We start from the raw sequence: 56,312 nt of genomic DNA on the forward strand, positions 1-56,312 counted from the left end.
GAATTAAAATGACAAACGCCACTCCGTCGCGCCAAAGCGAGTAGCCGAGCCCGCTGACGAGCGATTCGATGACGCCAAGCAAAAGCCCCCCGACCATCGCTCCCGGAATGATGCCGATTCCGCCCAACACGGCGGCGACAAACGCTTTCAATCCGGGAAGAATGCCCATCAATGGCTCGATTTTTGTATAATAAATGCCGAAAATAACGCCTGCCGCCCCCGCGAGCGCCGAACCGATGGCGAACGTGGCCGAAATCGTGTTGTCGACGTTGATTCCCATCAACCGGGCCGCTTCCGCATCATGGGAAACAGCGCGCATCGCTTTCCCGATTTTTGTCCGGTGAACGATGAACTGAAGAAGGATCATCAAAACGAGGGACGTGCCGAGGATGAACAGCGACTGGCTGCTGATGACAACCCCAAACAGCTTCAAGTTCCGATCCGGCAGCAGCGTGCTCGGATACGCTTCCGGCTGGGCCCCGCGCAAATAAATCGTGACGTACTCAATCAAGAGCGATACGCCGATCGCCGTAATGAGCACTGCGATGCGCGCCGCATTGCGCAGCGGCTTGTAGGCAATCCGCTCGATGATCATCCCAAGCACGGCGCAAGAGGCCATCGCCAGCAAAAGCGCCGGGAAAAAGCCGACACCAAGCATCGTTACGGCATAAAAACCGACGAATGAACCGACCATAAAGACGTCGCCATGGGCGAAGTTAATGAGCCGAACAATGCCGTACACCATCGTATAGCCAAGAGCGATGAGCGCATAAATGCTGCCTAGCGAAATGCCGTTGACCAGCTGTTGAATGAGTTCCATGATCGCACGCTCCTTAACGAAAACTCGTCGTTGACCAAAAGAAATGCCGGACAGGAGGGCGCCCCTTAGGGGCCTCCCCCGTCCATGCATCCATCCAGCCTTTCATTACGGATTCACTTTCGTTTTGAATTGCTGCTGCCCGTCTTTGTATTCCAAAATGGCCGCCGATTTGACCGGGTCATGGTTTTCATTGAGCGTCAGCGTGCCGGAGACGAGCTGCAAATCTTTCGTTTGCGCCAGCGCGTCTTTAATTTTCACCGGATCGGCGCTGCCGGCCCGCTTGATGGCGTCGGCCAGGAAGTAGGCTGTATCATAGCCAAGCGCGTTGAACGCATCCGGCGCTTTGTTGTATTTCGCTTTAAAGGCTTTCACAAACTCTTGAATTTTCGGATCCGGGTCGCCCGACGAATAATGGTTCGTGATGTACGTGTTGTTCAACGCGTCTTTGCCCGCGATCTCGACCAGCTTCGGCGAATCCCAGCCGTCGCCGCCCATGATCGGCACGTTCAAGCCAAGCTCGCGCGCCTGCTTGACGATGAGGCCGACTTCTTCATAATAGCCCGGCAGGAAAATGAACTCTGGATTCTTTGATTTTATGCGCGTCAGCGTCGCACGGAAATCGGTGTCTTTCGCGACATACGCCTCTTCAGCGACAATTTTGCCGCCGCCTTGCGTGAACGCGTCTTTAAACGAAGCGGCCAGCCCTTTCGAATAGTCGCTCGAGCTGTCGATCAACACCGCCGCGTTTTTCACTTTCAGTTCGTTCAAGGCGAATTTGGCCGCCACCGTCCCTTGGAACGGGTCGATAAAGCACGTCCGGAAGACGAACTCGTTCACTTTGCCGTCTTTGTTCGTGATCGTCGGGTTCGTGCCTGTCGGCGTAATGAGCGGCACTTTATTGTCGTTGGCGACTTGCACTTGAGCGAGCGTGTTCGTGCTCGTCGCCGAGCCGATGATGGCGACGACTTTATCCTGGCTGATCAACTTGATCGCGCCGTTCGTCGCTTCGGCCGCTTCCGATTTGTTGTCGACTTTCACCAACTCCAGCTTTTTGCCGTTGATTCCTTCTTTGTTGATTTCCTCAAGCGCCAAGTCGAGCCCTTCCGCAATCGACTGGCCGTATGACGCGACCCCGCCGGACAGCTCAAGGTTGGCGCCGATTTTAATCACATCGCCGCCCCCGCCTCCGCCGCTGTTTCCGCCTGAAGAACTGCCTCCTTGCTGGTTGCCGCCGCAACCGGCCAAAAGACCCGCCGTCAGCATCAATGAGAAAAAGACGCCTGCTGCTCTTTTTTTCTTCACTTGTTTTCCCCCCATTGTTCAAAATGTTCTTTCACTAGAGCGCACGCCTTTCTCTGCATACTATATCGGCAGAGTCCGTCTGCCTTGTGCGCTCGTCCGCCGCGCCGGATGGCGCCGCAAACTGATGCATGCCTTCCGATGCCGGCCGTTCATTCCCCCTCTCAAACCGCTATGTAAATAATAAAACTATTTTCAATTTAATATAATATTACAAAATTTAAAGCAGCTCGTCTAGTTCTTTTCTATTTGAAAAACAAAAAAGCTGTTTCCTCTTGACAAACGCCAGAGAAACAGCCAAAGCCCCTTCGCCGGGAAGAACACTTTTTTTGCATAACATTTCCATGTTTCTGTCAAAACCATTCCCAATGGCTGACGCGGGCATCCGTCAACCGAACGGAACTATATAGATGCAATTTGAAGCTTTGCCATTTGCAGCTTTTACCCGAGTATTTGATCGACTGTCGGGCGACCGAACAACGCCGCTTAAAGACCCATATATGGGTCTGTGAAGCAGGCGGTTGTTCGATCCTCCGTCACGCCTTGGCTTGCCTTCGACAGTCGAACGAGAACGATCGATTTAGGAAGATGACAGTCGCCGGCCTTTTAGAGGCGCGCATTGACAGCCTTTCCCACTACCGCTTCGGAAGCTGGATGGACGGGCCGACTTGACCGCCGTTTTTGTTGTAAAATTGCGGCACTTCTCCCGGAATAAAGCGCATCACAACTGGAATATCTGTTGTCACATTGGAAATTTTCGATGCAAAAGGAATGACGACTTGGATGTCGACCGATACATGAATATCAATTTCAATAAAAAAACTGTTAATATCATACGCTCGAATTTCTTTCGTCACTTCCGAGTCGACATTGCCAACGATCTGAAACTGCACCGGAATGCGCGGGCCGAGGTTGGCCAAGAGGGCATTATCCGTGATTTTTCCAAGCGGAATGTAATAAATGATGCCGCGGCTGTTTCCAGTTCCGGACTCGACTTCGGGAAGGACCATCCGTTCAAGCCGTCCTTCTGTCGCCGCCTTTAAGCTTTCCATCACATGATCATCCGTCTCCGATAAGATGCGATTGATCACCGCGGTGTCAAAATCGACCGACACAATTTTGCCGCTTTCGTCCTTTTGAACCGTGACCAGCTGCCGAAATTCAGGGTTGTCTTTTTGAAACTGCTGCTCAATGGCGTTATTGATCACCAAGTTGGCAATCCGCTTCGTTTCCGTTTCCGCAATCTCCATGAGCACCGGCTTAATGCCTTTATTGACAATCCAAAGGCTTACCGCCGTCGAGAACATAAAAAAAACGAACGTCAATAAAAACACATAGCGGAACGGGAGCGGCCCCTTCCGCACGAATCGGGGGCGCAACAAAATGAAAATCCCTCCTTTACAAGCTATATGTATGCTTGCAAGGAGGGATTTTTTCACCGCATTTTCAACAGCGCCTCTCTTCCTTTCATTCCCTCTTCAATGCCGAGCTCCAAAGCGGCGACTGTCACCGATTCGAGCGGCGCCTCGAGCAGCTGTTCAATCGTACGCACCCCGACCGCCCGCCCGGCGATAATGCCGCGATCACGCAATTTCTCATTCAACAGCGCCACATCGAGCGCTCCGCACATAATGTACCCTTTTTCACCCGCCACCGCCAACAAATTCGTTTTCGGCAGCTGGACGGACACAGCAATAAACGGATGTCCGTCAATGATGATCGGCTTCACTTCGACCATCGCCGCAGTCACTCTCCTTTCCATACTCCAATGTATGAAGCATGGAAAAAGAAGTGCCTGCCTATTGGGCCAATTTCCAAGCGAGAAGATCGCGCAAAAACTCCGGCATGTAATACGTTTTTTCCGCCGCCCGCTGAATTTGCGGATAAAAGTGGCCGATCGCAAACATATCGGTCGTCGCCACCTCATACGTGCGCTCGGGATCGAGCGGCTCGCCGTTGATCATAATGCGGCGGATATGCCATTGACCGTCCTCCTCGAGCCCGGCCTCGATGTCCACGCCGTCGTACACCATTTCCCCCATCACTTCGCCGCGGAAGCCAAACCCTTTAAACTGCCAATGCTTCATCCGTTCCGTGTTGGCCTCAAGGATAATCTCTTTGAGCTCCGCGCCGCGCAGCTTCACCTTGCACGGGTTGAGCGGATGCGGGCAAATGCGATGCAAATCTTTTTTCGTCACCGGCCCTTTCGCAAGCGGCGCAAGCAGCACGCCGGCGTTAACCATGCCAATGTCCGCTTGGCACCACTCACGCAAAGCGGAAGCAAGCAAATTCCCAAGCGGCGACGGGGCGAACCAGTCAAGCGGCAAGTCATCATGGAGCACGGCGACTTGTTCCGCTTCAAGCCGCGCCAAACTTTCCTGCTCAAGACAAACAAGATGGCGCTCGACCGCCTCGGAGCGGGGCAATGGTTCGACATCCACGACCGTCGCGGATGCCCTGGACAGCCGGTTTTGGTCAATCTCCAGCTTGACCACCCCAACATATTTTCCGTATTTCCCCGCCGCGCAAAGCAGTGTTTGATTCAATGTTTTTCCTTCTGGAAACACATGGTGGGTGTGAGCGCCTAAAATAATGTCCACGCCTGGGATCGTCGCAGCGATTTTTTCATCCTCATTCACCCCAAGATGAGACAGCACAACGACGCAATCGGCCTTTTGCCTCACTTCCTCCACCGCCGCTGCCAACATGTCAAACGGCGGAACGATCTTCCAGCCGAGCAGCTCGTAAAAGTGAGAAAACGGAGCGGTGGCGCCAACCACCCCAATGCGAAACGTCTCCGTCGCCGGGATGACGACATACGGCAACGCCCAATGCGGCCGCACGCCATCGCGGCGAAACAAATTGGCGACAACGACCGGAAACCGAGCCTGTTCGTACAACGTATCCAGTTCATCATGATCAAGGGTGATCCCTTCGTTGTTGCCGATCGTCACCGCATCATAGTGAAGATCGTTCAATAAGTCCACATTCGCTTTTCCACGCGTCGCCTCGGTAATCGGGTGCACGCGGTCGAGAAAATCGCCCACATCAAACAAAAGCATCGCCTCGTTGCGCGCGCGATGCTCCCTTCTCCGTTCTGACAAAAAGCGGGCGATTTGCGGCCAATGTTCAAAATGGCTGTGCACGTCGTTCGTATGATAAATATAGACGGTTTGCTTCAATGCGCAAGCCTCCTTGGTTACGAAAAACTTTCGATCACAAGCCGAAGGCCAAGCAAAACGAGCACCATCCGAAGCACGACGACAAGCGTCCGGCTTGGCATCCGCTTATTGATCCACGCCCCGGTTTTCGCGCCGATCCATACGCCGGGAATGAGGGCAAGGGCAAACGACCATTGCACATTTCCCATCGCGACATGGGTGAGAGAACCGACGAGCGAGGACAAAAAAATCATCAACATCGACGTGGCGACCGCCACATGGGGCGGAAAGCGAAACAGCACGATCATCGCCGGCACCATGAGCGAGCCGCCGCCAATGCCAAACAACCCGCCGAAAAAGCCGACCACAAACGCGATGGCGATCGCGGCGAGCGGATAATAGCCGTACACGAACGTCTCCCCGTTCCGCTCCGTGTACGTGCGCATGACTTTCCGCGCCCACCACGATGCCCGTTTCAAGCGGGTTTCCGCTTTCGTCTCGGATCGGGATGACTCCCGTTCATTCTCCGTCGCCGCCGCCGTCTCGTCAGCCGAACGCTTCGTTTTCTTTTGACTCAGCGACAAAAAGAGCGACATGGCGATTAAAAACAGCCCAAAATACAATGAAAAATGAGCGGCGCTCAGCGTATTGTTCACCCAAGCGCCGATGACCGCCCCGGGAACGCTGCCAAGGCAAAAGAGCAAGCCGCTTTGATAGTCGACCATTTTGTCTTTCATATACGACAATGTGGACGATAAGCCATTGAAAATAATGACGACAAGCGACGTGCCGACCGCCACTTGCGGCGTCACCGCCGACAGCCAGCCGAGCGCGCCGAAAAACAGAAGCGACGGCACGATGATCACCCCGCCGCCAAGGCCGGCCAAACTGCCGACCGTCCCCGCGATAAAGCCGATCAAGACAAGCAACGCATACGCCATCCTCCATCCCCCTCTTCCCCGCTTCAAAACAAACCAAGCTGCCGCGGCGCCAGGCCCGTGTACTCAATGCCAAGCAAATCGATCAATTGTTTGGCGTTGTCGGCGGCATCGCCGCCGGAGTTGTTGTTAAACAGCACGTAAATCTGTTTCGTTTTTTGTTTTAATGCCTCTATATGGCGCACCCACTCGCGCAGCTCGCGCTCATTGTACCGGTATAAATAGCGGACCGCCCTCCAGTTCTCGCCGGCCGTCGCCTTGTTCCAGCCGTGGACATTCCGTCCGTGCAGGCGGATGAGCGTCTTTTCCCGGTCGGTCGGATGCAAAACGGTCGGCACCGACCCTTCCCCCGCCTGCGGCTCGTCGCAAATTGTGTGAATCCACCCTTCCTCTTCCATAAAGTGAAGCGTTTTTTCATAAAAGCGCGGCGAAAACCATGATTGGTGCCGAAATTCGAGCGCCGCCGGCACCTCCCCCATCCGCGCTTTTGTCCAGCGCAAGTACGCCACATGCTCGCGCCGACAGTCAAACCACGGCGGAAACTGAAACAGCACCATCGCCAATTTCCCCGCTTCCTGAAACGGCGCGATCGATTCCAGAAACGCGGCAAACATCGCTTCCTTGCTTTCATACGGAATCGGGCCGCGCTCATGCCCGGTCATTCCTTGGTATGCCTTCACGATAAACTGAAACGACGGCGGCGTCTCGCGAATCCACTTTTCCACGTTCGAACGCGGCTGAATGGCGTAAAAGTACGAATCGACCTCGACCGTCGGAAAATGGGCCGCGTATTCCAGCAACTTGTCTTTCGCCGCAAGACCTGGCGGATAGAGGTTGTCATGATCCCCCCAACCAGTCAGTCCGATGTAAATCATCACGATCACCAATTCGTTCGATTTCCAGCTATCTTCACTATACCATAAGCGCGGGCGGCGCGAAATAAAAATGACCGCCGCACCATCAAGGGCAATGTCAGTTCATAGATTCATAACGTCCATAATTTACAATCGAGGAACGATTGCGATACAATGATATCCATCATTATATCAGCGACTTCATGAAGCGGCGGAAAACGAAGAAATGGATCGAAGGCATCACGGGCGCGGTCATGATCGGGTTTGGCATCAAATTGGCGCTTGAAAAGGTGCAGCGCTAAACAAGAAGACCGGGCGCGGCTGAACAGATCCACCTGGCATGGAAAAGGAACGACAGGGGAGCGCCCAAAAAGAGCGCTCCCCCTTGAAACAAAACGTTCAATCCCGCTTCGTCAAGGTCGGACTGAGATTCGGATCACCGGAGACTTGAACATCACCGCGTCAGCCTTCCCATTCCAGTTATAAACATCTTGGAAGGAAAACAAGTCGTTTTCTCTCCATTTTCGATTAGCATGAACATAAAATGCCTCAACATCGATAGACGTTTGGGCGTGATCCGAAGGCACGATTTCAGAATAAACATATCCGAAGTGGCGGCTGTTTTCCTTGTGCAGGGAATTTTTAATCATATACCCTGCCACAGAAGATTGATAGGGCTTCCTAATATGTTGCATGCTGACGTGAGATGCATTCCGATATGTCTTGTAGGAGCCATAAAGCTGATGATAATCGACAACCGCATTTTCCGTCGTCAAAATCCCGTAAAAATCCGTCTCCTTTTCTTTCGGATCTATAAGCCATTCATACGACAAGACGACGGCGTATCGATGCTCCTCTTGATTGAGCAGGGAAACAGATAAGGTCAATTCCATGATGTTCTTTTTATGACTAGTGTAAATCGTTGATATGGTGCATAATTTCTGTTTCTCGATATCGCATCGGATCATTTGATGATCCGCCCGTTTTTTAAAAATCTCCTTCACCGTTTGCTCATCGAGCTCATGCCATTGGCTCGTCGCGCTTCTCGCACGAAAAAAATCCATCTCCTCCCGATCCATGTGCCGAATCTCTTCTTTCGTCATCCCCAGCCAAAAGAAAGCCGCAACCTCCTTGTTTTTGAGCTGTTGGTTGACTTTATTGGCGTTTTCCGGGTCTCTGATGAGGCTTTCTATCTCTTCTTGATCAAACCCTTGCCTTTTTGCATCCAAATGATAAGCCTGTACATTCATCTCCTGATGATCACAGCCAGCTAGCATTGTACACAACAAAAAATAACGGAGGATCCGTTTCAACGATAAGCCACCCTTCACCGTAAAGATCTATTCGCGGCAAATCAGACGTAATAGTATTTCATCTTGTAAAGGAAACTGCCGCGTTTGGTATTTGAATATAACTTGTTGTTCCCGAAACAGAAATTGACGCTCCTAGCGGCATCGATACACTAAATGATGAACTCCACCCCGTCTTCATATGAGTATAATTGGCATATGCCGAAGAACTCGTCCCAGAGCTCCACACAAATTCAGCATACGTATATCCTGAGTCATCTTGCGCATGTATCCACTTCCCATTGTATTGCCAAAATTGTTTCACAAAGATCATCAATCGGTCTGGGGGCATTCGCTCGTTTGGCTGATAGTACACACCATCACGCAAGCGTTTCCGTTCGAGTTTCACTTGTATGACAAGAAGGCGAGAAGAAGCAAAATTGACCTAGCGATCGAGATGCTTTCCCCGATCAAGATGAAGCGGAACCAACCGATGACACCGGAGCATCTCCATTGCGTCTTGAGCACCGGACCGAGAGCTAGGCGATGAAGAGATCTTACGTTACTGCGCCCAGCGCTGGACGATCGAATGCCTTTTCCGGCAGGCGAAAGAGCAGCTGAAGCCCGATGGATATCGGATTCGCCGTATTCGGACGGTGAAACGGTATTGGGTGGTGATGCTCTCCTGCGTGTACAGCATCGCTGAATCTCAACACACCGTTTTCACTGGACTAGATCTTCTTTGATCGAGGAAAGGCCACAGCGTCATCGAGTTCATTTATGATATCGAGAAGGAGGATATGACCATTGATGTAGTCAAAAAACAGTTCCGCATCGTGTAAGAGGGTCTCTGTTTGTCTCTTTTAACCATAGAAATTATTGTAGTGAAAAATGCTCATCCACAGTTTAATTGTAGAAAAAAAAATTATTTGTCAATAAAAAGTTGCACTTAACTTAAACATCTCTTTCGTAGTCCCTATCGGGAAAAATGAATAAAATCATGTTTTTAATACATGGCTGTTAACTTCACGCCTAAAAAGGCTACTAAGCCGAGAGATCGTACACGGCTGAACAGAGCCGCCTGGCATGGAAAAGGAACGACAGGGGAGCGCCCAAAAAGAGCGCTCCCCTAAAAACATGCTCCCATGAAGGAGGAATGGCCTGCGGAGCGGCCTTGACGCTTCCGGAGATCACCGGAAAGAATAAGGGACGGCGGCCGCTCCCTTGTTTTGTCCTGCGTTGATCATGTGGGCGTTTTGTGGGTCAAGCGCCCACGCTGGAGCGCTCCACCCTTGATTCATCAAGCTTACCCAATGCTTCCTTCCATCTCGAATTTGATCAAGCGGTTCATCTCGACCGCGTATTCCATCGGCAGCTCCCTTGTAAACGGCTCGATGAAGCCCATGACGATCATTTCCGTCGCTTCCTGCTCGGAAATGCCGCGGCTCATCAAGTAGAACAGCTGCTCTTCGGAGACTTTCGACACTTTCGCTTCGTGTTCGAGCGACACGTTGTCGTTGAGAATCTCGTTGTACGGAATCGTGTCCGACGTCGACTGATTGTCGAGAATGAGCGTATCGCATTCGATGTTCGAGCGCGAGCCGGACGCTTTGCGGCCGAAATGGACCATCCCGCGATACGTCACCTTGCCGCCTTGTTTCGAGATCGACTTCGAGACGATCGTCGACGATGTATTCGGCGCCAGATGGATCATTTTCGCCCCGGCGTCTTGGTGCTGGCCTTTGCCGGCGATGGCGATCGACAGCGTCAAGCCGCGCGCCCCTTCGCCTTTTAAGATGACGGCCGGGTATTTCATCGTCAGCTTCGAGCCGATGTTGCCGTCAATCCATTCCATTGTCGCGTTTTCTTCGCAGACGGCGCGCTTCGTCACCAAGTTGAAGACGTTGTTCGCCCAGTTTTGGATCGTCGTGTAGCGGCAGTAGGCGCCTTTTTTGACGATGATTTCCACGACTGCGCTATGGAGCGAGTTCGTCGTATAAATCGGCGCTGTACAGCCTTCGACGTAATGGACGTGCGCCCCTTCGTCGACGATGATGAGCGTCCGTTCAAACTGCCCCATGTTTTCCGAATTGATGCGGAAGTACGCCTGAAGCGGCGTATCGACTTTGACGCCTTTCGGGACGTAGATGAACGAACCGCCCGACCAGACGGCCGAGTTGAGCGCGGCAAATTTGTTGTCCGTCGGCGGCACGACTTTGGCGAAATACTCGCGGAACAAATCTTCGTTTTCCTTGAGCGCCGAGTCGGTGTCTTTAAAGATGACGCCAAGCTTTTCGAGGTCTTCTTTCATGTTGTGGTAGACGACTTCGGATTCGTATTGCGCCGAGACGCCGGCCAAATATTTTTGTTCCGCCTCTGGAATCCCTAATTTATCGAACGTCGCTTTGATCTCCGCCGGCACTTCATCCCACGAGCGGCCCGATTTTTCCGTCGGCTTGACGTAGTACGTAATTTCATCAAAATCGAGGCTTGACAAGTCGCCGCCCCATTGCGGCATCGGTTTGCTGTAGAAGATGTCGAGCGCTTTTAAGCGGAACTCGAGCATCCATTGCGGCTCGTTTTTCATCCGCGAAATTTCTTCGACGACTTCGCGCGTCAAGCCGCGCTGGGCGCGGAAGACGGAGACGTCCTTGTCGACGAAGCCGTACTTGTATTCACCGATTTCCGGGGCTTTTTTCGCCATCTCGGTTCACCCTCCTTCATGTTCATTGATTGTTGAGGCCTTTTTCGAGCGCTTTCCACGCCAATGTCGCGCATTTGATGCGGGCGGGAAATTTGGAAACGCCTTGAAGCGCCTCGATGTCGCCAAGGTCGACGGAATCGTCGTACTCTTTCCCTTGGATCATGTCGGAAAAAATGTGGGCGAGCCGAAGCGCTTCCTCCACCGTTTTTCCTTTGATCGCCTGCGTCATCATCGACGCCGACGACATCGAAATCGAACAGCCTTCCCCTTCAAATTTGACGTCGGCGACTTTTCCGTCCTCGACTTTCATCGTCAAGTGGATGCGGTCGCCGCACGTCGGGTTGTTCATGTTGACGTCGACGTTCGTTCCTTCAAGCACCCCGCGGTTGCGCGGGTTTTTATAATGGTCCATAATGACTTGGCGGTAAAGCTGATCCAGCGGATGGTTAGAAGACATGGCTGAAGTACTCCTTCGCTTTCTGTAATGCGGCCACAAACCGGTCGATTTCCTCTTTCGTGTTGTACAGATAGAAGCTCGCCCGGGCGGTCGCCGTCACGCCGAGCCATTTCATGAGCGGCTGGGCGCAATGGTGGCCGGCGCGGATGGCGATTCCTTCGGCGTCAAGGACAGTCGCCACATCGTGCGGATGCACCCCGTCGATGTTGAACGTGACAAGCCCCGCCCGCTCTTTCGGGCCGTAGACGGTGACGCCTTCGATGTCCGCCATTCGTTCAAGCGCATATTGCGCCAGCTCGTGCTCGTGGGCGGCGATGGCGTCCAAGCCGACTTGCTCGAGGAAGTCGATCGCCGCGCCAAGGCCGATCGCCCCAGCGATGATCGGCGTGCCGCCTTCAAACTTCCACGGCAGCTCTTTCCACGTCGAATCGTACAGATCGACGAAATCGATCATTTCCCCGCCGAACTCGACCGGCTCCATCTGCTCAAGCCATTTCTTTTTGCCATATAATACGCCGATTCCCGTCGGCCCGCACATTTTATGGCCGGAAAACGCCAAAAAGTCGCAATCGAGCTCTTGGACGTCGATTTTCATATGCGGAGCGCTTTGCGCCGCATCGACGACGACGACCGCCCCGCGCTCATGGGCGAGGCGGGCGATCTCCCGCACCGGATTGATCGTCCCGAGCACGTTCGACACATGAGCGATGGCGACGATCTTCGCCGCTTTGGTGATGGCCGCCTCAACGTCGCGCAAATCGATCGTGCCGTCTTCCTGCAGCGGAATGTATTTCAGCGTTGCGCCCGTTTGTTTCGACAGCTGCTGCCATGGGATCAAGTTGCTGTGATGCTCCATGTACGTGATGACGATCTCGTCGCCTTCTTTGACATTGGCGCGCCCGTAGCTTGCAGCGACCAAGTTGAGCGACGCCGTCGTGCCGCGCGTAAAAATGATTTCCTGCGCCGATTGGGCGTTTAAAAACCGCCGCACTTTTTCGCGCGCGCCTTCGTACGCATCGGTCGCCTTCGTCCCGAGCGTATGGACGCCGCGATGGACGTTCGAGTTGTATTCGCGGTAATAGCGGTCAAGCGCCTCGATCACCGGCAGCGGCTTTTGCGACGTCGCCGCGCTGTCAAAATAAATGAGCGGATGGCCGTTGACTTGTTGGTGCAAAATCGGAAACAACGCGCGAATTTCGTTGACATTCATGATTGAACTTTCCTTTCAATCACTTCGATTAATTGGTTTTTCACGCCTTCAATCGGAATCGCTTCGACAACCGGCGCCAAAAAGCCGTGGATGATGAGTCGTTCCGCGTCGCGTCTCGGAATGCCGCGGCTCATTAAGTAATACAATTGAATCGGATCGACGCGTCCCACCGATGCCGCGTGGCCAGCCATGACGTCGTCTTCATCAATGAGCAAAATCGGGTTCGCATCGCCGCGCGCTTTTTCGCTCAGCATCAAGACGCGCGACTCCTGCTCGGCGTTTGACTTCGACGCGCCGTGCTCAATTTTGCCGATGCCGTTGAAAATTGAGGTCGCGCTGTCGCGGACGACGCCGTGTTTTAAAATGCTTCCTTCTGTATGCTTGCCGTAATGAATAATGCTGGTCGTAAAGTTTTGCACTTGCTCGCCGCGGCTGACCGCGACCGTTTTCGCATCGCCGAACGAGCCGTCGCCGACAAGGCAGGTGATGTTCTCGGAGACCGTGTTGCCGTCATTCATCAGCCCGAGCGCCCATTCGATCCGTCCGTCGCGCCCAGCAATGCCGCGCCGATTGACATACGTCGTTGTGCCTTTTGCCAAATGGTCGACGGCGGCGAAAAAGACGCTTGCGTTCGCTTGGGCAAACACCTCGGCGACCACATTGGCGACCGCTTTTCCTTCCCTGCTTGCCGATATATAGTTTTCGACAAACACGACGCGGCTGTTGTCTTCCGCGACAACGATGACGTGGTTGAACAAGGCGATGTCATCCTCATCTTGAATGTAGACGGCTTGAAGCGGCGTTTCGATCTCCACGTTTTTCGGAACGTAAACGAACACGCCGCCGTTAAACAGCGCCGCATGGAGCGCGGCGAGGCGGTGCTCATCCGGCTTGACCGCCCTCATAAAATAGTTTTTCAGCAAGTCGCCATGCTCGCTCGCTGCTGTGAAGATGTCGGTGAAAATGACGCCTTTTTCTTTCAACTCATCGGACAGCGACACGTACGCCGGCGTATGGTTGCGCTGCACGTACAAGTTTTTCGTTCCTTCGCCTGCTTCAATGAGCGCCTTGACCGCTTCCGGCAAATCGTCAAGACCATCATACGGCGCGCTGTCGACCGTGTGGCGGGCGAACTCGGTGAAATTCCATTTGTCGATTTTCGTTTTCTCCGGTTTCGGAAGCGGCAGCCGCTCCGCCAGCTCAAGCGCCTCAAGGCGCCGCACCGTCAGCCAGTCCGGCTCGCCGCGCCCGCTTGAGAACGTGCGGATGTATGACTGCTCAAATGGGATTTTCGTTTCTGTCGCCATAATCCTCCTCCTAACGCTTACGCTTCTTGTCCGACCGTTTCGTCTTCGATGCCAAGCTCTTTTTTGATCCAGTCGTACCCTTCGGCCTCAAGCCGCTGCGCCAGTTCCGGACCGCCGGATTTGACGATGCGCCCTTGCATCATGACGTGCACGTAATCCGGCGTGATGTAGTTCAATAACCGTTGGTAGTGAGTGATGATCAAACAGCCGAATTCGCTGCTGCGCATTTCGTTGACGCCTTTGGCCACAATTTTCAGCGCGTCAATGTCCAATCCGGAGTCGATCTCGTCCAAAATGGCGATTTTCGGCTCGAGCATCATCAATTGCAAAATTTCGTTCCGCTTTTTCTCCCCGCCCGAGAATCCTTCGTTCAAGTAACGGTGCGCCATATCCGGGTTCATTTCGAGAAACGCCATTTTTTCATCGAGCTTGCGGATGAATTTCATGAGCGAAATTTCGTTGCCCTCCCCAAGCCGGGCATTGATCGCAGCGCTCAAAAAGTCGGCGTTCGTCACTCCGCTGATTTCGCTTGGGTATTGCATCGCCAAAAACAGGCCGGCGCGCGCCCGCTCATCGACTTCCATCTCCAAGACGTTTTGGCCGTCAAGCGTAATCTCGCCCTCGGTCACCTCATATTTCGGATGGCCCATAACGGCCGATGCCAGCGTCGATTTCCCCGTCCCGTTCGGACCCATGATGGCGTGGATTTCCCCGCCTTTTACTTCCAAGTCCACTCCTTTTAAAATTTCTTTTCCCTCCACGGAGACGTGAAGATTTCGAATCGTCAATACTGCCATGCAGCATACCTCCAATTCCCGCTTGAAAGTAATCGTAGCTCGCTCGTCTTCTAGCGATCGCTCATTCTCAATTTATTCTCATTATAATTTTATAACAAATGAAAACTGCCTGCAACTTTCTCGCTCTGTTTTCACTATGACCGTGTGAAAAAACAGCGCCTTTTACTATTTTACACGAAAACCTCAAGCTTGTACGAGTTTTTGCAAAAAAAAAAGACCCCGTTTTTCCGGAGTCTAGTGAGCCTCCCGCAGCTCGCCGAGGCATTCCTGCACAAGCGTCACCGCCTGGCTCATCGCCGCCCCGCCGCCAAACGCGGCCGCCACCGCGCATGCTTCCAAAATTTCTTGTTCGGACGCTCCTTCATCTAGGCAGCCTTTCGTATGATAAATCGTGCAATACTCGTCTTGAGTCGCCACGCTGATGCCAAGGGCGATCAATTGTTTTTCTTTTTTCGACAGCGCCCCTTCGGCAAAGCAGGTGTCGGTGAATGCGTTGAACCGCTCGGCGACCGCCGGCAGCTTTTGCGTAAACGCTCCGATTCCTTCCTTGTAGTGGCGAAGCGCGGATTCGACCGATGCATATGTTCCGTTGTTCATCTCCGTTTTCCTCCTTTGCTCGTGTCTGCTGTTAGTATGCATGAAGGAAAACGAAATTAAACAACGAATGGTATTGAAAGCGTGTGGAAACACCACCGTTTCGCGATCATAGATGGAACGTCATGATGAAAACCGCCTGTTCTGTTCAACTTCCATCATCAATACAAAAGGGGGAAATGCGATTGATTCGTTGGGTTGTCTTTGCCTTAACAGCCGCTTTCGCTTCGTTTTTGACGTGGATCATCATCGGCAACACCCTCGGTGAACAGGGAGACGGCGCCTTCAGCTTAACGGCTGTGATCGTCCTGCAAAACTGCGTCATCATCGTTATGCTCGCCGCCGTACTGGCGCGTTTGAACGGCCGATGAAGAGCGGAGAAACAGGTCGGCCGCGGCGCCCTCGGATTCAGAATCGTTTTAACCTTTGCTGCTTTCTTTTCGTTTAAGGGGAGCGGCTTTTTGGGGACAAAAAAGAAACGGAAGCGAAACGCTCCCGTTATTGATTGTTTTCCGCCGCTGGAATGACGGCGCCGTGGTATTTTTCTTTAATGAAATCTTGGATTTCTTTCGATTGCAGCACTTCGACAAGCGTTTTGATTTCTTTCCGGTTTTCATCGCCTTTGCGCACCGCAATAATGTTCACATACGGATTGTTTTTCGGCGACTCAACGGCGATCGGGTCTTTCGCCGGGTCCAAACCGGCGTCAAGCGCATAGTTGGCGTTGATCAGCACCGCATCGCCTTCGCCGTTTTTGTAAATTTGCGGCAGAAGCCCGGCGTCGACATCGGCCTTAAATTTCAAATGTTTCGGGTTTTCCACGATGTCGTTGACCGTCGCTTTCGTTTTATCGACGCCCGGTTTCAATTTAATGAGCCCTTTTTCTTGCAGCATCGACAAAATGCGGCCATGGTCGGCGACCGAGTTGCTCATGATGATCGTCGCACCGTCCGGCAGTTCTTCAATGCTTTTGTATTTTTTCGAGTATAAGCCGATCGGCTCGATATGAATGCCGCCGGCGTTGACGAAATCATAACCGTATTCTTTCTTTTGCGATTCTAAATACGGGATGTGTTGGAAGTAGTTGGCATCGATTTGCTTCTCCGCCAACGCTTTGTTCGGCAAGATGTAATCTTGGAATGTGATGATCTCCAAGTCGATGCCTTTTTTCTTCAAAATCGGTTTCGCTTTTTCCAAAATTTCCGCATGCGGCACGTTCGAAGCGCCGACTTTCAGCTTCACCAATTTGCCGTCTTTGCCGCCTTCCGCGTTGTCGTTCTTGTTGCCGCCGCATGCCGCCAAAGCGAGCACGAGAATGGCGGCGAGCAACACACCCAACCATTTCTTCATCAGTTGTTTCCCCCTTTATCGTTTATCGATTTTCGAAGTGACAAAGTCACCGATCAGCTGAATGATAAATACAATGACCAACACCAATACGGTTGCGACAAATGTCACATCGTTATGGTTGCGCTGGAACCCTTCCAAATACGCCAAGTTCCCAAGCCCGCCGGCGCCGATGGCTCCAGCCATCGCTGTATAGCTGACGAGCGACACCGCCGTCACCGTAATGCCGGAGACAAGCGCCGGCAAAGACTCCGGCAGCAGCACTTTCCAAATGATCGTCCACGTTGAGGCGCCCATCGCTTGAGCTGCTTCGATGACGCCTTTATCAATTTCGCGAAGAGCGATTTCGACCATGCGGGCGTAAAACGGCGCGGCCCCAATGACCAAAGCCGGCAGCGCCGCATTGGCGCCAAGCATCGTCCCGACGAGCCATGTTGTAAACGGAATGAGCAAAATGATCAAAATAATAAACGGAATAGAGCGGAAAATGTTCACAAACGCAGCAATCACTGTATTGACAAACCGGTTTTCCCATAGGTTGCCCTTCGCTGTCAAAAATAGAAGCAAGCCAAGAACGATTCCGAGGACGAAAGTGGCCGCCACCGCCACTCCCGTCATATACAGCGTCTCGACCGTCGCCGCCCACATCGTCTCCCATTGCACGTTCGGCAGGAGGTTAGCGAGCATCGTGAATCACCTCCACCGCTACTTGCTGGCGTTGAATATAGTCAAGCGCCCGGTCGATTTCATCCCTCGCCCCGTCGAGGTGCACGAACAGCACCCCATAGGCGCCTTGATGGGTTTGCGAAATTTTCCCTTGCAAAATGTTGACATCGACGGCAAACTGACGCACCACCTCGGTGATGAGCGGCTTTCCGGCTGCCGCGCCGACGAACGTCAGCTGCGCGATCAGCCCGCTCGGGTATTGGCCAAACAAATGAGAAATCGCCTCTTCCGTCTCCTCGGGCTCGATCAGCTGCTTGACGAACCGTTTCGTAATCGGTTGCTGCGGGTTGCGGAACACATGCAGCACTTCGCCTTGCTCGACGATTCGGCCGCTTTCCATCACCGCAACGCGGTCGCAAATTTTGCGGATGACGTGCATTTCATGGGTGATCAGCACAATCGTCAGCCCGAGACGCTTGTTGATGTCAACGAGCAAGTCCAAAATCGCATCGGTCGTCTGCGGGTCCAACGCCGATGTCGCCTCGTCGCACAGCAAGACTTTCGGGTTGTTGGCGAGCGCCCGGGCGATGCCGACCCGCTGCTTTTGCCCGCCGCTCAGCTGCGACGGGTAGGCATCCTCGCGCCCGGAAAGGCCGACAAGCTCGATCAATTCATCCACCCGCTTGTTCCGCTCCTCTTTCGGGACGCCGGCAATTTCAAGCGGAAAGGCAATGTTTTCCCTGACTGTGCGAGACCAAAGCAAGTTGAAATGCTGGAAAATCATCCCGATTTCTTGGCGCGCCTTGCGCAGCTCCCGCCCTTTCACGCGCGTCATATCGCGCCCGGCGACGACCACCCGGCCGCTCGTCGGCTTCTCGAGCCCATTGAGCAAGCGGATGAGCGTGCTTTTCCCAGCGCCGCTGTAGCCGATAATGCCGAAAATTTCTCCTTCGCGAATCTCAAGCGACACATTGTCGACTGCCGTGACCGAACCGTTGGCCGCTTGATAGATTTTCGTCACTTGTTCGAGTGTAATCATCGTTTCACCTTCCTCCCCAAGCGGCAGAGCGCAAAAAGAAAACCTTTCTGCCCGCAGAGAACAGAAAGGTATTGTGCACCATTCCGTCTCTTATCTCTCAAAGCAGGCCGCTTTGTGTGAATTGGCACCATTTCAGCACATGCGCTGACGGTTGCCGGGCTTCATTGGGCACATCCCTCCACCTCTCTTGATAAGAGCGCAACAATCGCCTATTCAATTGACTACGAATGTGATTGTATCATTGTCTGTCGAAGCGTGTCAACATCTTTTTTATCCGACGTCCCGATAAGGCTTGGCCAAATGGAGGAGCGATTCAAGAAGCAAAAGCTGGCGGAAGCTTCCTGACACGTGCACTTCACGCAACCGGACGAGCTGCTGCAGCTTCAGTTCGCCGTTCAGCAGGGACGCGAGCGCCTCTTTGGAACCGCGCACCGTCAATGTTTTCCGTTCATCGTTTTCCATCCCTCTAGCGGCTGATTCCTTGCCGATCAACAGCAAGGCGGTTTCGTCATCGCTTTCAAACCGAACATACAGCTGCTCATCCGGCAAAATCGGCATCAAATGGCGCAACCCTTGCATCCGTTCCACGAATTGCCCGATCAATTCACGCATTTCCATTGCGCATCCTCCCCCATTTTCCTTTGTTTCCTTTATTTCCATTCAAAGGGGGGAGAATCCTTTACAAAAATCTCGACAACCCGTTGACGAACGAGCGCCGTTTTTGTCATTTCCCAAGAAATGTGTCAAACAGCGTCAAAAAAAGGCGAATCATCGGGACGGCAAGCAGGCTTGAATCACTTCGTACAAATACGGAACGGAATGAAAGGCATACCACTTGCCTGCGACCGTTCCGTCCCTAAAAAGAAGCAGGCAAGGGACGCTTTCAATTTTCCACTCGGCCGCCTGCTCGGGGATATAGTTAATGTCTGTTTCGTAAAACGGCAGCGCCGGAAACAACTGCTCCACCACCACAAGCATCCGCCGCGCCAGCTGGCACGTGCCGCACAGCGGGGTATACAAGTAAAGGGCCAGAAGCGGCTCGACTTCCACCACTCGCATGACATCGTTTCGGTCGATCGCTTTCACTCGCCTCTTCCCCTCATGAGCGATTCGATGCGGACGTCGAAACGAGCGCGCAACAGCACTTGCGCCAAGTGCCAAGGCGGAGCGGCCGCCACTTCGCCATACGCCCGGTCAATGTAAAGATGCTCCGCCTCTGGAAACATGCGGCGAAACTGCCGGCGCAATTTTTCTCCCGCCTCATCGGCATCGGCCAAGACGTATACATCGCATCCTTCCAGCTCATCGGCCAGCTCCTCAAGGCGCGCATCACTGATCGTGCCGTTTGTGCAGACGATGACGACTGGTTCGTTCAGCACCGCCGCCACTTTTTGCTTGTCTGATCGCCCTTCGACGATGATCACTTTTTCCACGCGTCGCATGTCCGACCCACCTAACTTCAAATGAGGATACTATTATTGTATGTCTTGCGCCGGCCAAATGTTGAAAATGAAAAGCAACGGCCATCCACCGTTGCCTTTCAACACCAGCCCGCTTCCCCGTCGCAATCGACATATTTTTGGTCCGGCTCAACGGTAGCGGTCACCTGTTTGTAAATTCTTCCGTTTTGTTCGGTATACCCCTTTTTCAACGGGACGGCCGCCGGAAGCGGAAGGCGCCCGATGAGCTCTCCTTCCTCGTACAACTCCAGCGAGCGGCCGTTCAGTTTGCCGATGATCCGGTCCGTGACATCTATGCGCGTCGTTTGCAGCGCCATCGCGAGCACCCCTTTTTTCAATCAAATTCCGGTATGTATAGAGTGCCCGAATCGAAGCGAAGATTGCAGGAACGTTTATCCTTCGTTGATCATCGCCTCGTATTGTTCCGCCGTCAACAAATTGTCGATTTCGCTCAAATCATTCGGTTTGACGACGATCATCCACGCTTTGTCATACGGCGATTCGTTCACGTACTCCGGATGGTCATTTAACGCCTCATTCACTTCAACGACCGTGCCGCTGATCGGCGCATACAATTCCGAGACCGTTTTCACCGATTCAACGCTGCCGAACGGCTCGTTCGCCGTAACCTCTGCGCCGACTTCCGGCAGCTCGACAAAGACGATGTCGCCAAGCTCTGATTGGGCGTAATCCGTAATGCCGATGCGCACGTTCTCTCCTTCCACGCGCACCCACTCATGCTCCTTTGTATAGCGAAGTTCTTTCGGCGTGTTCATCGTATCCCTCCATTGCGACAAAATGTATATTCCTTTTCATCATAACCGATTTTCCGCAAAAACTCACTGAATTCACCCGATTTTGCAAAAAATTTTTTATGTCCCCGCCGCGAAAAACGCCTCGTATTCTTGTTCGCGAAAGCCCACGACGACCCGCTCGCCGTCCGTCAAAATCGGCCGTTTGACCAACATCCCGTCCGAGGCGAGCCAATCGAGCATCTCGTCTTCCGATGCGCGGTCGAGCTTGTCCTTCAAGCCAAGCTCGCGGTATTTCATCCCGCTCGTGTTGAAAAATTTTTTGAGCGGCAGCCCGCTTTGACGGTGCAAACGGGCGAGCTGCTCTTTCGTCAGCGGCTCGTCGACCAAATGCACCGTTTGCACCTCAATGCCGTGTTCATCCAACCATTTTTTCGCCTTCCGGCACGTTCCGCATTTTGGATACCAATAGAGCGTGAGCGCCATCTTCACTCCTCCCTTTCATTTCCGCTGTGTGGCAAACAAATAAGAAGCACCAGGCAAACGCCTGGCACTTCCCATTATCACACAATATACCGTTCGGCTTCAATGAGCGCGGCGGCCGCTTCGCGTTTTTTCGCGATCACGTTGATCGGCGTATGGCGCGTCAGCCGTCGGAGAGCGGCGAGCATCATCCGCAGCGTGTCTCCTTGTTCGACGGCGACGAGCGTTTCTTTCGCATGGGCTTCAATTTCATTGAACGCCTCTTGGCAGAAAATTTGCGTGTACAGCAATTTTTGTTTGTTTTTCTCCTCACCGCTCGCCTGAATCGCTTTTTCCGTGCGCAAAAGCGCTGATTCCATCGCATAAATGTTCGAGACGATGTCGGCGATGTTGACGAGCACTTCTTGCTCTTCTTCAATGCGCTGGCCGTATTTTTGCGCCGCTAAACCGGCGACCATCAAGGCGATTTTTTTCGCGTTGCGCACCAAGTATTTCTCTTGTTCCAGCGCGCCCGTCCCCGGCTCTTCGGCGGCCATCATCATCAGTTCTTCCTGAAGCTGCTGCGCTTTTTGGAAGAGCGGCAGCTCGCCTTTTAACGCCTTTTTCAAATACATGCCCGGCACGAGAAGGCGGTTGATTTCGTTCGTCCCCTCGAAAATGCGGTTGATGCGCGAATCGCGGTAGGCGCGCTCAATTTCGTATTCCTGCATAAAGCCGTACCCGCCGTGGATTTGCACGCCTTCATCCACGATGTAATCGAGCACTTCCGTGGCAAAAAACTTGTTCAATGAGCATTCGATCGCATATTCGGCGATCGATTTCGCCACTTCTTTGCCATCTTTCGCCTTTTCCGCATCAAGCAGGCCCATCCGTTCATCGAACAAGCCGACCGTGCGGTAAACCGAGCTTTCGGCGGCATACAGGCGCGACGCCATCGTCGCGAATTTTTCCTGCGTCAACGTAAACTGCGAAATCGGCCGTTTGAATTGCTGGCGCTGATTGGCGTATTTGAGCGTGATTTCAAGCGCCCGCTTCGCGCCGCCGACCGCCCCTAACCCAAGCTTGTAGCGGCCGATGTTCAAAATGTTGAAGGCGATGACATGGCCTTTTCCGATTTCACCGAGCACGTTTTCTTTCGGCACCGGCACATCTTGCAAAATGAGCGTTCTTGTCGACGAGCTTTTAATCCCCATTTTCTTTTCTTCCGGACCAGTTGAAACGCCCGGGAAGTCGCGTTCCACGATGAACGCGGTGAAATGTTCGCCGTCGACTTTTGCATAGACGACAAACACATCAGCAAAACCGGAGTTGGTGATCCATTGTTTTTCGCCGTTTAAAATGTAATGCGTGCCTTCCGCGTTTAATCTCGCCGTCGTTTTCGCGCCGAGGGCGTCCGAACCCGAGCCAGGCTCCGTCAAGGCGTAGGCGGCGATTTTTTCGCCGGTCGCTAAATACGGCAAATATTTTTGTTTTTGTTCTTCCGTGCCAAACAACACAATCGGCAGCGAGCCAATTCCGACGTGCGCCCCGTGCGAAATGGCAAAACCGCCGGCCGGCGCCATTTTTTCCGCAATGATGGCCGAACTGACTTTATCTAGGCCCAAACCGCCGTATTCTTCCGGAATGTCAGCGCTTAACAAGCCGAGCTCGCCCGCTTTGCGAAGCAATTTCACGGAACGGTCAAACTCGTGGTTTTCCAAATGCTCGAGCTGCGGGAGCACTTCATTGTTGACATACTCTTCCGTCGTTTTGGCAATCATATGATGTTCGTCGGTGAAATCTTCCGGCGTAAACACGCGCTCCGCCGGAATGTCTTCAATCAAAAAGCTGCCGCCTTTGATCGCTTCTTCCATCGTTTTGGCCATCGTTGATTTCCTCCCCCGAAAGATGATTGATGATCCGGGCGGCAACGCCGCCCGGGAAATAGACGTTCCATGCAGCCGGGCAAATGCGGATGCATGCCTCGCGCGAGCTGATGAAGCCCGCTCGCTGTCAGCTGCCGCTACAGCAGCTCAAACACGCCGGCCGCTCCCATGCCGCCGCCGATGCACATCGTGACGATGCCGAACTGCACGTTGCGGCGCCGCATTTCGTAAAGCAAAGACAATGTCAGCTTCGCGCCCGTGCAGCCGAGCGGGTGGCCTAGAGCAATCGCCCCGCCGTTGACGTTGACAATGTCTTCATCCAACCCAAGTTCGCGGATGACTTGGATCGATTGCGAGGCGAACGCTTCGTTCAGCTCGATCAAACCGATGTCGGACAGCTCAAGGCCGGCCAGCTTCAACGCTTTCGGCACCGCAGCGACCGGGCCGATCCCCATCACTTCCGGCGGCACGCCGGCAACCGCGAACGAACGAAACTTGCCGAGCGGCTTCAAGCCGAGCGACTCCGCTTTTTCGCGGTCCATCACCATGACCGCCGCCGCCCCGTCGCTCATTTGCGACGCGTTGCCGGCGGTGACGGTGCCATTTACCGCAAACGCCGGCCGGAGTTTCGCGAGCGTTTCCATATTCGTGTCCGGGCGCACGCCTTCATCTTGTGTAAAGACGACTTTCTCCTCAACGAGTTTGTTGCCTTCTACTTTGCGCACCGTCACCTCGACCGGCACGATTTCTTCATTGAATTTTCCTTCGGCAATCGCCTTGGCGGCGCGCTGGTGGCTGCGCACCGCGAATGCGTCTTGGTCCTCGCGGCTGACGCCGTATTTTTTCGCCACTTGCTCGGCAGTGTGCCCCATCGACATGTAGTATTCCGGCGCTTCTTCCGCCAAGCGGGCGTTCGGGCGGACGACATGCCCCATCATCGGCACCATGCTCATCGATTCGACCCCGCCGGCGATGACCGTGTCGGAATGGCCGAGCATCACCCGTTCCGCCGCATAGGCGATCGCCTGCAAACCGGACGAGCAATACCGGTTGATCGTGATCGCCGGCACGGTATATGGCAGCCCGGCGAGCGCGCCGATGTTGCGGGCGATGTTCAATCCTTGCTCCGCCTCCGGCATGGCGCACCCGATAATCAAGTCGTCAATGTTTCCTTCATAGTTCCCCGCGCGCTTGATCGTTTCTTTCACGACGAGCGCCCCTAAATCATCCGGCCGCACGTGGGCGAGCGTTCCTTTTTTCGCTTTGCCGACCGGTGTGCGCGCACCTGCGACAATGACCGCTTCTCTCACGCCAATCCCCCCTTGATCTCCTCCGCTTTAGTTGCGGAGCGGTTTTCCTTTCACAAGCATATGCTGCATGCGCGCTTGCGTCTTCGGCTCGCCGATGAGGCTCAAAAACGCCTCGCGCTCGAGATCGAGCAAATATTGCTCGTCGACTTCCGTTCCGTACGGCACTTTGCCGCCGGCTAGAACATACGCCAGCTTTTTCGCGATTTTCAAATCGTGCTCGCTGATGTAGCCGGAATGGAACATCGACTGCGCCCCAAGCAGCATGGCGGCATAGCCGCTTTCGCCGGCCACCGGCACTTTCTTCCTTACAGGAGGCCGGTACCCTTCCTCATACATCGAGAGCACCGCCTGTTTCGCTTCATACAGCAGATGGTCGCCGTTCATCGTGATGCCGTCGCGGTGATTCAAGAAGCCAAGCTCGCGCGCTTCCGCCGCTGACGTCGACACTTTCGCCATGGCGATCGTTTCAAATACGCTGGCCGCGATTTTGACGTAGTCGACGTCCACGCCGCGCGGCAGGCTGTTCAACCGTTTGATGTACAGCTCCTTGTTGCCGCCGCCGCCCGGAATCAAGCCGACGCCGACTTCGACGAGCCCGATGTACGTCTCGGCCGCCGCTTGGATGCGTGAAGCCGCCAAGCTCACTTCCGCCCCGCCGCCTAACGTCATGGCAAACGGCGCGACGACGACCGGCTTCGGGTTGTATTTCATTTTGAGAAGCGCTTGCTGGAACTGGCGAACGGCAAGTTCCAATTCAAAAAAGTTTTCGTCTTGCGCCTCCATGAGCATCATCGCCAAGTTCGCGCCGACGCAGAAGTTTTTCCCTTGGTTGCCGATGACGAGCCCTTTGTAGTTGCGGTTGACTTCCTCAAGCGCCTCGTTGATCATTTGGACAATATCGGCGCCAATCGCGTTGTTCGGCGAATGGAACTCCAGAAGCGCCACGTCGTCGCCGAGGTCAATGAGGCTGGCGCCGGCATTTTTCTTGATGACGCCGCGCGCCTCTTTCAGCCGGCGGATGTGGATGACTTTTTCGTTTTCTTCTACTGTTTTATACCCGCCCGGCGCATAATAGAACAGCCGGCCGTTTTCCGTTTTATAGAACGATGTGGCTCCGTCGGCGAGCATGTCCGTGATCCACGACGGGATGTCGCGCCCTTCTGACTGCATTTTACGCACCGACTTCTCGAGGCCGATCGCGTCCCACAGTTCAAACGGACCTTGCTCCCAGCCGAACCCCCACTTCATCGCCTGATCGATCGCTGCGATGTCGTCGGCGATCTCCCCGACAAGGCGGGCAGTGTACAGCAATGTCGGTGCGATGATGTTCCAAAGGAGCGTTCCCGCGCGGTCGCCATCGGCATACACGAGCGTTTGCAGCTTGGCAGCCGCTCCTTTCGCCTGCTTCGCCATCTCCACCGCCGGGGTGACAAGCTTTTTGCGCGGCTCGTATTGCATCGTGACGTAGTTCAGCTCGAGAATGTCTTTTCCTTGCTTGACAAAAAAGCCTTGTCCGGATTTGCTGCCGAGCCAGCCGTTTTCAAGCATCGTTTTCATAAACTCCGGCACGCGGAACGCCTCTTTTTCTTCCCCTTCGACGTTTTCATACACGTTGTTGGCGACATGCACGAACGTATCGAGCCCGACGACGTCAAGCGTGCGGAACGTCGCGCTTTTCGGCCGGCCGATGAGCGGCCCCGTCACCGAATCGACCTCGCCGACGCTGTAGCCGCCTTGCATCATCTCGCGGACGGTGACGAGCAAGCCATACGTGCCGATCCGGTTGGCGATGAAGTTCGGCGTATCTTTCGCCATGACGACGCCTTTGCCGAGCACGTCTTCGCCGAACGATTTCATATAGGCGACCACATCCGGATCCGTATGCTCCGTCGGGATGATCTCAAGCAGCTTCAAATAGCGCGGCGGGTTGAAGAAATGCGTGCCTAAAAAGTGTTTTTTGAAATCGTCGGAACGCCCCTCCGCCATTGCGGCGATCGAGATGCCGGATGTGTTCGAGCTGACGATCGTCCCCGGCGTCCGCACCTCGTCGACGCGAGCGAAGACTTCTTTTTTCACTTCCAGCTTTTCAACGACCGCTTCAATGATCCAATCGACTTCCGCGAGCCGGTGGAAGTCATCCTCGAAGTTGCCCGTTTCAATCAAAGCGATGTTGTCTTTGGACATGAGCGGCGCCGGTTTTTGCTTGAGCAGCCGCTCGAGCGCCTGATTGGCGAGGCGGTTGCGCATTTGTTTATGCTCGAGCGTCCAACCTTTTGCTTCTTCCTCTTTCGTCAATTCCCGCGGCACGATATCCAACAGCAGCGTCGGAATGCCGACGTTCGCCAAATGGGCGGCAATGCCCGAACCCATGACGCCGGACCCGAGCACCGCGGCGCGCCGAATGCGTTTTACCATTTCGGTTCCCCCTCACACCATTGAATGAATGGTCATTCATTTTTTGATGAAAAAAATATCGTTGAAACCGCTCTCTATAACTAAATATATAGTATGTTAGTAATTTTCGCAACATATTTGCCGCACATTTTTCCCGACATCGCGCTCCGATTTTTGCCCATACTAAGGATAGGAGGTGAACCATCGATGGCCCGGCTGAAAAAAAATCCGTCTGAACGTGGCGTCAGCGCGGCAAGCGTCAAAGGAAACGCCGGCCCGACGGTCGAAGCCGACGGCGGCGGCAAGCGGACGAGCCAAAACCAGCAATACAAAAAGCACAACATGCAAGGGGACTGACGCCCATGGCGTCAGCTCCCTTGCCGTTGTGCACATCCGAGATCGGCGCCGGCGTTTTCCTCTGTTTGGCGCCCCCTACTTGCGGAGGATGCCTTTTAAAACAAACGCCACGTTGGCCGGACGTTCGGCAAGCCGGCGCATAAAGTAGCCGTACCAGTCCGTGCCGTACGGAACGTACACGCGCATCGTATATCCTTCGCGCGCCAATTCGAGTTGGCGCTCCGGGCGGATGCCGTACAGCATTTGGAATTCAAACTGGCTGTTGGGAATGTTGTATTCTTTGACGAGCTGCTTCGTATATTCGATGATGGCGTCGTCATGCGTGGCCACCGCCGTATAATTGCCGTTTAGCAAATGCATTTTGATGATCTTCTTAAAGTTCTCATCGACATCTTTTTTATCCGGAAACGCCACTTCAGGCGGCTCTTTGTACGCTCCTTTGACGAGCCGCAAGTTCGGGCGGTACGGCTTTAAGTCTTCAATGTCTTGTTCCGTCCGATACAAATACGCCTGCAGCACCGTGCCGACGTTGTCGTATTCTTTTTTCAGCTGTTTAAAAATATTGAGCGTCTTTTGGCAGCGCGAGTAGTCCTCCATATCGATCGTCACAAACACGCCGCGCTCTTTCGCCGCATCCAAAATGCGGCGCATGTTGCGCATGACAAGGTCATCGGAAATGTCAAGCCCCATCGATGTCATTTTCAGCGACAGCTGCGAGTTCAACTTCTCCCGGCTGATCGCCTCAATCGCCTCCAAGCAATGACGCGCCATCTCATTCGCTTCCTGCTCGTTGTCGACAAACTCGCCCAAATAGTCGACCGTGACCGCCAGCCCTTTTTCGTTCAGCTGACGGATGACACGCACCGCTTCCTCGATCGTTTCGCCGGCGACAAACCTGGAAGCGCCGAAGCGGAGGCCGTATCGCTTCGCCCATTTTGTCAATGTTTTATTTTTCGATAAGAAGAGGAAAAAATCGCGCATCAACTGCTCCACTGTTGCCAGCCTCCTTGTATGGAAACGCATTCACCATCTCTTATTGTACCATGTTTCCGTTCTATATGAATATGTTTTTTCCTGACGTTTTATTTTTTATTTATGTATAATTTTCCACTCGCTGGACAACCTACAAGCGAACCACTAACGAAAGGAGCGAACAACGATGCAACAGCAACCGCAAATGAACCCGCAGGCGGCGACGCCCGAGCCGCCGCAGATGGTGTCGACAAAAGACGCCATGTATTTTGCCGACATGATGTCGTGGAATTTGCTGGCGGCGAAAAAAGCGCACTTTTTCGCCGCGCAATGCCGAGACCCGGAAGTGGTGCAGGCGATCGAGCGCGTTGGACAGATGCATCAACGCCATTACGAAATGATTTTGCGCCATTTGCAAGCCCCGCCGCAGCCGCCGGTGATGTGAAAGGAGGAACGATGCATGAACACGAAACAAGTGCAAAATCCAGAGACGCAAGTGCCGAAAACGCCGCAAATGAACGAGCGCGATTTTCTCAACGACATGCTGGCGACGGAAAAATACATGACGTTGTCATACAGCGTGTACTTGCATGAAGCGAGCAACCAACCGTTATATCAAGATATGATGAATATTTTCACCGAAACGCAAAACTGTCAGCGCGACTTGTACAATTTGATGTTCAAAAAAGGATGGTACAAGCTCGAAGCCGCCGATCCGCAAAAACTTCAGCAAACGTACCAGCAGTTCCAAGGATATACGAGTCAACTTCCCTACCGAGGCAACGTGATGCAATGATCCAGTTCGATGAAGATGTCCTCGCTTGACCCGGACATCCTCTTTCGAATGAGCGGTTGAGAAGGGGGAGAAGGAGATGGCGGCGGACGTCCGCATCCGCGACACCGGGATCATTGAATAAGCACCCCTTCTTGTTCCACAGGGATGCTTATTCTTTCATGAATAGACGATCAATACCACCAGCCTGGATACGGCGGATACGGCGGGTACGGGTAAAACGGACGCGGAGCTAACGCGCCGCCGAGCAGTCCACCCAAGAAGCCGCCGACAAATGGGGCGCCAAACAACAATCCTGGAAATAGCATCGTTCCTTCTCCTTTCCCCAAAGCTAGAATGCTACACTGTATTCATATGCAACAAACAAGAAAAGAGGGTGGGCCGTCCGCCCAACCCTTGCCGGTTTCTCACCACCAAATGGGGCCATACCACCACGGATAGAAAAACGGCGGAACCAATGCGCTCCCGAGCAAACCGCCTAAAAAGCCGCCGAAAAATGGAGCGCCAAAAAACGGAGCGCCGAAGAAAAACGGGCGCGGCCGCCAAAACCACCAGCCCCATGGCCGCCAAATGCGCTCATCCGCCACTTGGAGATGGCTCATCTTGCTTCCCCCCTTCCGCTTGCTTTAGTCCCACTGTATGCAGGAAAAACGCCCGCTGCTTAGGCCAGTACCTAGAAGGCTGGTGAAAAACGGCGATTTCTTCCAAATCATCGATCCGTGAATGCAAAGGAAGGTCTCTTTCTACAAGATATTCTCATTAAAGGAAACTATTTTCTTTTATTCCCAGTATATTCGAAAAACAAAAGCAGGCGGCTGTCCGCCGCCCCCGCTTATAGAAGCTCTGCGCGCGCCTGTTCGTACAAACAGGCAAGCGAATCGAACAAAATGCGCACCGCCTCAGCCATTTCGTCTTCGCTCATCGAAAGAACTGGTATGAACGTCAACACCGGGCCGAGCGGACGGATGACAAGCCCCCTCCGGCGCGCCTCAAGGATGATCCGGTGCTCCACCATGGCCGCGCGCGGAAACACTTCTTTCGTTCTTCGGTCTTTCACGATTTCAATGCCGCACATCAAGCCTTTTTGCCGGATGTCGCCGACAATAGGAATGTCATACAACCGATCAAGCCATTCGGCCAGCCGGCGCGCCTTCCGCTTTACGCTGTCAATCAAGCCGCGTTTTTCGATGAGCTCAATGTTTTTCAGCGCAACGGAACAAGTGAGCTGATTCCCCGTATACGTATGGCCGTGGTAAAACGTTTTGTCTTCGTCCACATCGCCGAGAAATGCCGCATAAATCTCTTCCGTGACCAGTGTGGCCGCGAGCGGCAAATATCCTCCAGTAATCCCTTTCCCAAGGCAGACAAGATCAGGCTTCACCTCTTCCTGCTCACAAGCGAACATCGTGCCGGTGCGGCCAAAGCCGACGGCGACCTCGTCGCAAATGAAGAGCACCCCATACCGGCGGCAAAGCCTTTCCACTCCTTTTAAAAACCCGCGCGGATGGACGATGATCCCCGCCGCTCCTTGCACAAGCGGCTCGATGACAACCGCGGCGATTTGATCGTGCTGCTCCTCAAGCACCCGTTCAAGCTCACGCAAACAATAGCCGACGATCTCCTGCTCGCTTCCGTATTCGTCCATACGGTACACGTACGGCGACGGCACTTCGATCCGCTCAAACAAAAGCGGCGCAAAAATGCGGTGGAACGTTTCCATGCCGCCAACGCTCACCGCCCCGACCGTATCGCCGTGGTACGCTTCCTTCAACGAGACAAACTTGTTCTTCTTCGCATATTGGACCGGGTCGATGTTTTTCCAATACTGATAGGCGATCTTGAGCGCGATTTCCACCGCCGCCGCCCCGGTATCGGAATAAAACACTTTCGACATGTGCGGCCAATATTCAAGCAGCCGTTTGGCCAACAAAATCGACGGCACATTCGCCGAACCAAGCAATGTCGAATGGGCAATTTTCTCCAATTGCTCGCGAAGCGCCGCATTCAGCTCCGGATCGTTATGGCCGTGGACATTGACCCATAGCGACGCATAGCCGTCCAAGTACCGGTTGCCGTCGACATCGTACAAATAGCTTCCTTGCCCGCGTTCAATGATCAAGGGGCGTTCTTTGGCATACTGCTTCATTTGCGTAAATGGATGCCAGACGTACTGCTTGTCCCACTGTTCCAATTGCTCGTAGCTATACGCCAACGCCAAGCACCTCCAGCAGTTGTTTCGCCTTTCCTTGTTCGATCCAATGCTGAGCTAGGGTTTCCAGTTCCCTCCTTGAGACTGCAGGAAGGAGCGGCACGACCGCCAGCACCGGCAGCCGAAGCAAGGCGGCGATCGTTTCGACATTGTTTTGGTGGATGATCTCTTGTTCCTGAAACTGATTAAACATCAGGCCAAGCAGACGAATGCCTTGCGCGTCGGCATACGCCGCCGTCGTCACCGCGTGATGAATCGCACCAAGGCTTGAGAGCGACACGAGAATCGCCGGCAGCTGATAATCACGAAGGAAATCACTCGTCATATAGAATCGTCCGTCGCGCTCACACCACGGAACGGCCAACCCTCCCGCTCCTTCGACGAGCACCACATCATAGCGCTGCTTCAACCATTCCAACCGTTCGGCCACCCTCTCTGGTTCGATGGACGTGCCGGTCAACTTCGCCGCTAAATGCGGCGACATCGCCGGTTCCATATAGTACATGCCTTCTGATGCGGAAAGCTTCGCCACTCGTTCGTACCAATATTGTTCGGCAAACGACACCCCGTCTTCGGCCAGTCCAGTCTGAACCGGTTTCAACACGCTTACGCTCATCCCAAGCCGCTCCAGCGCCAACGCCACGATGGAAGTGACGACCGTTTTGCCGATTTCTGTTCCTGTTCCCGTCATGAAAATGGCTTGCCCCATTCTCTTATCCCCCCATCCCTCGAGTCATCATGATCGGTCGGACGCGCGGCCATACGCGCGCCGCGATGACCGAACAAACGGCGCAAAGCACGAGATCTCCCGGCACCGGGAGAAGAAAGCCGAACCATAGCGTTTGGCCGATGGAAAGCGGAGCCCCCGCGATCCATTTCATCGCTATGTACAGCCACGCGCAGCCAAACACATACACGACCAACAATGCCGCTGCATTCGCCATCAATATGTCTCTCGCTCTTGTCCATTGAAAGCGGCGGACAAGCAAGCCGCACGTATACGCCCCGGCGATGAAACCGAGCAAATAGCCAAACGTCGGCTTCCAAATATAACCGAGCCCGCCTCCTTCCGCAAACACGGGCGCGCCCGCCAGCCCAATCAAGACATATAGAAGTTGGCTAAGCGCTCCGATTTTTGGGCCAAGCAGACAGCCGGCCAAGTACACCGCCGCGATTTGCAGCGTAAACGGCACATACGGCACCGGAATTTTGATCCACCCACCAACAGCCGTCAACGCGGCAAAAAATGCCGCCCAAACAAAGGAATGGATTCGCACATCTTCCCTCCTCTCCAAATATTTGTTTCTATTGTGCCTGATGTGTTTTTTATTTGTCAACTTTATTTTTATATAGGTTTACATTTAGACAAAAAATATGGAGCCCCCTAACACAGCAGGACTCCTTTTTTGGCGCGGCTCATTTCTCAAACAGACGGCGGAAGCAGTGGCCAACGCTCACCCTTCATCCTCCCACAAGTTAAGCAGGTTCATCCGTTCGCCGTCCGTTTTCGGCATCGCCAGCGATCCACTCTGCCTCTCCTCCTTTTCCAACAACGACGACAATAAGCGCACCGCCTCCGCAATATGCCTTCCTTTGTTCAACATGATGCATTGCGCCTGTTTTCCAACAAAAACATCCGAGATTTCCGCGCGCGACGGAATTCCCTTTTTCGCCATTTGTTCAAGCACTTGCGTCGCCCAAATGACCGGGATGTGAGCCGCCCGGCATAGCGCCAAAACGTCGTTCTGTGCGGCCGCAAGATGTTCAAATCCAATCTCCAGGGCCAAATCGCCGCGCGCAATCATCACACCAAACGCCGGAAACTTCAATCCCTCAAGCAAGATGCGAACGAAGTTATGAAGCGCCGCCCGCGTTTCGATTTTCGCGATCACCGGGAGAGAACCAGCCCCTTGTTCGGCAAGCAAATGATAAAGCTTTCGCAGGTCATGAGGGGCCTGAACAAACGACAGCCCGACGATATCCGCCCATCTCGCGATGAACGGAATCCATTCAAGGTCGCGGTCCGTAAGCGGCGGAACGGCCAAATGAAGAAACGAATCGGGAAGATGGATGCCTGTTCCTTGCTTGATTGCTTTCCGCTTTCCGCCATCGGCAACGACTTTGGCCTCGACATGCCGCTCGTGCACTTTGACGACCCGCGCCGCAATTTGGCCGTCGTTCAAGTAAAGGCGGTCCCCCACCCGCACATTGCGCCACGCTTTCGCCAATGTCGTCATCATTTTCACACCGCATCCATTCTGCGCCTGTGCAAACGCAGCGTCATCGAAATAAATATACAGCGGTGTACCGACCGTGACAAACGCTTTCATTGGAATGAACAAAACAGAACATAGAGTGAAGGAAGCCGACCCGCGCCGCAGTTTCATCCCTTTTTGCACATAGGCCGTCCGCGAAAGAAGAACTTTAAAACAAGACGGCGCGATTTGTTCCGTGACCCGAAGTTTTCGTTTTTTTCCGCGCACATCGGTAAACAGCAGTTCATCCCCTTCTTCGACGGTCGCTCCGTCCTCAGCCGTCAACTGCCACAAGAATGAAACATCGCGGGGGAGCGGAGACGGCGGCGGGGAAGAAGAGAAGGAAATGAGGCCGAAGAGCGGCTCCATTGGCTCTCCATATAGATTTTTCTTCACAGAGAGCTTCATCGGCCCCGCGTTGACCGCCAAGCGGTCGACCCGGATTTTTGGCCCCGGCAGATCCATGTAAATGCGGCATCGCCTTCCCTGCAGCTGTTGCTCCAACTGCTTCTCGGCTTGACGAATGATGGCCACGAGCGCCTCCCACGTTTCTGGAGAACCGTAGGCGCAGTTGATGCGGGCAATGTCCATGCCATAAAGAAGCAGCCGCTCGATCAGCCCCGGCTCATCCACCCATGCCTCGTCCATCGTCACCATAATGCGTGTCGGCCGAACAGAACTTGGGCTTCCGAACACTGCCTCCGCCCGTTTATGAAGCAACTGTTTCGCTTCCTTTCTTGTCATCTTTCGAAGCTCCCATCCGCCATCAACCCGCGTGCGCAAATATGCCAAAACTTGTTCGATCGCGTCGATGAGATGAGCCTCTTGCCCCTCGAGCCGCCATCCGGCGTCTTCCATCGCTTCATGCAAATCCGACGGCATATGCTCCCTCATATATAAGTAAGCAAGCAACTGATCCCGGCTCTCTTCATGGGATGGAAGAGGAAAATACTTCTGCTTTTGTCCCACCCACTCCGCCATCCCTCGGTAAAAAGCGGCCAAGCGGGCGCCCAAATCTCGTTTGTCGTGCATCAGCGGCACCAACCCTTGTGAAAAATGCGGTTTTACTTTTATATATTCGCCGCCACCCCAAATGAGGACAGAAAAAAACCGGCGCCATTCGCCGGTTGAATACGACAGAAACAGGAAATCGTTTTTAGCGATATGATTTTTGAACCACAATTTTCGTCCCGCATTGGCAAAGCAGTGAGTGTTTCAGCCGCCGCAACGGCTGGCCGCACTGTTCACAAACGGCCGGTTTATTCACGCGTTTCCTCCCCTTTGCTGCGTGTTTGGTATCTATTATACGCCCATAATTATTTAAAGTAAATATAAAATGATAGCAATTATAAATAAAAAGCAGATCATTTGGACCCTTTTTCCATTTGTGATAAAGTAATGAATGATAGTGCCAATATTCAAAACAAGGAGGCGGTCACGATGTACGACATCGCCATCATCGGCGCTGGACCGGCGGGAGCGAGCGCTGCGATCTTCGCCGCCAAAGCGGGAAAGAAAACAGTGTTGTTTGACAGCGACAAAGGCATGACCAAGCGCGCTTGGGTGGAAAACCATTACGGTGTTCCGGAAATCAGCGGCCCGGAATTGGTCGAAACAGGAAAACGGCAAGCCGCGAAATTCGGCGCGGAATTGGTGGAAACGCAAGTGACAGACGTGCAAAAAACGGACGGCGGCTTCCGCCTCGAAACGGAAAACGGCTCCTTTGAGGCGAAACACGTCATTTTCGCCACCGGCGTCGCCACGGATCTGGCGGAAAAAATCGGCCTGCGCACCAAACCGGGCACGGAGCCGCGCATTAAAACGGTGATTGACGTCGACGCCAATGGCAAAACGAACATCGACGGCATTTGGGCGGCGGGGACGGTGGCCGGCGTCAGCGTTCATACGATCATCACAGCGGGTGACGGGGCGAAAGTCGCCATCAACGTCATCAGCGAACTGAACGGCGAACGGTACGTTGATCACGATGTATTGAAAAAATAACAACGAAGGTGTCCCAAACAGCGGGACACCTTTTCTAATAGCGCCATGGAAACGGCCGGGACGCAAGATGACGGGCTGAACCGCCTGTTGCGTCGTCCCCGCATCGACATAGCGGCCCCGATCCATCCAAGGGCGCTTATTGTCCAATGCTCCGGTACTTCCCTTCAAAAAACAAGAGCGGGTCGCCCGGTTCGTCTTTCATCAAAATATCGGTCACTTCCCCAAAGTAAAGCGTATGATCGCCGGCCACGTACGTGCTGTGGACGTTGCATAAAATATTCGCCAACGCCTCCGGCAAAATCGGATGGCCGTTCACCCAATCAAACGAAACATGGCGTTCTTCTTTCAACTGGCCGGCAAACAAGCGCGACAACTCCTCTTGATCGCGCCGCAAAATGTTGACGGCAAATTTCCCCGTTTGCTTGACAATGTCATGCATTCGCGCTTTGTGACCAATGGAGACGACGACAAGTTTCGGGTCGAGCGAAACGGACATAAACGCGTTCGCCGTCATTCCTTTCGCTTCCCCTTGAAATTCGGTCGTCACGACCGTCACGCCGGTCGCAAATTTTCCCATGGCTCTGCGAAATGTACGATCATCCATACGGTTCTCCCATCCTTCCCTTTTCGTCATCCAGCAGCCCTACGCCTTCAGCTGGCGGTTGGACGGCTTCCCTTCTTGATGTTTCCACACGACGGGCGCTTCGTCCGACATCTTGCCTCTATGGCTGAGACCCATTCATGCCGAAATGAGGGTCAAATCTACCCCCATCATAGCAGAAATAGAGGAAAGAAACAACGACGATATACGGCTGTCATCGGCGGCCCGCCGCTCCAAGGTACGCCTCTGCCACCCGCTCATCGGCAAGCAGCTCGGCGGCCTTCCCGTGCACCACGATGCTTCCCCGTTCCAACACATACGCCTCATCCGCTGTCTGCAGGGCGGCACGCACGTTTTGCTCGACAAGAATCATGGCCGTCTGAAATTGATCGCAGAGCTGTGTCAGCATCCCCATCACTTCCTTGACCACAAGCGGCGCCAGCCCTAACGATGGTTCGTCAAGCAAGAGCAGCTTCGGTCTCGCCATCAGCCCGCGGGCGATCGCCAGCATTTGCTGTTCGCCGCCGCTTAATAGTCCTCCCGGACGGTCGAGCATCGTTTGCAGTTTCGGGAACAGTTCAAGCACCCGCTCATAGTCGCGCTTCACTTCCTGTCCGTCGCGGCGGTGGCGGCGGTACGCCCCCAGCAGCAAGTTATCCCTCACGGACAGGCTGTCAAAAATTTGCCGCCTCTCCGGCACAAGGCAAATGCCTTTTTCAACAATTTGCTCCACCTTTCCGTATGGAAGCGGTTTATGTTCAAAAAGAATCTCCCCTTCGGTTGGAGCGTAGACGCCGGCAATCGTGCCGAGCAGCGTGCTTTTGCCCGCCCCGTTGGCGCCGACAACAGTGACGATTTTTCCTTCGTCCACTTGCAAACTGACCCCTTTTAACACGTGCAAATGGCCGTGGTAGACATGAACGTTGCGAAGCACGAGCATCAGACCGCCTCCTCTCCCAAATACGCCTTGATGACATCAGGATGCCGCGCAATCTCTTCCGGCGCCCCTTCGGCGATTTTTTTCCCATAATCGAGGACGACGATCCGGTCGGCGATCGCCATCACCGTTTCCATATCATGTTCCACGAACAAAAAGGTAAAGCCTTGTTCCCTCATCGCCAGCAACACATCAACGAGCTGCTTTGATTCTTGCGGGTTCAGCCCGGCCATCGGCTCGTCAAGCAAAATGAGCGAAGGACGAGACACAGCCGCCCGAGCGATTTCCACGAGCCGCTGCATCCCATATGGCAGCGTGCCTGCCCGCTTGCAGGCGAGATGGGCCAAACCGACCTGCTCGAGGCAGGAAAACGCCTGTTTCTGCGCTTGCCTTTCTTCTTTCACCGTACGCGGCAGCCGAAAGCCGGCGCTGAGGATTCCGCTCTTCAACCGTGAATGAAATCCGACCATCACATTTTCCAACACCGTCATATCAGAAAACAGCTGCAAGTTTTGAAACGTCCTTGTCATTCCCAGCATCGCCAACTCGTGCGGTTGTTTGCCGCTGACCATGGCTCCTTGAAAACGAACGAGACCACTCGTCGGCGGAATAATGCCGCTGATCATATTGAACAAGGTCGTTTTGCCTGCCCCGTTCGGCCCGATCACCGCGACGATTTCTTCTTTTTTCACGTGAAAGGACACGTTCTGCACCGCCTGAACGCCGCCAAATGACTTGGACAATTGCTCCACTTCGAGCAACACTGCGCTCATCCCCGCTCCCCTCCGATCGAACGCGCCTTATGCCCCTCAACTGCGGCTATCTGCTTCTCTTGACGTCCGCCCATTTCCAAAAAGCGCCGCATCCTCTTTTGCATCACACCCGTCAACCCGTTCGGCATATAAATCAACATGACCACCAACAACAAGCCAAAAAAGACAATTTCAAACTCTCCGCCGGCATTCGGAAGCAACAGCGGGACAACGGCTTTGAGCCATTCTCCTAAGCAGACATAGACGGCAGCGCCGATGAGTCCTCCCCATACGCTGGCTGTCCCGCCGATGACCACCATGATTAAAAAGTAAATCGAAGGGACGATGCCGAATAAATCCGGATTGATAAACGTGACGTAATGGGCGTATAAGCTCCCGGCAATCGAAGCGTAGACCGCGCTGAGCATAAAGATTTGCAGCTTGTATTTCATAATGTTCACCCCAAGGGAGCTTGCTGCCACCTCGCTTCCATGAATCGCCCGCAGCGCCCTTCCGACCCGGGAGCGGACAATATTATGGGCAAACCATAACCCGGCCAGAACAAACAACGAAACGAGGTAGTAAAACTGGAGATCGCTTTGCAACGGAACCCCGGCTATACGGATCGGCGGAATGCCAAAAAAACCATTCAGCCCTCCCGTGATCTCTTTCCATTCCTTGAAAAATGTAAACATAATGACGCCAAAGCCTAACGTCGCCAACGCCAAATAATGCTCACGCAGCCGAAAAACTGGAATGCCGACCACAAGCGCCACCAATGCAGCCAAAACCGCGCCGGCAGCCAGCGCCAGCCAGGACGGCCATCCCGCATGCGCGGTCAAATAGGCGGACGCATAAGCCCCGATGCCGTAAAAGGCAGCCTGGCCGAGCGAAATTTGGCCCGCATACCCCATCAACAGCGTCATCCCTGTGCTTACGAGCGCGTACAGCCCGATGAGAATCAGAGTGCTTAGCACGTAGTTATTGCCGAAGACGAGCCAAGGGAGACCGAGCCAGACGGCTGCGCCAACAAGCAAGAGCCATCGTTTCCGTCCATCCGTCATTCGTTGACCGTGCTCCATCCATCCGCCCCCCTTACACTCGTTTTCCTGTCATCTTGGCAAACAGCCCGTTTGGCATGAAAAACAGAACAAGCAATAGCAGCCCGAAGCTGATCGCTTCTTTGTACCCCGAGGACAAGTATCCTTCCGCAAATGATTCAAGCAGCCCGACGAGAAACGCACCGGCGATCGCCGCCGGGGCGTTCGTCAATCCCCCGACAACAGCGGCGATGAACGCCTTCAGCCCGATCATCATTCCCATATCATAAGACGCGCCCGAAATCGGGGCGATGACGATTCCCGCCAGCGCTCCAAGACCGGCGCTGACGGCCACGGCCCCCAGCGACATTTTGCGGATGTCAATCCCCATCAACCGAGCGGCAAACGGATTGATGACGCAGGCCGCCACCGCCTTGCCGATGTATGTTCGGTGAAAAAACAGATGCAAGGCGGCAAAACTTGCGAGCGAAATGACGATCGCCCAGACGCTTTGCCATTGGATGACCGCTCCAAACACCTCAAGCGCCCCATGGCCCGTAAAGGGGCGCAGCGCGTACGGATCCGTCCCCCAAACAAGCAAGGCGATCCCGCGGAATACAAACGACGCCCCGATCGTAATGATAATGAGCACCGCGACAGGCGAACGGCGCGCCGGCTGAATCGCCAGCCGCTCAAACAGCCCACCGACGACCATCACCGCAAGCATGCTCAAACCGATGGCCGCGGCAAACGGCACTCCGTTATTGACCAACGTAATGCAAAACAACGCCCCCAACATAGCGAAATCGCCTTGAGCCAAATTTAAAATGCCGGTCACGCTGTACGTAATGACAAACCCGATCGCCACCAACGCGTAAATGCTGCCGACCGTCAGCCCGGAAAACAACAGCTGCACAAACTGGCTCCACGCTTCCATGCCCCGCCCTCCTTCAAGCAACTGTTGTTTACTGCTCGGCGAGCACAAACTTTCCGTCTTGAATTTGCACCATCACCAAACTGTCGGCGTCAAGCCCTGTATGGTCGTCTTTCGACATATGGAAGACGCCCGAAATGCCGATAAATTTTCTTGTATTCTCCAGAGCCGACCGTATTTTCTCTTGATCCGCGCCGCCCTCCTTGATCGCATTGACCAATAAATGGAACGCATCCCACGCATGTCCGCCAAACGTTGTCGGGGCATAGCCGTACGCTTTCTCAAACTGTTCTTTGTATTTTAGCAGCGTTTCTTTTTGCGGGTCGCTGTCCGGAAGCTGATCGGCCACTAAAATGCGCCCGGCAGGGAACCATACGCCGTTGGCCGCCTCCCCGGCCAAGTCAATAAAGCTTTTCGTGCCGATGCCATGGCTTTCCACAATCGGCGCCTCAATGCCCAACTGGCGGATGTTTTTCGTGACGACCGCCGATTCCTGTGCTGTTCCCCATACGATAATGGCTTGCGGATTCGCTTTTTTCACCTTTGTCAACATCGCTTTCGCATCATCGACCGTCGCCTCAAACTCCTCTTCGATGACGGCTTTCACCCCATATTCCGGGGCATAATGCACAAACTCTTCATGCCCGCTCGTTCCGTATGCATTGGCGACGTTCAGCCAGGCGACGTTCGTCCATCCTTTCTCTTTTAAAAAACCAAGCAGCTTCTGGATGACGATATTGTCCCCTTGAGCGGTTTTAAATGTCCAATGACGTGAGGATCCATCGCTTGGATTGACGATTTGTTTGCTTGCGGCGAGGGAAATGTACGGAATGCCTGCTTTTTCAATGAGTGGAATCATGGCTAAGGAGTTGCCGCTGATCGTGCCGCCAATAATGGCAGTGACTTTGTCTTGTTCGATGAGTTTTTTCGTGGATAATACGGCCTCATTTTGGTTGGACTTGTCATCATAGGCAATCAGCTTGATTTTCTTTCCATCAATGCCGCCTTGCTTGTTCCATTGCTCAACGAGCATTTTGACCGTCTCCATCTCCGGTTTGCCAAGCGGGGCCGCCCCGCCGGAAGCCGAAAAAATGGCGCCAATTTTGATTTCATCCTCTCCTCCCGATGTCGCCGTCTTCCCACAGGCGGCAAGGAAAATGAGCAACAATGCCGCCATCAATAGAGACATTCCTTTTTTCATCTTTTTTTGCCCCCCTTTTATATTGACAACGCCTTCAAATCATCGTTCTCCCGCCAGGCCTCCACCCGGCGGAAGAAGATCAGCGCCGCCGCTTAAACGCTTCGGCGGTGTTGATTTTGTGTTGACGAACGTATTGTTCGATTTCATGCGGCGGCGCCTGTTCACGCAACAGACGGATGATCTCTCTATGTTCTTCGATCGATGCTTTCGCCCGCTGCGGCACAAAGGTGAAGCCGTAGGCGCGGATGCGCTTCATCCGCTGCCAAATTTGCTTGATTTGCTCTTCGAGGTAGGCGTTGCCGCAATGGGCGTAAATCAAGGAATGAAATTCATAGTTCAGCTCGCTGAACCGTTCCAGCTCCAGCTCTTCAAGCGCCCGCTCCATCCATTCGTTCAACCGCTCAAGCTCGTTGATCGCCTCCTTCGTCAAATGGGCGGAGCCAAGCGCGGTCGCATAGCCTTCCAGCACAGCCAACACCGACAGCGTCTCGATATATTCTTTCTCGTTGATGTTGCTCACAACGGCGCCTGTATACGGCTTAAATTCGACAAGCCCTTCCGCCTCGAGCTGGCGGATCGCCTCGCGCACCGGGATGCTGCTGAGTCCAAGCTCGCGGGCGATTTGGTCGATGACGACGCGGTATCCCGGGCCATAGACGCCGTTTTCAATGCGGGAAAGAATATACTCGTAAGCCAATTGGGTTTTGTTTTTCGCTTTCGTTTCCATACATCTATCATATATCACATAATATATGTTGACCAGCTGTTATTTCTGTTCTGCAGACAAAGCGGAAGGCGGCTTCGCCTTGCCGAACGAAGGGATCGGCGGGTCGCCGACCGCGACGTGGACGACTTGCACTTCCGTATAGAAATCAAAGCTGTAATGCCCACCTTCGCGGCCGATGCCGCTGTATTTCGTCCCGCCAAACGGGATGCGCAAATCGCGGACGTTCGGCGAGTTGACCCACGCCATCCCGCTTTCGATCGCTTGGGCGACGCGGTGGCCGCGCTTCATATCGTTCGTCCAGACGTATGCCGCCAGCCCGTATTTCACATCGTTCGCCAGCCGTATCGCCTCTTCTTCATCCGCAAAGGACATGACCGCCATGACCGGTCCGAAAATCTCTTCCTGCGCCACCCTCATGCCGTTATGGCAACCAAGCAGCAACGTTGGCGGCACAAAATTGCCTTTTTCCAACCCTGTTGGAACGCTGGGGGCATAGACGTCCGCCCCTTCTTGCTTGGCGATGTCAATATAGCGGTTCACCCGCTCCCAGTGAGCACGGTGAATGAGCGGGCCAAGCTCGGTCGCTGGAGCCATGGGATCGCCGATGACGATGCGGTCGACGCGCTCTTTGAGCCGGGCGACAAATTCGTCGTAAATCGACTGCTCGAGCAGCAGCCGCGAGTTGGCCGTGCACCGTTCGCCATTGAGCGAAAACACGCCCCAAACCGCCGCATCGAGCGCCCGTTCGAGATCCGCATCGGCGAACACAATGAGCGGCGACTTGCCGCCGAGCTCCATCGATGTTTTTTTCAACGTTGCGGCGCTGTTGCGGATAATTTCCATGCCGGTCGTCGTCTCGCCGGTAAACGAGATGAGGCGCACATCCGGGTGGGCAACCAATGCGGCGCCCGCCGTTTCGCCAAACCCGTGCACGACGTTGAACACCCCGCGAGGCAGCCCGGCTTCATCGATGATTTCCGCCAGTTTATTCGCCGTCAACGGCGACCATTCGGCCGGCTTCAAGACAACGGTGTTGCCGGTCGCCAGCGCGGGAGCCACCTTCCACGTTTCCAGCATAAACGGCGTATTCCACGGCGTAATGAGCCCGGCGACGCCGACTGGTTTATAAACGGTATAGTTTAAAAACTGACCATTCACATGGTACGCCTCGCCGACAAGGCGCGTCTTCACCATTTCCGCGTAAAAGCGGAAGTTTTCCGCCGCGCGGGCGGCTTGCTTTTTCGCCTGGCTGATCGGAATGCCGGTGTCAAGCGCCTCTAAATAGGCGATGTCGTCCGCATACTGCTCAATCAAGTCAGCAATGCGGAAAAGGTAACGAAGGCGCCGTTCGACCGGCATTGTCCGCCACGGCCCGTGATCAAACGCCTCCTTCGCCGCCCGGACCGCTGCGTCGATGTCTTCTTTCCGCCCCTCGGCTATCTGGTTGATCGTCCCGTTCGTAAACGGATTGATGTTGTCGAAATACGCACCGGCTGCCCCTTCCACAAACTGCCCATTGATATAATGAAGCACTTTTGGTTGCACTGCCATTCGTTTCCCCTCCCGCTATGTCCGATAACGCGCATGAATGTTGTTGTGTTTATACGTCCCCGCCTCGCTGAATTCATACAGCTCAAGCGACAGCGCCAAATAGCGTTTGGCGAACAGCGGGGCGAAATGGTCTTTCATCACGGCAAACAGCTCGTCGCCGACTTCTTTTTTCACCTGTTCCGGACGCCCGGCGCCGATTTTCAGCGTCCCGTGCACAAACGCATCGTCTTCGGCCCCATCAGCCACATAATACTCGTCAAGCCGAATGGCGCGCGAGCGGATGCCGCCGACGGGAAACCAATCGCTCCGCTTGATCAACACGCTGTGAATTTTTTTAAGCAAGCCGCGAATATCGGCCTCTTCGCCGATATTGGCCGTGTATTCCAAAATAAAGTGCGGCATCATTCCTCCTCCTTTGGCTAGACGATGTAATTGATCAGCCGGCCGATGCGTTCGATTTCGGCCACGACTTCATCGCCGGGCTGGACGTTCACCGCCCCTTTCGGCGTGCCGGTCAAAATCACGTCGCCAGGCGCGAGCGTCATGAATTCGGTGATGTACTCAAGCAAATACGGGATCGAAAAAATCATATCGCCCGTATATCCTTCCTGCACAACCGCCCCATTGACATACGTCCGCAAACGAAGCGCCATCGGATCGCCGACTTCCTCATGGCTGACGATCCACGGGCCTAGCGGCGTCGTCCGGTCGCGGTTTTTGACGCGGAAATTCGGCCGGTAGTAATTTTCCAAGTAGTCGCGAACAGCGTAATCGTTGGCAATCGTGTAACCGAAAATGTAATCGTACACCCGTTCCGCTTTCACCCGGCTGGCCGGGCGGCCGATGACGACCGCGAGCTCGCATTCATAATGCATCATGTTGACCCCCTCCGGCCGAACAGTTCGGCCGCGATGGCCGATGAGCGTATTTTTCCCTTTGAAAAATAAAAGCGGCTCTTTCGGCGCAACAAAAGACAATTCGCCGGCATGCTCGGCATAATTCAATCCAAGCGCCACGATCACTCCCGGCTCCACCGGGGGAAGCCACATCACTTCAAGCTCCCCGACGATCGTTCCGTCCGGCAGGCGGAGGCGGCCATCGTCGAGCGGCTCGGCTTCGGTCACGATTCCGTTCCAGGCCACACGCGCCCGCCTCATCATTCATCGCCTCCTTGTTCCAGGGCGATTTCATTTTCCAACACACCGATCCTTTCGATTTCGATGCGCACCACATCTCCTGCTGTAACAAGCGGCGCATCGGCCGGCCAGCTGAAAAACAGCACATCGCCTGGGTAAAGGGTCATAAATTCGGTCACCTCAGCAAGCCATTGTTCGACTGGAAGGCGAAAGCGGCTCGGGTCTGCACGCTGGACGAGGCGCCCGTTGACGTATACGCGTGCGGTCAAGGATGACAGCGGCGACGCTTCCTCTTTCGGCACGATCCACGGGCCGACTGGGGCGAACCCGTCGCGCGCCTGCTCCTTCACCGCCGGGCGGTGCCGCTGCTCGTGTGGAATCGACAGATCATTCACGATCGTATAGCCGAATACAAAATCGAGCGCCTGCTCGCGCCGCACGCGCGCCGCCGTCCGCCCGATCACCAGCCCGAGCGCCGGAGCAGCCTGAAGATGCTTCACCCAACGAGGCAGAAGCACCGGACGCCGATGGGCGTTGATGGTGTTTGCCGGCTTCATATACAGCACCGGGCCTTCCGGCGGCTTTTCATACGGCGGGGCGTTCATCTCTTTTGACAGCGCCGCCCACTCCTTTCCATCATTCAGCGCCACCCCGTACATCGCCCCGCCAATAGGCGCGTCCCATTCCAATTCATCAATGCGGTGCGTCTGCCCGCCAAACGACACCGTCCCGCCGTGCGGATCCGCCTTTGCCTCAATCGTCCGCCTCATGCCGGCCAGACGCAAGCGCACATTCGCCATCATGTATCCTCCTCATCTGTATCGATGCCATTTGAAGCTTTACCATTTACAGCTCTTACCGAGCATTTGATCGCGCTTTGGCGTGACGGAGAAGCCTACGGGCTTACCCTCGTCAGTTGAAAAATGGATGAGCCACTTTTCCGTCAAGGATATGTTAAACGATTTCGTTGCATCTAATATGCCTGTTGCCAGGCGTGTTGATGAACCAATCAAAACCAGTTGAGAAAGCACTGTTCCCGGCTTTTCTGCCGCCGTCGGCAAGCGGTTCGCTTGCCGACGGAGCGTGCAGCTGCATGGCGCTCTGTTTTCGGGAAGCAACGGATCATCAACACTCGTGACCGGTTGCACGCGCTTGTTTTATGTCGCTTTTTGCATTTCTTCGTCCCGCGTCTCTTCGGCCAGCAAGCCGTATTTGACGAGCGTGCGGCGGATTTGCTGCTGATGTTCTTCGCTTGGCAAATCGAGCGGCAGCCGGAGCTTCGGGGTGATTTTCCCCATCATCCCGAGCGCCGCTTTCACCGGACCTGGATTCGTTTCAATGAACAGCACATCATTGAGCTCCATCAGTTCAAAATGAAGATCTTGCGCCCGCTTGATGTCGCCTTCAAACCAAGCGTCGTGCAGCTCGGCCACTTTATGCGGCACGACGTTCGCCGTCGCGCTGATCGATCCGGCGCCGCCGATCGCCAGCATCGGATAGCACAAAAGCTCGATGCCGGAAAAGAGAAGGAAATCGCGCCCGCAATGCCACAACACCCGGTTGACATGCTCGAAGTCTTTGTTCGACTCTTTCACGCCGATAATGTTCGGACAATCTTCGGCCAGCCGCGCCATCGTTTTGACTTCCAAATTGACCGCCGTCCGCCCCGGAATGTTGTAGACGATGATCGGAATGTCGACCGCCTCGGCCACCGCCTTAAAATGTTTATACAGCGCCTGCTGGGACGGACGGTTGTAATACGGGACGATGACCATCGCGGCATCGGCCCCAATCTCTTGCGCAAATTTGGTCAGCTCGATCGTTTCCGCATGGTTGGTCGAGCCCGTCCCCGGCACGAACGGCACCCGACCCGCCACCGCTTTTTTCGCCGTTTCCATCACCTGTTTTCGCTCTTCAAGCGTCAGCGAGCTCGGCTCTCCCGACGTTCCCGTGACGGAAATGCCATGCGTGCCGCTTTCAATATGCCAATCGATGAGCGCGGCGAGCGCCGCAAAATCAACGTTTCCTTCCTCATCAAACGGCGTGACGACCGGCGCGATCGAGCCGCGCAGCCGTTCTTTCGCCTCGTGGTATGCCATCCCCTTGCCCCCTATTGGCTTTATTTTTCTGAATCTTATTTATATTGTACACACTATCATATATGAAATCAACGATAAAATCATATATAATCATGATCCCGAAAACCGAGCAGAAGGGCTGCGGTCTTTTTCTAAATCAGGAAGGTCGGTTTCCGCTTCGCCAATGTTGGTTCGTTCGGCTCGACCGGTTGGCCGCTGTGAACGTCAAGAACGACAGACGCCTCTTCAAACCAGCTGTCCGGCGCCGCATGGCCCCAGAACGTTTGACGGCGCGGATCATCCAAATCCCAGCGGATCGGCGGAAAATCGGGGTCGCTCGTCAAATAATCGCCGTTATACAGCTCAATTCGGTGGCCATCCGGGTCGCGCAAATAGACAAAGAAGGCGTTCGACAATCCGTGGCGGCCCGGCCCGCGTTCAATGTTCGGCGCATATCCGGCCGCCGCCAGCACATCGCACGCATGGATCAGGCTGAGCGGGTCCGGCAGCCAAAACCCGATATGGTGAAGGCGCGGCCCTTTTCCGTTCATCAGCGCCAAATCGTGGACATTTTGCTTCCGGTGCAGCCATGCAGCCCAAAGTTTCCCATCCTCTGTTTCCGTATACTCCGAGCAGGCAAAGCCCAAACCATGGACATAAAAGTCGTACGCGTTCTTTACATCTCTAACCGCGCAGTTGAAATGATCGATGCGCTGCACGCGGGCGCCGCGGTGCAAGTCATACCGCTGCAAAAGCCGCTCTGTTTTCTCCATCTGGGCAAAAAACTCAAGCGGCAGCCCGGACGGATCTTGAACGCGAAATGCCCGACCGACGGCGCGCTGGCTCCCGTCTTCCAGCCATTTCGGCTGCAGCGTTTGCGCCGCAAACCATTCATAAAGCGCTTCCAATTCCTGCTCGGAACCGACTTTGTAGCCAAGCGCCTCGACCGCGGGGCGGGGCGCCTTTTTCAATAGAAGGCTATGATGATGATATTCTTCAAGTCCACGCAAATACAAATGGCTCTCATCCGCTTCCGTCACGACAAACCCAAGCACCCGTTCGTAAAAATCGCGGGCGGCGGCCAAATCGGTCACATGCAGCACCGCGCGGGCGCAGCGAATAATGGAAAATGTCATCATCCTTCTCCCCTTTCGAAAAATCCAACTCAATTTGCACTGTCACCGCTGGCTGTCGGAAGGAATGAACACGCTTTTGGCGCCGCGCAGAAATTCGCGTACAAACTGTTTATACGGCTCTTTTTCGTAGCCGTCAAAATACGCCATCCCCATCCGAACGGGATCTCCGAAAAAGTAATATTCGTAATGCGTCTGTCGGGCTCCGAACGCGCTCATCGTGAGATCCCAGGCGAGACGGAACAGCTGGACGCGTTCATAGCCGTCCACCGTCGCCCCTTGCATCGCGCGGCGGACGATATCTCCAATTTCTTCATGATGGAAATCGGCTTCAGTCGGAATCGCCATCAACCCCGATGCTCCTAAAATGCGGATGATCTCCGAAAGCCGTGGATAAATGCGCGGATACCAGTTGCGTGCGGCATCGAGCGCGGCAAAATCCGGCGTCATCGTTCCCCAGCGGTCTCGCTTCGCATTGTGCTCAGCCCGGTACAGGTGGCTCTTCATCGTCTCGAGGACGAGCATGATTTCCGCCCCTTTATCTTTCACATGCTGGAATTCGCCGATGCCGATTGCTTCGATCAGACAAAGCGTGACACCGAGCAAAAACTCCGTTTTGACGATGTTTTTCGCCACCACTTGATGGGACATATGAATGACCGCGTTCGTCTCACGGAACGTCCGGTTGCAAATCGATGAATTGCCGCAAACAAACACGCGCTCCCACGGCACAAACACGTTTTCAAACGAAACGATGGCATCGCCCTCTTCAAAGCGGGACGCCAGCGGATGGTCCCACGCACTCCGCCCGTAGTCAAACGCCTCGCGGCAAATGAACTTGACGCCCGGCGTATTGTTCGGAATGGCAAAGGCGAGCGCGTACGGGTCTTCACCAGCTGTCGATTTTTTCACGGTTGATGGAAACACTAAAATTTCGTCCGTAATCCCGCCTTGCGTCGCCAACAGACGGATGCCGCTGACGATGATCCCGTCTTTTCGCCGTTCCACCAAATGGAGCGGCACATCGGCATCGTTTTGTTCATGAAGCGCCTTGGCGCGATTCATTTGCGGATGGATGAGCGTGTGCGTCAAGCTGATGTCGTTTTCACGCGCGTACTCATAGTAGTTTTTCGCGTTTTCGGCAAACATCGGATCATCTTCGGCAAATAGATCATTGGCGACGCCCATGGCCATGACTTCCGCGTTTAAATAATCGGGAGAACGGCCCATCATCCCCGCCGACATACGCGCCCATTCTTGCGTCGCCTCGCGGCGGGCGATGAGCTCGTCAATGGTTGTCGGCTGAATGAACGTCATGCCGACGAACTGCCCGGTTGTCGGCGACCGGTACAACATTTTCTCCGGCTTTTCATATTGCCGGTCGTAAAGCGCCGCCATCGAACGGACGACGTTGCGGAACGCCGGATGAACAGTGACATCCTCAACTTTTTCCCCGTGGATGTACACGCTGCTTTTCGCCCGCTTGAGCCGCTCCATATACTCCTGACCTGTTTTGGCCGGCATTTTCATTCCCCCCGTTTTCACGTATAATAGATAAGGAAGCGCTATCATTCAGAATGTTCAAAATTAATATAACATATGATTTCATATATGAAAAATACAAAAATGATCAACCATCCTATACGAAAAAGATATGGAAGCAAGAGAGGAGGCACGGCCATGATCGATGTGAAGCAGCTGAAATACTTCGTCACGATTGCCGAAGAGGGGCAAATCACCAAAGCGGCGCAAAAGCTTCATATCGCCCAGCCGCCGCTGAGCCAGCAGCTGAAGCAGCTCGAAGAAGAGCTCGGCGTTCCTTTATTTGACCGGAAGGCGAAAAAAATGGAGCTCACCGCACCGGGCAAAGCGTTTTACGAAAAGGCGAAACGGCTGCTCGCCCAGCTGGATGACGCCGTAGCGGAAGTAAAAGAAATCGAAGAGGGAACGGCGGGAACGCTGTCGATCGGCTGCGTCAAATCGTGCTTTTACTATTTGGCCCAAGCCATCCGTCACTTCCATGAACAAGCTCCGAACGTGACCTTTCATCTCCGTGAAGGAGATACATTTTCCATTTGTCAGCTGCTTTACGAGCGGCGCATTGACATCGGCATCGTCCGCCTGCCGATCGACTCGGCTGATTACGACGTCATCCGTCTGCCCGGCGAACGTTATGTCGGCGTGTTGCCGGCGCAATGGAAAACCGGCCAACCCTCATTATGCATGCGCGATTTTGCGGATTGGCCGCTTCTCCTTCTCCACCGGGTGCACGGCGCCGGACAGTACGAGCGGGTCATCGAGGAATGCCGCCGCCATGGCTTTGAACCGAACGTTCTATGCGAATGCCCGGACGCGACCATATTGCTCTCCCTTGTCGCCCAAGGCCTTGGGGCCACCATTGTGCCGCAATCCACCGTAGCCTTGTTTCGCCTCCCTGGCATCAAGGTGCTGGAGATCATCGACTCTTCGATGACAGCGGAAGCCGCCGCCATCCTCGACCGACAACGGTATTTGCCGAAAAGCGCCCGAACATTCCTCGACGTGCTCCAAACCGTTGCCGCCCGCTCCGCCGGCGGACAACATGAAGAAAGATAGCGATTCCTCCAATCGTGGACGCTCAAGTGAAGGGAAAAAACAACATTGGCGTCATCTCTTCGTTGCGCCGCACTTTTTGTTCAACGACCGGCTTTCCAAAAAAAATCAGGCGCCGTTGGGCGCCTCATCACAACCCTGCCGACCGCTGCAGCCGCTTGGCGATTTCGAAAAAATCTTCGGCCGAAATCCCGGGGGCGAATTCTTCCGGCACTTCGTCCAAATCGGGGATCGCCCCCCCTTGGGGCGCTCCTTCGACCACCTCGAGCGGCTGTCCATCGCTTGGATGGGTTCCTTGCCAAATGCGGACGATTTCTTTGTAATAGCGATCGCTGAACGTATAAAGCCGGCGGTGGACGCCTTGATCCTCATACTTTCTCGCCTCGTCGAACACACGGTTATCCAACTTCGGGATCGGCAGCAGTTTCGTCACATCGACCCCCGTAGCCACTTCGATCGCTTTGGCGTACGCCAAAATATGAACGCCCCCGCGCACAAGCAAGTAGCCGATCATCTCGCGGGCGGTAGGATGGTCCGTCATTTCATAGACGCGCATTTTATGCGTGCGCGCTCCGCATTCAAGGAAAAAGTTGTGAAGCAAATCCAAAATCAAGTTGCCGCTGTTGAACACGTACTCCCCCGTCCATGCCTTCCCCATCGAATCGCCGGGAAACGCCGTCTGCGCCGTCGCGATAAAATGATACGTATTGCGCTTGTCTTTCGCATCCTTCATCGGCGCTGCATCCGGATCACCCGGATGGGTGGAGCCGGTCAAGCAAAGGTTGATCGCATTGGACACGAGCTCCACATGGCCAAACTCTTCGGCGGTGATGCTCGCCACCAACTCGTAAAACGGGCGCAGCTTCTTTTTTTGCCGAAAATTGAATGACTGAAACAAATAATTGTTTAACGTCGACATTTCTCCGAAACGGCCGCCAAGCAGCTCCTGGACAGCGGCAGCCGCATTGGGGTCCGCGTACTTCGGCTTCGGCAATTCGATCGCCAGCCGGTCGATCCGCTGAAATACCACGACTCTTTTCCTCCTTTTCCATTAATTGCTGAGGCGAACAGACACCACTTGCGCCAAGCGGATGTAATAAACCGCCTGATGCGCCGAGATGACGATATGGTCCGGCTTCACATCCCTCACAGTTCCTTGGATCGAACCGCGGACGGTTTCCACCACCACTTCTTTGCCGTTCAAAGCTTGGAAAGCGTGGTACACATACGGATCAACCAGGGCAATGAGCTGCGGTGACGAAGCATGAGACGCGTAGGGCTGGTTCATTCTCATTTCCTCCCTTTTGATGCGCTGAAGAAGATTCCCTTTTTATCCATATGCCGCCCCATGCAGAACATGACAAAAAAACCCAACGTCGAGAAAAGAAAGCGGCCTGATGCTCAAGGACATTCAAGCCGCTTCCAAAGATGTTTACGCCGCTAGAAAGCGGCGAATGCTCGGAATCTTTTGCACAACAAAACGATCAAACAGCCAAATTGCGGCGAGCGACAAAGCAAATAGAGGCATCACGACCGCCGCGGCGATCATGCCGCCCCACACCGTTTTCGCCGCTTGAGGGTCTTTCACCCGCGCCGGAGCGCCGAAACCGTCTTTCGGCTTGCGCTTGCGCCACATCACAAAGCCGCTGACGCACAAAAACACAAGCCCGAGGCAAAAAACGAGATTGACGAGCTGATTGGCCAGCCCAAACAACCGCCCTTCATGGAACGCGATGCCAATCGTAATCGCTTTGGCCAATGCGCCGTAGTCGGAAAAGCGGACATCGCTCAGCACCCGTCCCGAATATTGGTCAATATGCAAGGTGGGGCGTTATCCCACGGCTTCGTCTTCGATGTCGCAACGGTAAACACCCCTTTCGGCCCTTGCGGCAGCGAAATGGTGAACGGCTTTTTCACCTTTTTCGCCTCCGCGATCGCATACACGTCATCGAGCGACAACGAAGTCGTGTTGTGTGTATGAACAGAAGGCACCGGCAGTTGCTCAGCCGCCCATGGCACGTCTTGCGCCACGTCTTTGGTGACCACTTTCGATTCCGGCTTCGGTCCGAAGCTGAACGCAAACGGCGGATACCCGGTGTTTGTCGCCGTCGCCACGCGGTTGATGACCTCCCCCATGACCCCTGTCCACGGCATCCCTGTCACAATGAGCAGCAAAATGCCGATGCTCAACCATATGCCTGTCACTGCATGCCAATCGCGCCAAGCCAACCGTTTTTTCGCCCGCCAGCGCGGCCAAAACGTCCCGAGAACAGAGAATGATTGCCGCGGCCACCAAAGATAGAGGCCCGTGGCCAACAAAATAAAGCCCCAACAAGCCGCCAGCTCTACAAAACGGTTGGCTGCCGTTCCGCCAATCAATAGCTCGCTGTGGATTTTTTTCGCGATTTCCGTCCAATTCTCATCCGCGCGCAGCGCCCCCTGCACTTTGCCGGTATACGGATTGACAAAAGCAAACACCATTTCCCCTTTGTCCATCATCCCGATTTTCACGGTCCGATTCGCTTCTTTCTCAAGCGTCACAGAGACAACGGAATCATGCGGATATTTCTCCTTGACCCGTTCCGTCAGCTCAACGAGAGACAGCCTTTTTTCCCCTACCTTGTCCACCTCGTACAAATGGCCGTACAGAGCCGATTCGATCTGCGGCTTAAACAAATAGACGGCCCCGCTCAACGCCAAAATGATCAGAAGCGGCGCAAAGATGATCCCGGCATAGAAATGCCACCTCCAGACCGCCGCATACATCGGCCGCTGTTTGTCCGCCGCCTTCACCGTTTGTTCCACAGTTTTCCCCCCTGCCATGTTTTCATGTTTTTCAGTAGGCAGTATAGAACAAAACTGTGTCCAAACGGTGAGCAATCGGCGAAAATGGTGTGAAATGAAACGGCCGGACAGACCGGTCCGCCTCATCATCCGATCAACCCAAGACGCAGCGCTTTTGCCACCGCTTCCGTCCGATTTTTCGCGTTGAGTTTCCTTAAGGCGCTGGAAATGTAGTCGCGCACCGTAAATTCGCTCAAATAAAGCTGACAGGCCGCTTCCAATGTCGAGGCTCCGTCGGCGAGCAGCTTCAAAATCTCGATTTCTCTTGGCGACAAGGATTCCGCCATCCCTTCCCATTCTTTTTTTGGCGCCTTGATCCATTTCAACAGCAACTCCCCCGCGCTTTGGCCAAATTTCATCAGCGCGGGAAACAGGCGGCGGTCAACGGCAAAGAAGCGGCCCGGTCCGCGGTCGAGAACGACGCCTCCAATCATCCGCCCTTCCGTCGGCACATACACCGGAACGATCACCAGTGAGGCCAAACCGAACAAATCCACATACAGGCGCGGAAACTGTTCGCTCGCCCTCGGCACATAAATCGGACGAAAATGGCGAAATTCATGCACTTCCGCTTTCAATTTCCCCACGCTTTCTTTCAACATCGGAATGCTGTCCAATTCCACGCGCAAACGCTGGATTTGCTCGTTGTCTACTCCATGTCCGTATAGACCAATGGCCATGCTCTCCTGATTGACAAATTGAAACAGAGCGCACCGGCTGAAGGGGAGAAAATAGGAAAAACCAAAACAAATATGCGCTGCCGATTCCTCGAACGTCTGCGCCCGCAAAATCCATTCGTTGAACAAAATGACGGCATCTTTCCACAAGGATTCCTTCTTCCACGGAGAACGATCGTCGCTTTTGAATGATTGTTCATTCATATCATACAACAGCCATTCATTCCATTTGAAAAACAAATACCGCACCGCCGGATGTAGCGCAGCGGCCGCTTGGGCATGCGCCTTCAACACTTGATGAACCGTATTTTCCATTAAATTCAGAGAAAAGATGATCACCTCCGGATGAAACGCCGCGATGCGCTCCAAATGCCCATCGGCTGAATGCCCGCCCCCATACGGCAACCATCGATGCTGAACGAATGCGCACAGGGTGGAAAAAACGTCTGTGGCCCGCGCATTCCGCTTGCCAAGCGCTTCACCAATCCGCTTCCATTCCCGATCCAATTCCGCCTCATACCTATGCAAGATGTCCGCCGCCTCCCGCAGCAAACGAAGCAAATGATCGTTTAATTCCTTCGACATGCCCATCCTCCCCCCGCATCCCCGCTGGTTATCGACTACTTTGATCATCTACTTTCTTAATTCGCTCGGTCAATTCCTTCTTTTGCCCGTCACGTTTGTCCAAGAGCACTTAAAAAATCCGACAAACATAGGGATTTAATGGAACGGATAATTGTCATAAAATTTAAACAGATTTACTAAAGCGCTTACATCGCTTATCATTCAAAAAAAGGGGGAGGAGAAACGCCATGGAAATGGCAGCAAAACCGGTCATCATTGGGGGGCGCACGGCGAAAAAGCCATTGCTCGCCGCATTGTTGGGAGGGTTTTTGTTTCTTGGCGCTTTGCTGTCTATCTTTGGGCTGACAGGCGTCGCCTATGCCGTGCCGATCAGTGGAGTCGGCGAATTTACCGTTCAGTTCGACAAGATGAGCGGCACCGGGTTTAAAATGTACGGCGGAGTCGCAGAAGCTGGAAATGCACCGCAAACACCCGTATTTGTCAACGAAATCGAAAAAGCGACGATTCAAGGCCTTCGGATTTCAAAAGATTTTCCAGCGCTCGGCATCCGCGTCATCATTGCAGCCAGCGAGCCAGTGTCAATCGACGGGCTCGTGCAAAAAGCGACGCAAATTAACGGAAACATCTCCTTCGGCAGCTTGACGATGAAAGAAAGCTATGTCGGCGATACCAGCAACCCAGTCGAGAAAGCGGCCAAAGAATTCACACAAGGAGCCGACAGCATTACGATCGAAAACGGTGATATCAAAACCGTCTACTTATTCCAGCAAAAAGTGTCGCTGCCGGGCATGAAAGTGTACTTTGAAAAACTCAACTAATTTCAGTAAGGATGAGAAACATTGGGCATCATTCGTTCTAGCTGGCAGGCGTTCGGTCGCTGGCGGAAACGCCGCCCATTTTGGGGGGCAACGTTTCTCTTGTTATCAAGCCTTGTGATTTTATGGGTTCCGATGCAGCTATACGAAATTTCTCTCGTTCCCGGAAGCATGGTGTTCGTCGGCTTTTTCCTTGGCGGCATGGTCATGTTGATGGGGATTCTTTCCTACGCCATGCCGCGGCTATCCACCTTGCTCGGCATCATCGGTATGTTCAGTGCCATTCTGTCGATCATGGGCGCCTTGGGCGGCTTCTTAGTCGGCACGATTCTCGGCATCATCGGCGGGGCGCTTTGCATCGCCTGGCGCCCGCAATGGGCCGATCCTGCCGCCCCGCTGGCCCATCATGAAGCCGCTGCGGACAAAGAAGCAACCACCGCCACCTCATGAAAAACCATAAAGCAAAACCGAACGCGGATCGACCGTCCCGTTCGGTTTTGTTTTGTCATCGCCGCCAATAAAGGCACATATAGATGAATGAGATCATCCACTTTCCAGAACAGAAGGAGGACCGCCATGAAACACCTTTCTCCCGAGCGACTGCACGTCACCCAGACCGCTGCCAACGGTATGCGCGCATTGTAAGAATTACCCTTAAGCATTGCGCTCAAAGTGAGTGCCACTCTACATTCCCCGCCTCAATCATGATGATGTTCACCCCGTCGGTTACTATTTTAACTTTTTCAAGCGATTGAGTGGCGGAAATAAGCACTACTTCCAATATTTCATCAGCATCAAAGTCTTTAACGCAATCTGTTTCAAAATATGTTACATCTTCAAAAACAACGTACAATGCAAGGTAAAAACGCGGTGCAAAATCCGTGCAAAATTTTTTCGGATTCTATCGATTTCTTTAGGATTCCCCAAAAATGAAAAACGACCGCAAACGCGGTCGCATCAAGGGTTTTACGATTTCGCATCCGAACCGTTCGGATGTTGGAAATGGAGACGGTGGGAGTCGAACCCACGTCCAGAGGCATCGCCACTTAAGCATCTACGAGCGTAGTCGGTATATTTCGCTTCGCCGTCCGTTCCGCCTACCGACAGGCATCCCGGCGGCTAGCCTGGTTCGTCTCTTCCCTCATCCTCAGGCGGCGGATTTGGGCGTAGCCCGCTTCATATGAGCCCCTCGAACGCCACGCGGGCGATGGCGGGAGGAGCTAGCTGCAGCAATTAGGCAGCTAAAGCGTAGTTTTGTTTGCCAGTTATCTTTAGGTGACGTTTTTACGAGGACGTCCCCCTCGGCTCGCCGCTTAAGCTCGACCTACCCCTGTCGAATCCGGATCGTCCCCGCGGTGGCGAAGAAAGATCGG

General features: G+C 54.1%; 58 protein-coding genes, 1 other RNA gene, 3 pseudogenes and 1 riboswitch (1 of these 63 only partly in view). Of the genes and pseudogenes, 10 read left to right on the top strand and 52 right to left on the bottom strand.

Annotated features, from left to right (window positions below; all coding sequences use genetic code 11):
• The 7 genes from ABS784_RS07785 to ABS784_RS07815 all read right to left on the bottom strand — a co-directional run.
• Positions 1–820, bottom strand: partial view of a branched-chain amino acid ABC transporter permease gene (locus tag ABS784_RS07785; RefSeq protein WP_011232449.1) — the 5' portion only. 59 nt of this gene lie to the left of the window's left edge; only the first 820 of its 879 coding nucleotides appear in the window; it begins with the start codon at positions 818–820; its stop codon lies off the left edge, out of view.
• Between the two features lie 105 nt (positions 821–925).
• The gene (locus tag ABS784_RS07790) at positions 926–2,122 is read right to left on the bottom strand and encodes an ABC transporter substrate-binding protein (protein ID WP_025039318.1); all 1,197 of its coding nucleotides are present in this window, start codon (positions 2,120–2,122) and stop codon (positions 926–928) included.
• Positions 2,123–2,754: 632 nt separating this feature from the next.
• On the bottom strand, positions 2,755–3,501 hold the full coding sequence (yunB, locus tag ABS784_RS07795; RefSeq protein ID WP_011232451.1) for a sporulation protein YunB: 747 nt from the start codon (positions 3,499–3,501) through the stop codon (positions 2,755–2,757).
• 53 nt (positions 3,502–3,554) lie between these two features.
• On the bottom strand, positions 3,555–3,857 hold the full coding sequence (locus ABS784_RS07800; protein WP_011232452.1) for a YunC family protein: 303 nt from the start codon (positions 3,855–3,857) through the stop codon (positions 3,555–3,557).
• Positions 3,858–3,918: 61 nt separating this feature from the next.
• Positions 3,919–5,301 (bottom strand): bifunctional metallophosphatase/5'-nucleotidase, encoded by a 1,383-nt coding sequence (locus ABS784_RS07805; RefSeq protein ID WP_011232453.1) that lies wholly within the window; start codon positions 5,299–5,301, stop codon positions 3,919–3,921.
• Between the two features lie 17 nt (positions 5,302–5,318).
• A complete protein-coding gene (locus tag ABS784_RS07810) occupies positions 5,319–6,221 on the bottom strand; it encodes a sulfite exporter TauE/SafE family protein (protein ID WP_014196670.1) in 903 nt (300 codons plus the stop codon).
• A gap of 23 nt (positions 6,222–6,244) precedes the next feature.
• A complete protein-coding gene (locus tag ABS784_RS07815; protein WP_011232455.1) occupies positions 6,245–7,093 on the bottom strand; it encodes a DUF72 domain-containing protein in 849 nt (282 codons plus the stop codon).
• 170 nt (positions 7,094–7,263) lie between these two features.
• Between ABS784_RS07815 and ABS784_RS07820 the strand changes: the two are divergent.
• Positions 7,264–7,374, top strand: a pseudogene (locus ABS784_RS07820) (LysE family translocator); the annotation flags it as partial.
• Positions 7,375–7,485: 111 nt separating this feature from the next.
• Here ABS784_RS07820 and ABS784_RS07825 read toward each other — a convergent pair.
• Entirely contained in the window at positions 7,486–8,385 is a 900-nt protein-coding gene (locus tag ABS784_RS07825; RefSeq protein WP_352512025.1) for a hypothetical protein, read from the bottom strand.
• Between the two features lie 298 nt (positions 8,386–8,683).
• Between ABS784_RS07825 and ABS784_RS07830 the strand changes: the two are divergent.
• Positions 8,684–9,203: pseudogene (locus ABS784_RS07830) on the top strand (IS701 family transposase); the annotation flags it as partial.
• Positions 9,204–9,667: 464 nt separating this feature from the next.
• On the opposite strand, the gene sufB reads toward ABS784_RS07830, so the two are convergent.
• The 6 genes from sufB to ABS784_RS07860 all read right to left on the bottom strand — a co-directional run bounded on the left by sufB (position 9,668) and on the right by ABS784_RS07860 (position 15,433).
• Positions 9,668–11,065 (bottom strand): Fe-S cluster assembly protein SufB, encoded by a 1,398-nt coding sequence (gene sufB / locus ABS784_RS07835; RefSeq protein WP_011232461.1) that lies wholly within the window; start codon positions 11,063–11,065, stop codon positions 9,668–9,670.
• Positions 11,066–11,087: 22 nt separating this feature from the next.
• Positions 11,088–11,522 (bottom strand): Fe-S cluster assembly sulfur transfer protein SufU, encoded by a 435-nt coding sequence (gene sufU, locus ABS784_RS07840; RefSeq protein ID WP_044732531.1) that lies wholly within the window; start codon positions 11,520–11,522, stop codon positions 11,088–11,090.
• Positions 11,512–12,732, bottom strand: a complete 1,221-nt coding sequence (locus ABS784_RS07845; protein WP_352512028.1) for a cysteine desulfurase — start codon at positions 12,730–12,732, stop codon at positions 11,512–11,514. Before ABS784_RS07845 ends, sufU begins: the two co-directional genes overlap by 11 nt.
• Positions 12,729–14,039, bottom strand: coding sequence for a Fe-S cluster assembly protein SufD (gene sufD / locus ABS784_RS07850; protein ID WP_352512030.1), 1,311 nt, complete (start codon positions 14,037–14,039; stop codon positions 12,729–12,731). The genes ABS784_RS07845 and sufD overlap by 4 nt, the downstream gene beginning before the upstream one ends.
• Positions 14,040–14,056: 17 nt before the next feature.
• Complete coding sequence (sufC, locus tag ABS784_RS07855; protein WP_352512032.1) at positions 14,057–14,836, bottom strand: Fe-S cluster assembly ATPase SufC; 780 nt, start codon at positions 14,834–14,836, stop codon at positions 14,057–14,059.
• 234 nt (positions 14,837–15,070) lie between these two features.
• A complete protein-coding gene (locus tag ABS784_RS07860) occupies positions 15,071–15,433 on the bottom strand; it encodes a carboxymuconolactone decarboxylase family protein (RefSeq protein ID WP_352512034.1) in 363 nt (120 codons plus the stop codon).
• 176 nt (positions 15,434–15,609) lie between these two features.
• Here ABS784_RS07860 and ABS784_RS07865 point away from each other — a divergent pair, with 176 nt between their 5' ends.
• Positions 15,610–15,801 carry a hypothetical protein gene (locus ABS784_RS07865; RefSeq protein ID WP_014196683.1) on the top strand — a complete coding sequence of 64 codons (192 nt, stop codon included), beginning with the start codon at positions 15,610–15,612 and terminating at the stop codon, positions 15,799–15,801.
• 127 nt (positions 15,802–15,928) lie between these two features.
• Here the strand turns inward: ABS784_RS07865 and ABS784_RS07870 are convergent, their stop codons facing one another.
• From ABS784_RS07870 to ABS784_RS07925, 12 genes are all read right to left on the bottom strand, one after another.
• A complete protein-coding gene (locus ABS784_RS07870) occupies positions 15,929–16,780 on the bottom strand; it encodes a MetQ/NlpA family ABC transporter substrate-binding protein (protein WP_044732537.1) in 852 nt (283 codons plus the stop codon).
• Between the two features lie 15 nt (positions 16,781–16,795).
• Entirely contained in the window at positions 16,796–17,464 is a 669-nt protein-coding gene (locus ABS784_RS07875) for a methionine ABC transporter permease (protein ID WP_011232468.1), read from the bottom strand.
• Positions 17,454–18,482, bottom strand: a complete 1,029-nt coding sequence (locus tag ABS784_RS07880) for a methionine ABC transporter ATP-binding protein (RefSeq protein WP_011232469.1) — start codon at positions 18,480–18,482, stop codon at positions 17,454–17,456. Before ABS784_RS07880 ends, ABS784_RS07875 begins: the two co-directional genes overlap by 11 nt.
• Positions 18,483–18,569: 87 nt before the next feature.
• Positions 18,570–18,679, bottom strand: a riboswitch (SAM riboswitch).
• Positions 18,680–18,752: 73 nt separating this feature from the next.
• Positions 18,753–19,100 (bottom strand): sterol-binding protein, encoded by a 348-nt coding sequence (locus tag ABS784_RS07885; protein WP_352512038.1) that lies wholly within the window; start codon positions 19,098–19,100, stop codon positions 18,753–18,755.
• 150 nt (positions 19,101–19,250) lie between these two features.
• Positions 19,251–19,568, bottom strand: coding sequence for a thioredoxin family protein (locus ABS784_RS07890; RefSeq protein WP_352512040.1), 318 nt, complete (start codon positions 19,566–19,568; stop codon positions 19,251–19,253).
• Complete coding sequence (locus ABS784_RS07895) at positions 19,565–19,924, bottom strand: toprim domain-containing protein (RefSeq protein WP_352512042.1); 360 nt, start codon at positions 19,922–19,924, stop codon at positions 19,565–19,567. The genes ABS784_RS07890 and ABS784_RS07895 overlap by 4 nt, the downstream gene beginning before the upstream one ends.
• Positions 19,925–20,022: 98 nt before the next feature.
• Complete coding sequence (locus ABS784_RS07900) at positions 20,023–20,259, bottom strand: YusG family protein (protein ID WP_011232473.1); 237 nt, start codon at positions 20,257–20,259, stop codon at positions 20,023–20,025.
• A gap of 75 nt (positions 20,260–20,334) precedes the next feature.
• The gene (gcvH, locus tag ABS784_RS07905; protein WP_011232474.1) at positions 20,335–20,718 is read right to left on the bottom strand and encodes a glycine cleavage system protein GcvH; all 384 of its coding nucleotides are present in this window, start codon (positions 20,716–20,718) and stop codon (positions 20,335–20,337) included.
• Positions 20,719–20,814: 96 nt separating this feature from the next.
• On the bottom strand, positions 20,815–21,180 hold the full coding sequence (locus ABS784_RS07910; RefSeq protein ID WP_011232475.1) for an arsenate reductase family protein: 366 nt from the start codon (positions 21,178–21,180) through the stop codon (positions 20,815–20,817).
• A gap of 77 nt (positions 21,181–21,257) precedes the next feature.
• Positions 21,258–23,042 carry an acyl-CoA dehydrogenase family protein gene (locus ABS784_RS07915; protein WP_011232476.1) on the bottom strand — a complete coding sequence of 595 codons (1,785 nt, stop codon included), beginning with the start codon at positions 23,040–23,042 and terminating at the stop codon, positions 21,258–21,260.
• 137 nt (positions 23,043–23,179) lie between these two features.
• Positions 23,180–24,352 (bottom strand): acetyl-CoA C-acetyltransferase, encoded by a 1,173-nt coding sequence (locus ABS784_RS07920; protein ID WP_011232477.1) that lies wholly within the window; start codon positions 24,350–24,352, stop codon positions 23,180–23,182.
• 27 nt (positions 24,353–24,379) lie between these two features.
• Complete coding sequence (locus ABS784_RS07925; protein ID WP_352512046.1) at positions 24,380–26,767, bottom strand: 3-hydroxyacyl-CoA dehydrogenase/enoyl-CoA hydratase family protein; 2,388 nt, start codon at positions 26,765–26,767, stop codon at positions 24,380–24,382.
• A 186-nt stretch (positions 26,768–26,953) separates the two neighbouring features.
• On the opposite strand from ABS784_RS07925, the gene ABS784_RS07930 reads away from it, so the two are divergent.
• A complete protein-coding gene (locus ABS784_RS07930) occupies positions 26,954–27,103 on the top strand; it encodes a YuzL family protein (RefSeq protein ID WP_011232479.1) in 150 nt (49 codons plus the stop codon).
• A 75-nt stretch (positions 27,104–27,178) separates the two neighbouring features.
• On the opposite strand, the gene ABS784_RS07935 is transcribed toward ABS784_RS07930, so the two are convergent.
• Entirely contained in the window at positions 27,179–28,096 is a 918-nt protein-coding gene (locus ABS784_RS07935; RefSeq protein WP_352512049.1) for a proline dehydrogenase family protein, read from the bottom strand.
• A gap of 166 nt (positions 28,097–28,262) precedes the next feature.
• Here ABS784_RS07935 and ABS784_RS07940 point away from each other — a divergent pair, with 166 nt between their 5' ends.
• A complete protein-coding gene (locus tag ABS784_RS07940; RefSeq protein ID WP_044736231.1) occupies positions 28,263–28,520 on the top strand; it encodes a hypothetical protein in 258 nt (85 codons plus the stop codon).
• A gap of 15 nt (positions 28,521–28,535) precedes the next feature.
• Entirely contained in the window at positions 28,536–28,871 is a 336-nt protein-coding gene (locus ABS784_RS07945) for a spore coat protein (protein ID WP_044732550.1), read from the top strand.
• Between the two features lie 170 nt (positions 28,872–29,041).
• On the opposite strand, the gene ABS784_RS07950 is transcribed toward ABS784_RS07945, so the two are convergent.
• The 6 genes from ABS784_RS07950 to ABS784_RS07975 all read right to left on the bottom strand — a co-directional run bounded on the left by ABS784_RS07950 (position 29,042) and on the right by ABS784_RS07975 (position 34,364).
• On the bottom strand, positions 29,042–29,176 hold the full coding sequence (locus ABS784_RS07950) for a hypothetical protein (protein WP_011232483.1): 135 nt from the start codon (positions 29,174–29,176) through the stop codon (positions 29,042–29,044).
• Positions 29,177–29,275: 99 nt separating this feature from the next.
• Complete coding sequence (locus tag ABS784_RS07955; protein ID WP_011232484.1) at positions 29,276–29,470, bottom strand: hypothetical protein; 195 nt, start codon at positions 29,468–29,470, stop codon at positions 29,276–29,278.
• A 230-nt stretch (positions 29,471–29,700) separates the two neighbouring features.
• Positions 29,701–31,080: an adenosylmethionine--8-amino-7-oxononanoate transaminase gene (gene bioA / locus ABS784_RS07960; RefSeq protein WP_352512052.1), complete on the bottom strand. Its 1,380-nt coding sequence runs from the start codon at positions 31,078–31,080 to the stop codon at positions 29,701–29,703.
• Entirely contained in the window at positions 31,070–31,786 is a 717-nt protein-coding gene (gene bioD, locus ABS784_RS07965) for a dethiobiotin synthase (protein WP_011232487.1), read from the bottom strand. Before bioD ends, bioA begins: the two co-directional genes overlap by 11 nt.
• 4 nt (positions 31,787–31,790) lie before the next feature.
• Positions 31,791–32,354 carry a biotin transporter BioY gene (locus ABS784_RS07970; RefSeq protein ID WP_011232488.1) on the bottom strand — a complete coding sequence of 188 codons (564 nt, stop codon included), beginning with the start codon at positions 32,352–32,354 and terminating at the stop codon, positions 31,791–31,793.
• Positions 32,355–32,531: 177 nt separating this feature from the next.
• Entirely contained in the window at positions 32,532–34,364 is a 1,833-nt protein-coding gene (locus ABS784_RS07975; protein ID WP_352512055.1) for a pyruvate kinase, read from the bottom strand.
• A 408-nt stretch (positions 34,365–34,772) separates the two neighbouring features.
• On the opposite strand from ABS784_RS07975, the gene ABS784_RS07980 reads away from it, so the two are divergent.
• Entirely contained in the window at positions 34,773–35,336 is a 564-nt protein-coding gene (locus ABS784_RS07980; protein ID WP_011232490.1) for an FAD-dependent oxidoreductase, read from the top strand.
• A gap of 136 nt (positions 35,337–35,472) precedes the next feature.
• On the opposite strand, the gene ABS784_RS07985 is transcribed toward ABS784_RS07980, so the two are convergent.
• The 14 genes from ABS784_RS07985 to hpaB form a co-directional block, all read right to left on the bottom strand.
• On the bottom strand, positions 35,473–35,940 hold the full coding sequence (locus tag ABS784_RS07985; protein WP_011232491.1) for a flavin reductase family protein: 468 nt from the start codon (positions 35,938–35,940) through the stop codon (positions 35,473–35,475).
• A gap of 211 nt (positions 35,941–36,151) precedes the next feature.
• Positions 36,152–36,877 (bottom strand): ABC transporter ATP-binding protein, encoded by a 726-nt coding sequence (locus ABS784_RS07990; protein WP_011232492.1) that lies wholly within the window; start codon positions 36,875–36,877, stop codon positions 36,152–36,154.
• A complete protein-coding gene (locus ABS784_RS07995; protein ID WP_011232493.1) occupies positions 36,877–37,647 on the bottom strand; it encodes an ABC transporter ATP-binding protein in 771 nt (256 codons plus the stop codon). The genes ABS784_RS07990 and ABS784_RS07995 overlap by 1 nt, the downstream gene beginning before the upstream one ends.
• Positions 37,644–38,708, bottom strand: a complete 1,065-nt coding sequence (locus tag ABS784_RS08000) for a branched-chain amino acid ABC transporter permease (RefSeq protein ID WP_014196690.1) — start codon at positions 38,706–38,708, stop codon at positions 37,644–37,646. The genes ABS784_RS07995 and ABS784_RS08000 overlap by 4 nt, the downstream gene beginning before the upstream one ends.
• Before the next feature lie 13 nt (positions 38,709–38,721).
• A complete protein-coding gene (locus ABS784_RS08005) occupies positions 38,722–39,603 on the bottom strand; it encodes a branched-chain amino acid ABC transporter permease (protein WP_352512059.1) in 882 nt (293 codons plus the stop codon).
• Positions 39,604–39,631: 28 nt separating this feature from the next.
• Positions 39,632–40,801 carry an ABC transporter substrate-binding protein gene (locus ABS784_RS08010; protein WP_011232496.1) on the bottom strand — a complete coding sequence of 390 codons (1,170 nt, stop codon included), beginning with the start codon at positions 40,799–40,801 and terminating at the stop codon, positions 39,632–39,634.
• A gap of 79 nt (positions 40,802–40,880) precedes the next feature.
• Entirely contained in the window at positions 40,881–41,528 is a 648-nt protein-coding gene (locus ABS784_RS08015; protein ID WP_011232497.1) for a GntR family transcriptional regulator, read from the bottom strand.
• A gap of 39 nt (positions 41,529–41,567) precedes the next feature.
• On the bottom strand, positions 41,568–43,079 hold the full coding sequence (gene hpaE / locus ABS784_RS08020) for a 5-carboxymethyl-2-hydroxymuconate semialdehyde dehydrogenase (RefSeq protein WP_011232498.1): 1,512 nt from the start codon (positions 43,077–43,079) through the stop codon (positions 41,568–41,570).
• A 15-nt stretch (positions 43,080–43,094) separates the two neighbouring features.
• A complete protein-coding gene (locus ABS784_RS08025) occupies positions 43,095–43,481 on the bottom strand; it encodes a 5-carboxymethyl-2-hydroxymuconate Delta-isomerase (RefSeq protein WP_011232499.1) in 387 nt (128 codons plus the stop codon).
• Between the two features lie 17 nt (positions 43,482–43,498).
• Positions 43,499–44,239, bottom strand: a complete 741-nt coding sequence (locus tag ABS784_RS08030; RefSeq protein WP_352512062.1) for a fumarylacetoacetate hydrolase family protein — start codon at positions 44,237–44,239, stop codon at positions 43,499–43,501.
• A complete protein-coding gene (locus tag ABS784_RS08035) occupies positions 44,236–45,015 on the bottom strand; it encodes a fumarylacetoacetate hydrolase family protein (protein WP_025039297.1) in 780 nt (259 codons plus the stop codon). The genes ABS784_RS08030 and ABS784_RS08035 overlap by 4 nt, the downstream gene beginning before the upstream one ends.
• Positions 45,016–45,372: 357 nt before the next feature.
• Positions 45,373–46,314 (bottom strand): 2,4-dihydroxyhept-2-ene-1,7-dioic acid aldolase, encoded by a 942-nt coding sequence (gene hpaI / locus ABS784_RS08040; protein ID WP_318538439.1) that lies wholly within the window; start codon positions 46,312–46,314, stop codon positions 45,373–45,375.
• A gap of 131 nt (positions 46,315–46,445) precedes the next feature.
• On the bottom strand, positions 46,446–47,429 hold the full coding sequence (hpaD, locus tag ABS784_RS08045) for a 3,4-dihydroxyphenylacetate 2,3-dioxygenase (RefSeq protein ID WP_011232503.1): 984 nt from the start codon (positions 47,427–47,429) through the stop codon (positions 46,446–46,448).
• Between the two features lie 42 nt (positions 47,430–47,471).
• A complete protein-coding gene (gene hpaB / locus ABS784_RS08050) occupies positions 47,472–48,950 on the bottom strand; it encodes a 4-hydroxyphenylacetate 3-monooxygenase, oxygenase component (RefSeq protein WP_021321751.1) in 1,479 nt (492 codons plus the stop codon).
• Between the two features lie 156 nt (positions 48,951–49,106).
• Between hpaB and ABS784_RS08055 the strand changes: the two genes are divergently transcribed.
• Positions 49,107–50,021: a LysR family transcriptional regulator gene (locus ABS784_RS08055; protein ID WP_352512066.1), complete on the top strand. Its 915-nt coding sequence runs from the start codon at positions 49,107–49,109 to the stop codon at positions 50,019–50,021.
• A 127-nt stretch (positions 50,022–50,148) separates the two neighbouring features.
• Here ABS784_RS08055 and ABS784_RS08060 read toward each other — a convergent pair whose 3' ends face one another.
• From ABS784_RS08060 to ABS784_RS08080, 4 genes and pseudogenes are all read right to left on the bottom strand, one after another.
• The gene (locus ABS784_RS08060) at positions 50,149–51,048 is read right to left on the bottom strand and encodes a manganese catalase family protein (protein WP_023633694.1); all 900 of its coding nucleotides are present in this window, start codon (positions 51,046–51,048) and stop codon (positions 50,149–50,151) included.
• 21 nt (positions 51,049–51,069) lie between these two features.
• Positions 51,070–51,306 carry a YuzF family protein gene (locus ABS784_RS08065; RefSeq protein ID WP_013144273.1) on the bottom strand — a complete coding sequence of 79 codons (237 nt, stop codon included), beginning with the start codon at positions 51,304–51,306 and terminating at the stop codon, positions 51,070–51,072.
• A gap of 144 nt (positions 51,307–51,450) precedes the next feature.
• Positions 51,451–52,823: pseudogene (locus tag ABS784_RS08075) on the bottom strand (PepSY-associated TM helix domain-containing protein).
• A 125-nt stretch (positions 52,824–52,948) separates the two neighbouring features.
• Entirely contained in the window at positions 52,949–54,124 is a 1,176-nt protein-coding gene (locus tag ABS784_RS08080; protein WP_352512073.1) for a helix-turn-helix transcriptional regulator, read from the bottom strand.
• 227 nt (positions 54,125–54,351) lie between these two features.
• Between ABS784_RS08080 and ABS784_RS08085 the strand changes: the two genes are divergently transcribed.
• Both ABS784_RS08085 and ABS784_RS08090 read left to right on the top strand, forming a co-directional pair.
• Positions 54,352–54,942: a DUF6230 family protein gene (locus ABS784_RS08085; protein ID WP_352512075.1), complete on the top strand. Its 591-nt coding sequence runs from the start codon at positions 54,352–54,354 to the stop codon at positions 54,940–54,942.
• A gap of 21 nt (positions 54,943–54,963) precedes the next feature.
• The gene (locus ABS784_RS08090) at positions 54,964–55,389 is read left to right on the top strand and encodes a DUF6114 domain-containing protein (protein ID WP_011232511.1); all 426 of its coding nucleotides are present in this window, start codon (positions 54,964–54,966) and stop codon (positions 55,387–55,389) included.
• A gap of 550 nt (positions 55,390–55,939) precedes the next feature.
• Here the strand turns inward: ABS784_RS08090 and ssrA are convergent.
• Positions 55,940–56,291: a transfer-messenger RNA gene (gene ssrA, locus ABS784_RS08095) on the bottom strand.
• Positions 56,292–56,312 lie beyond the last annotated feature (21 nt).

It is taken from the genome of Geobacillus sp. G4 (assembly GCF_040327975.1).
Taxonomy (GTDB): Bacteria; Bacillota; Bacilli; order Bacillales; family Anoxybacillaceae; genus Geobacillus; species Geobacillus thermoleovorans.

What these genes read in the sequence shown, in the direction of transcription:
- ABS784_RS07800 (WP_011232452.1), bottom strand. Translation starts at nt 3,857, where the DNA reads ATGGTCGAAGTGAAGCCGATCATCATTGACGGACATCCGTTTATTGCT.
- ABS784_RS07810 (WP_014196670.1), bottom strand. Translation starts at nt 6,221, where the DNA reads ATGGCGTATGCGTTGCTTGTCTTGATCGGCTTTATCGCGGGGACGGTC.
- ABS784_RS07815 (WP_011232455.1), bottom strand. Translation starts at nt 7,093, where the DNA reads ATGATTTACATCGGACTGACTGGTTGGGGGGATCATGACAACCTCTAT.
- sufB (WP_011232461.1), bottom strand. Translation starts at nt 11,065, where the DNA reads ATGGCGAAAAAAGCCCCGGAAATCGGTGAATACAAGTACGGCTTCGTC.
- sufU (WP_044732531.1), bottom strand. Translation starts at nt 11,522, where the DNA reads ATGTCTTCTAACCATCCGCTGGATCAGCTTTACCGCCAAGTCATTATG.
- ABS784_RS07845 (WP_352512028.1), bottom strand. Translation starts at nt 12,732, where the DNA reads ATGAATGTCAACGAAATTCGCGCGTTGTTTCCGATTTTGCACCAACAA.
- sufD (WP_352512030.1), bottom strand. Translation starts at nt 14,039, where the DNA reads ATGGCGACAGAAACGAAAATCCCATTTGAGCAGTCATACATCCGCACG.
- sufC (WP_352512032.1), bottom strand. Translation starts at nt 14,836, where the DNA reads ATGGCAGTATTGACGATTCGAAATCTTCACGTCTCCGTGGAGGGAAAA.
- ABS784_RS07860 (WP_352512034.1), bottom strand. Translation starts at nt 15,433, where the DNA reads ATGAACAACGGAACATATGCATCGGTCGAATCCGCGCTTCGCCACTAC.
- ABS784_RS07865 (WP_014196683.1), top strand. Translation starts at nt 15,610, where the DNA reads ATGCGATTGATTCGTTGGGTTGTCTTTGCCTTAACAGCCGCTTTCGCT.
- ABS784_RS07870 (WP_044732537.1), bottom strand. Translation starts at nt 16,780, where the DNA reads ATGAAGAAATGGTTGGGTGTGTTGCTCGCCGCCATTCTCGTGCTCGCT.
- ABS784_RS07875 (WP_011232468.1), bottom strand. Translation starts at nt 17,464, where the DNA reads ATGCTCGCTAACCTCCTGCCGAACGTGCAATGGGAGACGATGTGGGCG.
- ABS784_RS07880 (WP_011232469.1), bottom strand. Translation starts at nt 18,482, where the DNA reads ATGATTACACTCGAACAAGTGACGAAAATCTATCAAGCGGCCAACGGT.
- ABS784_RS07885 (WP_352512038.1), bottom strand. Translation starts at nt 19,100, where the DNA reads ATGGAAATGCGTGAATTGATCGGGCAATTCGTGGAACGGATGCAAGGG.
- ABS784_RS07895 (WP_352512042.1), bottom strand. Translation starts at nt 19,924, where the DNA reads ATGCGACGCGTGGAAAAAGTGATCATCGTCGAAGGGCGATCAGACAAG.
- ABS784_RS07900 (WP_011232473.1), bottom strand. Translation starts at nt 20,259, where the DNA reads ATGGCGCTGCAAACGACGCGCATAGATGTCACGGACCGGATCATCGGC.
- gcvH (WP_011232474.1), bottom strand. Translation starts at nt 20,718, where the DNA reads ATGAACACGCCGAAAGAACTTCGCTATACAAAGGAGCATGAGTGGGTG.
- ABS784_RS07910 (WP_011232475.1), bottom strand. Translation starts at nt 21,180, where the DNA reads ATGGCGCTCACGCTCTATTGGTATCCAAAATGCGGAACGTGCCGGAAG.
- ABS784_RS07915 (WP_011232476.1), bottom strand. Translation starts at nt 23,042, where the DNA reads ATGGCCAAAACGATGGAAGAAGCGATCAAAGGCGGCAGCTTTTTGATT.
- ABS784_RS07925 (WP_352512046.1), bottom strand. Translation starts at nt 26,767, where the DNA reads ATGGTAAAACGCATTCGGCGCGCCGCGGTGCTCGGGTCCGGCGTCATG.
- ABS784_RS07930 (WP_011232479.1), top strand. Translation starts at nt 26,954, where the DNA reads ATGGCCCGGCTGAAAAAAAATCCGTCTGAACGTGGCGTCAGCGCGGCA.
- ABS784_RS07940 (WP_044736231.1), top strand. Translation starts at nt 28,263, where the DNA reads ATGCAACAGCAACCGCAAATGAACCCGCAGGCGGCGACGCCCGAGCCG.
- ABS784_RS07945 (WP_044732550.1), top strand. Translation starts at nt 28,536, where the DNA reads ATGAACACGAAACAAGTGCAAAATCCAGAGACGCAAGTGCCGAAAACG.
- ABS784_RS07950 (WP_011232483.1), bottom strand. Translation starts at nt 29,176, where the DNA reads ATGCTATTTCCAGGATTGTTGTTTGGCGCCCCATTTGTCGGCGGCTTC.
- ABS784_RS07955 (WP_011232484.1), bottom strand. Translation starts at nt 29,470, where the DNA reads ATGAGCCATCTCCAAGTGGCGGATGAGCGCATTTGGCGGCCATGGGGC.
- bioD (WP_011232487.1), bottom strand. Translation starts at nt 31,786, where the DNA reads ATGGGGCAAGCCATTTTCATGACGGGAACAGGAACAGAAATCGGCAAA.
- ABS784_RS07975 (WP_352512055.1), bottom strand. Translation starts at nt 34,364, where the DNA reads ATGCACGACAAACGAGATTTGGGCGCCCGCTTGGCCGCTTTTTACCGA.
- ABS784_RS07980 (WP_011232490.1), top strand. Translation starts at nt 34,773, where the DNA reads ATGTACGACATCGCCATCATCGGCGCTGGACCGGCGGGAGCGAGCGCT.
- ABS784_RS07985 (WP_011232491.1), bottom strand. Translation starts at nt 35,940, where the DNA reads ATGGATGATCGTACATTTCGCAGAGCCATGGGAAAATTTGCGACCGGC.
- ABS784_RS07990 (WP_011232492.1), bottom strand. Translation starts at nt 36,877, where the DNA reads ATGCTCGTGCTTCGCAACGTTCATGTCTACCACGGCCATTTGCACGTG.
- ABS784_RS07995 (WP_011232493.1), bottom strand. Translation starts at nt 37,647, where the DNA reads ATGAGCGCAGTGTTGCTCGAAGTGGAGCAATTGTCCAAGTCATTTGGC.
- ABS784_RS08000 (WP_014196690.1), bottom strand. Translation starts at nt 38,708, where the DNA reads ATGGAGCACGGTCAACGAATGACGGATGGACGGAAACGATGGCTCTTG.
- ABS784_RS08005 (WP_352512059.1), bottom strand. Translation starts at nt 39,603, where the DNA reads ATGGAAGCGTGGAGCCAGTTTGTGCAGCTGTTGTTTTCCGGGCTGACG.
- ABS784_RS08010 (WP_011232496.1), bottom strand. Translation starts at nt 40,801, where the DNA reads ATGAAAAAAGGAATGTCTCTATTGATGGCGGCATTGTTGCTCATTTTC.
- ABS784_RS08015 (WP_011232497.1), bottom strand. Translation starts at nt 41,528, where the DNA reads ATGGAAACGAAAGCGAAAAACAAAACCCAATTGGCTTACGAGTATATT.
- hpaE (WP_011232498.1), bottom strand. Translation starts at nt 43,079, where the DNA reads ATGGCAGTGCAACCAAAAGTGCTTCATTATATCAATGGGCAGTTTGTG.
- ABS784_RS08025 (WP_011232499.1), bottom strand. Translation starts at nt 43,481, where the DNA reads ATGCCGCACTTTATTTTGGAATACACGGCCAATATCGGCGAAGAGGCC.
- ABS784_RS08030 (WP_352512062.1), bottom strand. Translation starts at nt 44,239, where the DNA reads ATGATGAGGCGGGCGCGTGTGGCCTGGAACGGAATCGTGACCGAAGCC.
- ABS784_RS08035 (WP_025039297.1), bottom strand. Translation starts at nt 45,015, where the DNA reads ATGGCGAATGTGCGCTTGCGTCTGGCCGGCATGAGGCGGACGATTGAG.
- hpaI (WP_318538439.1), bottom strand. Translation starts at nt 46,314, where the DNA reads ATGGCATACCACGAGGCGAAAGAACGGCTGCGCGGCTCGATCGCGCCG.
- hpaD (WP_011232503.1), bottom strand. Translation starts at nt 47,429, where the DNA reads ATGACATTTTCCATTATTCGCTGCGCCCGCGCGGTGCTGCATGTGACC.
- hpaB (WP_021321751.1), bottom strand. Translation starts at nt 48,950, where the DNA reads ATGCCGGCCAAAACAGGTCAGGAGTATATGGAGCGGCTCAAGCGGGCG.
- ABS784_RS08055 (WP_352512066.1), top strand. Translation starts at nt 49,107, where the DNA reads ATGATCGATGTGAAGCAGCTGAAATACTTCGTCACGATTGCCGAAGAG.
- ABS784_RS08065 (WP_013144273.1), bottom strand. Translation starts at nt 51,306, where the DNA reads ATGAACCAGCCCTACGCGTCTCATGCTTCGTCACCGCAGCTCATTGCC.
- ABS784_RS08080 (WP_352512073.1), bottom strand. Translation starts at nt 54,124, where the DNA reads ATGTCGAAGGAATTAAACGATCATTTGCTTCGTTTGCTGCGGGAGGCG.
- ABS784_RS08085 (WP_352512075.1), top strand. Translation starts at nt 54,352, where the DNA reads ATGGAAATGGCAGCAAAACCGGTCATCATTGGGGGGCGCACGGCGAAA.